The sequence below is a fragment of the Ruegeria sp. ANG-S4 genome, assembly GCF_000814005.1.
GTDB lineage: Bacteria > Pseudomonadota > Alphaproteobacteria > Rhodobacterales > Rhodobacteraceae > Ruegeria.
In genome coordinates, this window is the sequence record NZ_JWLK01000005.1 from 685836 (window position 1) to 743506 (window position 57671).

Annotated in this window: 53 protein-coding genes and 3 tRNA genes (2 of these 56 cut by a window edge); 32 read left to right on the forward strand and 24 right to left on the reverse strand. The window is 57.9% G+C overall.

All coding sequences use genetic code 11. The annotated features are described in order from the left end of the window. From fabI to trpE, 5 genes are all read left to right on the forward strand, one after another. A protein-coding gene (gene fabI / locus RA28_RS16310; RefSeq protein ID WP_039531752.1) for an enoyl-ACP reductase FabI crosses the window boundary here: on the forward strand, positions 1–700 show its 3' portion. The gene continues 107 nt to the left of window position 1, outside the view; only the last 700 of its 807 coding nucleotides appear in the window; its start codon lies beyond the left edge, outside the window; the stop codon is at positions 698–700. Between the two features lie 6 nt (positions 701–706). Then, complete coding sequence (gene gpt, locus RA28_RS16315; RefSeq protein WP_039530871.1) at positions 707–1216, forward strand: xanthine phosphoribosyltransferase; 510 nt, start codon at positions 707–709, stop codon at positions 1214–1216. 51 nt (positions 1217–1267) lie between these two features. Next, positions 1268–2443, forward strand: a complete 1176-nt coding sequence (locus RA28_RS16320; protein ID WP_082029840.1) for an aminotransferase — start codon at positions 1268–1270, stop codon at positions 2441–2443. Positions 2444–2524: 81 nt separating this feature from the next. Next, positions 2525–4366 carry a peptidyl-prolyl cis-trans isomerase gene (locus tag RA28_RS16325; RefSeq protein WP_039530877.1) on the forward strand — a complete coding sequence of 614 codons (1842 nt, stop codon included), beginning with the start codon at positions 2525–2527 and terminating at the stop codon, positions 4364–4366. Positions 4367–4378: 12 nt separating this feature from the next. Then, entirely contained in the window at positions 4379–5890 is a 1512-nt protein-coding gene (gene trpE / locus RA28_RS16330) for an anthranilate synthase component I (RefSeq protein ID WP_039530879.1), read from the forward strand. Between the two features lie 30 nt (positions 5891–5920). On the opposite strand, the gene RA28_RS16335 is transcribed toward trpE, so the two are convergent. Further along, on the reverse strand, positions 5921–7516 hold the full coding sequence (locus RA28_RS16335; protein ID WP_052261502.1) for a divergent polysaccharide deacetylase family protein: 1596 nt from the start codon (positions 7514–7516) through the stop codon (positions 5921–5923). 132 nt (positions 7517–7648) lie between these two features. Between RA28_RS16335 and RA28_RS16340 the strand changes: the two genes are divergently transcribed. The 6 genes from RA28_RS16340 to lexA all read left to right on the forward strand — a co-directional run bounded on the left by RA28_RS16340 (position 7649) and on the right by lexA (position 12474). After that, positions 7649–8230 carry an anthranilate synthase component II gene (locus tag RA28_RS16340; RefSeq protein ID WP_039530886.1) on the forward strand — a complete coding sequence of 194 codons (582 nt, stop codon included), beginning with the start codon at positions 7649–7651 and terminating at the stop codon, positions 8228–8230. Further along, positions 8227–9246: an anthranilate phosphoribosyltransferase gene (gene trpD / locus RA28_RS16345; protein WP_039530889.1), complete on the forward strand. Its 1020-nt coding sequence runs from the start codon at positions 8227–8229 to the stop codon at positions 9244–9246. Before RA28_RS16340 ends, trpD begins: the two co-directional genes overlap by 4 nt. Beyond that, positions 9243–10055, forward strand: a complete 813-nt coding sequence (trpC, locus tag RA28_RS16350) for an indole-3-glycerol phosphate synthase TrpC (RefSeq protein ID WP_039530892.1) — start codon at positions 9243–9245, stop codon at positions 10053–10055. Before trpD ends, trpC begins: the two co-directional genes overlap by 4 nt. Then, positions 10055–10528, forward strand: coding sequence for a cyclic pyranopterin monophosphate synthase MoaC (gene moaC, locus RA28_RS16355; protein ID WP_039530894.1), 474 nt, complete (start codon positions 10055–10057; stop codon positions 10526–10528). Before trpC ends, moaC begins: the two co-directional genes overlap by 1 nt. Beyond that, positions 10525–11697, forward strand: coding sequence for a molybdopterin molybdotransferase MoeA (locus RA28_RS16360; protein ID WP_039530897.1), 1173 nt, complete (start codon positions 10525–10527; stop codon positions 11695–11697). The genes moaC and RA28_RS16360 overlap by 4 nt, the downstream gene beginning before the upstream one ends. A 78-nt stretch (positions 11698–11775) precedes the next feature. Beyond that, positions 11776–12474 carry a transcriptional repressor LexA gene (gene lexA, locus RA28_RS16365; RefSeq protein ID WP_039530901.1) on the forward strand — a complete coding sequence of 233 codons (699 nt, stop codon included), beginning with the start codon at positions 11776–11778 and terminating at the stop codon, positions 12472–12474. On the opposite strand, the gene RA28_RS16370 is transcribed toward lexA, so the two are convergent. Further along, the gene (locus RA28_RS16370; protein ID WP_039530905.1) at positions 12468–14498 is read right to left on the reverse strand and encodes a ComEC/Rec2 family competence protein; all 2031 of its coding nucleotides are present in this window, start codon (positions 14496–14498) and stop codon (positions 12468–12470) included. The genes lexA and RA28_RS16370 overlap by 7 nt on opposite strands. Before the next feature lie 78 nt (positions 14499–14576). Between RA28_RS16370 and gltX the strand changes: the two genes are divergently transcribed. The 3 genes from gltX to RA28_RS16385 all read left to right on the forward strand — a co-directional run bounded on the left by gltX (position 14577) and on the right by RA28_RS16385 (position 18525). Continuing rightward, positions 14577–15977, forward strand: coding sequence for a glutamate--tRNA ligase (gene gltX, locus RA28_RS16375; RefSeq protein ID WP_039531753.1), 1401 nt, complete (start codon positions 14577–14579; stop codon positions 15975–15977). Positions 15978–16097: 120 nt separating this feature from the next. Then, on the forward strand, positions 16098–17393 hold the full coding sequence (gene gltA / locus RA28_RS16380; protein ID WP_039530908.1) for a citrate synthase: 1296 nt from the start codon (positions 16098–16100) through the stop codon (positions 17391–17393). Between the two features lie 166 nt (positions 17394–17559). Beyond that, positions 17560–18525, forward strand: a complete 966-nt coding sequence (locus tag RA28_RS16385; RefSeq protein ID WP_039531755.1) for an autotransporter outer membrane beta-barrel domain-containing protein — start codon at positions 17560–17562, stop codon at positions 18523–18525. A 9-nt stretch (positions 18526–18534) separates the two neighbouring features. Here RA28_RS16385 and RA28_RS16390 read toward each other — a convergent pair whose 3' ends face one another. Next, a complete protein-coding gene (locus RA28_RS16390) occupies positions 18535–19602 on the reverse strand; it encodes a PA0069 family radical SAM protein (protein ID WP_039530911.1) in 1068 nt (355 codons plus the stop codon). Positions 19603–19870: 268 nt separating this feature from the next. On the opposite strand from RA28_RS16390, the gene RA28_RS16395 reads away from it, so the two are divergent. Continuing rightward, entirely contained in the window at positions 19871–20569 is a 699-nt protein-coding gene (locus tag RA28_RS16395; protein WP_039530914.1) for a corrinoid protein, read from the forward strand. Between the two features lie 212 nt (positions 20570–20781). Then, positions 20782–21450, forward strand: coding sequence for a DUF1638 domain-containing protein (locus tag RA28_RS16400; RefSeq protein ID WP_039530917.1), 669 nt, complete (start codon positions 20782–20784; stop codon positions 21448–21450). 8 nt (positions 21451–21458) lie between these two features. Here RA28_RS16400 and RA28_RS16405 read toward each other — a convergent pair whose 3' ends face one another. Then, positions 21459–21869, reverse strand: a complete 411-nt coding sequence (locus tag RA28_RS16405) for a SufE family protein (protein WP_039530920.1) — start codon at positions 21867–21869, stop codon at positions 21459–21461. A gap of 142 nt (positions 21870–22011) precedes the next feature. Here RA28_RS16405 and RA28_RS16410 point away from each other — a divergent pair, with 142 nt between their 5' ends. Further along, a complete protein-coding gene (locus RA28_RS16410) occupies positions 22012–22536 on the forward strand; it encodes a hypothetical protein (RefSeq protein WP_039530922.1) in 525 nt (174 codons plus the stop codon). Positions 22537–22543: 7 nt separating this feature from the next. On the opposite strand, the gene rnd is transcribed toward RA28_RS16410, so the two are convergent. The 3 genes from rnd to purM all read right to left on the reverse strand — a co-directional run bounded on the left by rnd (position 22544) and on the right by purM (position 25458). Beyond that, positions 22544–23701 carry a ribonuclease D gene (gene rnd, locus RA28_RS16415; protein WP_039531757.1) on the reverse strand — a complete coding sequence of 386 codons (1158 nt, stop codon included), beginning with the start codon at positions 23699–23701 and terminating at the stop codon, positions 22544–22546. A gap of 117 nt (positions 23702–23818) precedes the next feature. Continuing rightward, positions 23819–24415, reverse strand: a complete 597-nt coding sequence (purN, locus tag RA28_RS16420) for a phosphoribosylglycinamide formyltransferase (RefSeq protein WP_039530925.1) — start codon at positions 24413–24415, stop codon at positions 23819–23821. Next, positions 24412–25458, reverse strand: a complete 1047-nt coding sequence (gene purM, locus RA28_RS16425) for a phosphoribosylformylglycinamidine cyclo-ligase (RefSeq protein WP_039531758.1) — start codon at positions 25456–25458, stop codon at positions 24412–24414. The genes purN and purM overlap by 4 nt, the downstream gene beginning before the upstream one ends. A 107-nt stretch (positions 25459–25565) precedes the next feature. On the opposite strand from purM, the gene RA28_RS16430 reads away from it, so the two are divergent. Beyond that, positions 25566–25642: transfer RNA gene (locus tag RA28_RS16430), tRNA-Ile, on the forward strand. Positions 25643–25774: 132 nt separating this feature from the next. On the opposite strand, the gene RA28_RS16435 is transcribed toward RA28_RS16430, so the two are convergent. The 5 genes from RA28_RS16435 to RA28_RS16465 form a co-directional block, all read right to left on the reverse strand. Then, positions 25775–26053 carry a hypothetical protein gene (locus tag RA28_RS16435; RefSeq protein ID WP_039530927.1) on the reverse strand — a complete coding sequence of 93 codons (279 nt, stop codon included), beginning with the start codon at positions 26051–26053 and terminating at the stop codon, positions 25775–25777. A gap of 42 nt (positions 26054–26095) precedes the next feature. After that, complete coding sequence (locus RA28_RS16440; protein ID WP_152612098.1) at positions 26096–26311, reverse strand: hypothetical protein; 216 nt, start codon at positions 26309–26311, stop codon at positions 26096–26098. A 166-nt stretch (positions 26312–26477) separates the two neighbouring features. After that, entirely contained in the window at positions 26478–27053 is a 576-nt protein-coding gene (locus RA28_RS16445; RefSeq protein ID WP_039530932.1) for a hypothetical protein, read from the reverse strand. Between the two features lie 316 nt (positions 27054–27369). Beyond that, a complete protein-coding gene (locus RA28_RS16455; RefSeq protein ID WP_039530938.1) occupies positions 27370–27573 on the reverse strand; it encodes a hypothetical protein in 204 nt (67 codons plus the stop codon). A 731-nt stretch (positions 27574–28304) separates the two neighbouring features. Beyond that, on the reverse strand, positions 28305–29624 hold the full coding sequence (locus RA28_RS16465) for an ATP-binding protein (protein ID WP_039530943.1): 1320 nt from the start codon (positions 29622–29624) through the stop codon (positions 28305–28307). 44 nt (positions 29625–29668) lie between these two features. Here RA28_RS16465 and RA28_RS16470 point away from each other — a divergent pair, with 44 nt between their 5' ends. The 3 genes from RA28_RS16470 to RA28_RS16480 all read left to right on the forward strand — a co-directional run bounded on the left by RA28_RS16470 (position 29669) and on the right by RA28_RS16480 (position 30935). After that, positions 29669–30583 carry an MBL fold metallo-hydrolase gene (locus RA28_RS16470; RefSeq protein ID WP_039530945.1) on the forward strand — a complete coding sequence of 305 codons (915 nt, stop codon included), beginning with the start codon at positions 29669–29671 and terminating at the stop codon, positions 30581–30583. Between the two features lie 74 nt (positions 30584–30657). Next, positions 30658–30732, forward strand: a tRNA-Asn gene (locus RA28_RS16475). Between the two features lie 128 nt (positions 30733–30860). Next, positions 30861–30935, forward strand: a tRNA-Asn gene (locus RA28_RS16480). A 12-nt stretch (positions 30936–30947) separates the two neighbouring features. Here RA28_RS16480 and RA28_RS16485 read toward each other — a convergent pair. The 4 genes from RA28_RS16485 to zwf all read right to left on the reverse strand — a co-directional run bounded on the left by RA28_RS16485 (position 30948) and on the right by zwf (position 36462). Continuing rightward, on the reverse strand, positions 30948–32567 hold the full coding sequence (locus RA28_RS16485) for a long-chain-fatty-acid--CoA ligase (RefSeq protein WP_039531760.1): 1620 nt from the start codon (positions 32565–32567) through the stop codon (positions 30948–30950). 162 nt (positions 32568–32729) lie between these two features. Beyond that, complete coding sequence (gene pgi / locus RA28_RS16490) at positions 32730–34340, reverse strand: glucose-6-phosphate isomerase (RefSeq protein ID WP_039531762.1); 1611 nt, start codon at positions 34338–34340, stop codon at positions 32730–32732. 5 nt (positions 34341–34345) lie between these two features. Next, positions 34346–35017, reverse strand: coding sequence for a 6-phosphogluconolactonase (gene pgl / locus RA28_RS16495; RefSeq protein WP_039530948.1), 672 nt, complete (start codon positions 35015–35017; stop codon positions 34346–34348). After that, positions 35014–36462, reverse strand: a complete 1449-nt coding sequence (zwf, locus tag RA28_RS16500) for a glucose-6-phosphate dehydrogenase (protein WP_039530951.1) — start codon at positions 36460–36462, stop codon at positions 35014–35016. The genes pgl and zwf overlap by 4 nt, the downstream gene beginning before the upstream one ends. Before the next feature lie 163 nt (positions 36463–36625). Between zwf and RA28_RS16505 the strand changes: the two genes are divergently transcribed. Further along, positions 36626–37579: a radical SAM protein gene (locus RA28_RS16505; RefSeq protein ID WP_039530953.1), complete on the forward strand. Its 954-nt coding sequence runs from the start codon at positions 36626–36628 to the stop codon at positions 37577–37579. Positions 37580–37683: 104 nt separating this feature from the next. Then, positions 37684–39240: a caspase family protein gene (locus RA28_RS22275; protein ID WP_082029841.1), complete on the forward strand. Its 1557-nt coding sequence runs from the start codon at positions 37684–37686 to the stop codon at positions 39238–39240. Positions 39241–39244: 4 nt separating this feature from the next. On the opposite strand, the gene RA28_RS16515 is transcribed toward RA28_RS22275, so the two are convergent. Next, entirely contained in the window at positions 39245–39514 is a 270-nt protein-coding gene (locus tag RA28_RS16515) for an usg protein (RefSeq protein ID WP_039530957.1), read from the reverse strand. Positions 39515–39736: 222 nt separating this feature from the next. On the opposite strand from RA28_RS16515, the gene gyrA reads away from it, so the two are divergent. Next, the gene (gene gyrA / locus RA28_RS16520) at positions 39737–42427 is read left to right on the forward strand and encodes a DNA gyrase subunit A (RefSeq protein ID WP_241481158.1); all 2691 of its coding nucleotides are present in this window, start codon (positions 39737–39739) and stop codon (positions 42425–42427) included. Between the two features lie 67 nt (positions 42428–42494). Here gyrA and yghX read toward each other — a convergent pair whose 3' ends face one another. From yghX to RA28_RS16540, 4 genes are all read right to left on the reverse strand, one after another. Next, on the reverse strand, positions 42495–43391 hold the full coding sequence (yghX, locus tag RA28_RS16525; protein WP_039531765.1) for a YghX family hydrolase: 897 nt from the start codon (positions 43389–43391) through the stop codon (positions 42495–42497). A 62-nt stretch (positions 43392–43453) separates the two neighbouring features. Next, positions 43454–44923, reverse strand: a complete 1470-nt coding sequence (locus tag RA28_RS16530) for a carboxypeptidase M32 (protein WP_039531767.1) — start codon at positions 44921–44923, stop codon at positions 43454–43456. A gap of 5 nt (positions 44924–44928) precedes the next feature. Then, entirely contained in the window at positions 44929–46074 is a 1146-nt protein-coding gene (gene ctaA / locus RA28_RS16535; RefSeq protein WP_039530963.1) for a heme A synthase, read from the reverse strand. Between the two features lie 62 nt (positions 46075–46136). After that, on the reverse strand, positions 46137–46880 hold the full coding sequence (locus tag RA28_RS16540) for an RNA methyltransferase (RefSeq protein ID WP_039530966.1): 744 nt from the start codon (positions 46878–46880) through the stop codon (positions 46137–46139). A gap of 154 nt (positions 46881–47034) precedes the next feature. Between RA28_RS16540 and RA28_RS16545 the strand changes: the two genes are divergently transcribed. The 4 genes from RA28_RS16545 to RA28_RS16560 all read left to right on the forward strand — a co-directional run bounded on the left by RA28_RS16545 (position 47035) and on the right by RA28_RS16560 (position 50258). Beyond that, on the forward strand, positions 47035–47652 hold the full coding sequence (locus RA28_RS16545) for a thiamine phosphate synthase (RefSeq protein WP_039531769.1): 618 nt from the start codon (positions 47035–47037) through the stop codon (positions 47650–47652). 45 nt (positions 47653–47697) lie between these two features. Further along, on the forward strand, positions 47698–48591 hold the full coding sequence (locus RA28_RS16550) for a PfkB family carbohydrate kinase (protein ID WP_039530969.1): 894 nt from the start codon (positions 47698–47700) through the stop codon (positions 48589–48591). Further along, complete coding sequence (locus tag RA28_RS16555; RefSeq protein ID WP_039530972.1) at positions 48588–49502, forward strand: pseudouridine-5'-phosphate glycosidase; 915 nt, start codon at positions 48588–48590, stop codon at positions 49500–49502. The genes RA28_RS16550 and RA28_RS16555 overlap by 4 nt, the downstream gene beginning before the upstream one ends. 78 nt (positions 49503–49580) lie before the next feature. Next, positions 49581–50258: a DUF502 domain-containing protein gene (locus tag RA28_RS16560; RefSeq protein WP_039530974.1), complete on the forward strand. Its 678-nt coding sequence runs from the start codon at positions 49581–49583 to the stop codon at positions 50256–50258. Here RA28_RS16560 and RA28_RS16565 read toward each other — a convergent pair whose 3' ends face one another. Together RA28_RS16565 and RA28_RS16570 are read right to left on the reverse strand one after the other, a co-directional pair. Continuing rightward, positions 50259–51284: a patatin-like phospholipase family protein gene (locus tag RA28_RS16565; protein ID WP_039530978.1), complete on the reverse strand. Its 1026-nt coding sequence runs from the start codon at positions 51282–51284 to the stop codon at positions 50259–50261. It abuts the gene before it with no gap. A gap of 64 nt (positions 51285–51348) precedes the next feature. Next, positions 51349–52122, reverse strand: coding sequence for a 3-hydroxybutyrate dehydrogenase (locus RA28_RS16570; RefSeq protein WP_039530981.1), 774 nt, complete (start codon positions 52120–52122; stop codon positions 51349–51351). Positions 52123–52423: 301 nt separating this feature from the next. Here RA28_RS16570 and RA28_RS16575 point away from each other — a divergent pair, with 301 nt between their 5' ends. Continuing rightward, positions 52424–54238, forward strand: a complete 1815-nt coding sequence (locus tag RA28_RS16575) for an extracellular solute-binding protein (RefSeq protein WP_039530983.1) — start codon at positions 52424–52426, stop codon at positions 54236–54238. A gap of 580 nt (positions 54239–54818) precedes the next feature. Continuing rightward, positions 54819–55055, forward strand: a complete 237-nt coding sequence (locus tag RA28_RS16580) for a hypothetical protein (protein WP_039530986.1) — start codon at positions 54819–54821, stop codon at positions 55053–55055. Here the strand turns inward: RA28_RS16580 and RA28_RS16585 are convergent. Then, positions 55044–55667, reverse strand: a complete 624-nt coding sequence (locus tag RA28_RS16585) for a helix-turn-helix domain-containing protein (protein WP_039530990.1) — start codon at positions 55665–55667, stop codon at positions 55044–55046. The genes RA28_RS16580 and RA28_RS16585 overlap by 12 nt on opposite strands. Before the next feature lie 65 nt (positions 55668–55732). Here RA28_RS16585 and RA28_RS16590 point away from each other — a divergent pair, with 65 nt between their 5' ends. Further along, positions 55733–57250 carry a class I adenylate-forming enzyme family protein gene (locus RA28_RS16590; RefSeq protein ID WP_039530993.1) on the forward strand — a complete coding sequence of 506 codons (1518 nt, stop codon included), beginning with the start codon at positions 55733–55735 and terminating at the stop codon, positions 57248–57250. Next, a protein-coding gene (locus tag RA28_RS16595) for a DsbA family oxidoreductase (RefSeq protein ID WP_039530995.1) crosses the window boundary here: on the forward strand, positions 57247–57671 show its 5' portion. It continues 235 nt past the right edge of the window; only the first 425 of its 660 coding nucleotides appear in the window; the start codon lies at positions 57247–57249; the stop codon falls past the right edge of the window. Before RA28_RS16590 ends, RA28_RS16595 begins: the two co-directional genes overlap by 4 nt.

Sequence of the window (57671 nt, forward strand, 5' to 3'; positions counted from 1 at the left end):
GCTTGCGTTCTCTTATCAGGGTGACGCTTTAAAGAAACGTGTTGACCCTCTTGCCGAACAATTGGGAAGCGAAATCGTTCTGCCATGTGACGTCGGCGACGAGGCCTCGATTGACGCCCTGTTCACGGCGCTGGAGCAAAAATGGGGCACGTTGGATTTCGTCGTCCATGCCATCGGTTTTTCCGACAAGAACGAATTGCGCGGTCGCTACGTCGATACCAGCCGGGCGAACTTCAACCTCACGATGGATGTGTCGGTTTATTCCTTCACTGCCGTGATGCAGCGTGCCGAGAAGATGATGGGCGAAGGCGGCAGCGCGATTACCCTGACCTACTACGGTGCCGAGCAGGTCATGCCCCATTATAATGTCATGGGTGTTGCCAAGGCCGCTTTGGAAGCGTCCGTCAAATATCTGGCCGAGGATCTTGGCAAAGACGGCATTCGCGTAAACTCGATCTCGGCCGGGCCGATCAAAACGCTTGCCGCCAGTGGTATCGGCGACTTCCGCTACATCATGAAGTGGAATGAATACAATTCACCGCTGCGCCGCAACGTGACCACGGACGATGTGGGCAAGTCGGCGTTGTATCTGCTCTCTGATCTCAGCAGCGGTGTCACGGGCGAGAACCTGCATGTGGACTCGGGCTATCACATCGTTGGTATGAAAGCCGTCGACGCGCCGGATGTGGAAAAAGGATAAAGAACCATGAGCGCCAAGGACCGCCTGCCCCACGAAAAAGGATTTCACATCAGCTGGGATCAAATTCATCGCGACTCGCGCGCGCTGGCTTGGCGGCTGGATGGGCAAGGTCCGGACGAAGGGTCCTGGCGCGCCGTCGTTGCCATCACACGCGGTGGAATGGCACCCGCCATGATTGTCAGTCGTGAACTGGACATCCGAACCGTCGATACCATCAGCGTGCGGTCATATCACCATCAGGCACAGGGCGAGGCGGAAATTCTCAAGGCACCGGATGCCGGTCTGATGGGCGATGGCACCGGCATTCTGATCATCGATGATCTGGTTGACAGCGGCAAGACGCTCGAATTGGTTCGCGATATGTATCCGCAGGCGCATTTCGCCACTGTATATGCAAAGCCCAAGGGCCGACCGATGGTGGATACGTTCATCACCGAAGTCAGCCAGGACACGTGGATCTTCTTTCCGTGGGATATGGCCTTGCAGTATGTCGAGCCTTATCGGGGCACCGACTGATACGATCCCGACCTTCAAACCCTGCAAATTATCCGGAGTGACGGACTTAGCATGACCCAAACCCGTACGTCTGCCACCTTTGCTCCTCCGGTGATGGAGGCGCGTCGCTGGCTCGAAGGTATCTCCTTTTCCGCCGACCGTCCGCTGATCAATGTAAGTCAGGCCGCGCCTGTCGATCCGCCGCCGCTGGCGCTGCGTCAGGCCATGGCCGATTTCGCGGTGCAAGAGGACAGCGCACACCTTTATGGCCCGGTTCTGGGGAACAGCGATTTGCGCGAAGAACTGGCAAAGCAAATCGGGTTTCACTATGCATCAGACGTCGCGGCGGACCAGGTCGCGATTACATCGGGCTGCAACCAAGCTTTTTCCGCCGTCGTCTCCGCAATCACGGACCAAGGGGATGAAATCATTCTGCCAACGCCATGGTATTTCAACCACAAAATGTGGTTGGACATGGCTGGCGTGACTTCCGTGGACCTTCCAACAGGGGACGATTTGCTGCCTGACCCGGATGCGGCGCGCGCGCTTATCACGGACAGAACGCGTGCAATTTCGCTGGTGACACCAAACAATCCCGGTGGCGTGGAATACCCTTCTGACCTTGTCCGGGCCTTTTTTGAACTCGCGCGCGAATTCGGTATTCGCCTGTTGGTCGATGAAACCTACCGCGATTTCGACAGCCGCAGCGGGCCGCCCCATGATCTTTTCCAGCAACCCGGCTGGGAAGACACGCTTGTCCACCTCTATTCGTTCTCAAAAGCATATCGGCTGACTGGACATCGCGTCGGCGCCGTCGCCAGCAGCGCGACCTTACTGGCAGAAATGGAGAAATTTCTGGATACGGTTGCGATTTGTCCCAGTCAGATTGGCCAGTTTGCTGCCCTTTGGGGCATGCAGAATCTTTCGCAATGGGTCGCGGGTGAACGTGACGAAATACTGGACCGGCGCGCAGCGATTGCAGAAGGAATGCCCCAGCTTGAAGCAAAGGGCTGGCGCTTGTTGGGTCTGGGCGCGTACTTCGCGTATCTTGAACACCCTTTCGTCCAAAGCTCGGATGAACTGGCGCGCCGATTGGTCCCCGAGGCAGGTATTCTGTTATTGCCCGGAACCATGTTCATGCCGGATCACGATATGGCCGGAAAGCGGCAGGTTCGAATTGCCTTCGCCAATCTTGATCGCGCGGGCATCGCGCAGCTGTTCGACCGTCTGCAGGCGCTGTCCTTCTGATCTTGCCCCCCGGCTGCCCGCGTCGTATTCAAGGCCGCACGAACAAGGCAGCAGTCGTTACAACGCAACACAGAGGGCATCATGGCCGCAGGCATGAAAAAACTTTCGAATACCTTTGTCTGGATACTCATGGGTCTTCTGATGCTGGGTTTGGCGGGCTTTGGCGCGACCAGCTTGACCGGAACGGTGAGAACCGTGGCGCAGGTTGGCGACGAGAATGTTTCGGTCGACAAATATGTCCGCGAGCTGCAGCGGGAAATCCGCGCGGTTGAAGCGCAGACCGGGCAACCCCTGCAGATTTCGCAGGCCCATGAGATGGGATTGCATCAGCAGGCGCTGTCTCGACTGGTCGCACTGGCCGCGCTGGACAACGAAGTCGGCCAGCTTGGCATCTCGATCGGGGATGAGAACCTTCAACGAGAGATCGTTCAGATTCCGGCATTTCAGGGCGTTGATGGCACGTTTGACCGCGAAGCCTATCAGTTTCAATTGGACCAGATCGGCATCAACGATACGGATTTCGAAACCGATCTTCGCAAGGAATCCGCACGCACGATCGTTCAGGGCGCGCTCATGAGTGGCGTTGAAATGCCGCGCAGTCTGACCGAGGCGCTGGCCAACTATGTCTTGGCACGCCGCAGCTTCACTGTCGCGACACTGTCCTCTGATGCGTTGGAAACGCCCGTCGCTGCGCCGAGCGATGCGCAGGTGCAGGCATTTTATGATGAGAACACCGACCGCTTTACCCTGCCCCGCACCAAAAAGCTGACATATGCAATCCTGTCGCCAGACATGTTGCTGGACGCGATGGAGGTCGACGACGACTCTCTGCGTCGTCTCTATGATGACCGCTCCGCGCAATACCAACAGCCCGAGCGTCGTCTTGTCGAACGTTTGGTCTTTTCGGACGAAGCCGCGGCAACCGAGGCGTTGGCCCAACTGGAAGTTGGCGGAACCACGTTTGAACAACTGGTCCGCGACCGCGACCTCGAACTCAGCGATGTCGATCTTGGCGACGTGACCCGTGACGATTTAGGCGAAGCCGCCGAGGGTGTTTTCTCGGCCGAGATTGACGACGTCGTCGGCCCTTTGCCGTCGCAATTCGGCCCCGCACTGTTTCGCGTCAATGGTTCGCTCGCGGAGAATATCGTAACGTTTGAGGATGCAGAACCGGAACTGCGTGAAGAACTTGCCGCCGACCGTGCGCGCCGCCAGATCGAGGCGCAGGCCGAGGACATCAACGACCTGCTGGCCGGGGGTGCAACGCTGGAGGAACTGGTTGGGGAAACAGAAATGGAACTTGGCCAGATCGATTGGACCCAGCAAAGCGATCAGGGCGTGGCCGCCTATGACGGGTTCCGTTCGGTGGCCGAAGCTGTGCAGGAAGGCGACTTCCCGGAAGTGGCGTTTCTTGAAGACGGATCCATCTTTGCGCTGCGCCTGAACGAAGTCCTGCCACCCCGGCCTGAACCGCTGGACAGCGCCCGCGAACGTGTCGCGCAAGCGTGGACACAGGCTGAGGTCGCAAAGGCCCTTGAAGCGCAGGCCGGTTCGGTCCTGACCCAACTGGCAACGGATGGCGATTTTGCAGCTACCGGTCTGCCATTCCGGGTTGAAAACGCACTGACCCGCACCGCGTTTCTGGAAGACGCCCCGGCGGACTTTATGACCCAGGTATTCGAGATGGAGCCGGGTGACATCCGCGTCATTCCCGGCGACGGGGCAGCCCTGATCGTGCGACTGGACGAAGTCTTGCCACCGGCGGAAACGGATGAGCAACGCCAAATGCAGGACGCACTGGCCGCTCAACTAAATCAGGCGCTGGCGCAAAACATCTTTGATGTGTATGTGCGCGATACGCAGACCCGCGCGCGTCCGGTTGTGGATCAACAAGCTCTGAACGCCGTACAGGCAAGCTATTAACCGAGAGCGGACATGGCCCTGACACCCGATTTCGACAGTTTCGCGCGCGCCTATGAGGCGGGCGAGCATCAGGTCGTGTACACCCGGCTTGCCGCCGATCTGGATACTCCGGTTTCTTTGATGCTGAAGCTCAGCGGCGCCCAAAAGGACGCCTTCATGCTGGAATCCGTGACGGGCGGTGAGGTGCGCGGGCGATATTCGATCATCGGAATGAAGCCGGACCTGATCTGGCGGTGTAATGGCAAAAACTCTGCCATCAACCGATCGGCCCGGTTCGATGCGGATGCGTTTGCACCACAGGATGGCAATCCAATGGACAACCTGCGGGCTCTGCTGGCCGAGTCCCGGATTGAACTGCCCGACGATATGCCTCAGGCCGCTGCCGGTCTGTTTGGATACTTGGGTTACGACATGGTGCGGTTGGTCGAATACCTACCGGATGTAAATCCCGACCCGCTGGAATTGCCGGATGCCATCATGTTGCGGCCATCCGTCATCGCGGTGCTGGATGGGGTCAAAGGCGAGGTCGCGGTGGTATCCCCGGCGTGGGTGACCGAAGGCCAGTCCGCCAAGGCTGCTTATGCGCAGGCCGCAGAACGCGTTATGGACGCCGTGCGCGATCTTGAACGGGCCATGCCGGCAGAAACCCGAGACCTGGGTGAAGCGCATGACGTGGCACCGCCCGTATCGAATTTCACCAAGTCCGGCTATATGGAGGCGGTTGAAAAGGCCAAGGAATACATCCGCGCAGGTGACATCTTTCAAGTTGTGCCGGCCCAGCGTTGGACGCAGGACTTTCCGCAACCGCCCTTTGCCCTCTATCGCTCGTTGCGACGCACCAACCCGTCGCCATTCATGTTCTATTTCAATTTTGGCGGTTTCCAGGTCGTCGGTGCCAGCCCCGAGATTCTTGTCCGCGTTTTCGGAAACGAGGTCACGATTCGCCCGATCGCCGGAACCCGCCCGCGCGGCGCAACGCCGGAAGAGGACAAGGCCAACGAGGTCGACCTTCTGGCTGACAAAAAGGAATTGGCCGAGCATCTGATGCTGTTGGACCTGGGGCGAAACGACACGGGCCGTGTGTCAAAGATTGGAACCGTGCGGCCTACGGAAGAGTTCATCATCGAACGCTACAGCCATGTGATGCATATCGTGTCCAACGTCGTTGGCGAGCTGGCCGAGGACAAGGATGCGCTGGATGCTTTCTTTGCCGGAATGCCCGCTGGCACCGTTTCCGGTGCACCGAAAGTGCGTGCGATGGAAATCATCGACGAATTGGAGCCTGAAAAGCGCGGCATCTACGGCGGCGGTGTAGGGTATTTCAGCGCGGGCGGCGATATGGACATGTGTATCGCGCTGCGAACGGCGATCGTGAAGGACAGCAAGCTTTATATTCAGGCGGGCGGAGGTGTTGTCTATGACAGCGACCCCGAAGCGGAATACATGGAGACCGTCCACAAATCGAATGCCATTCGTCGTGCGGCTGGGGACGCGTCGCGGTTCACCGGAAACGGCAACGGATGAAACGGGTCGGTTGTAACGCCGCCCGCACGTTCAATATTCCAGCGCTGTTCCACCCTGTTCAACCGCGTTCATCATGACGGCGGAAATCGGAGCCATTGCAACACGGCTGCCGCGATCTTCAAGCCCCCATAGCAACAGGGCCGAGATCGTCTCGGGCCGCAGGCGACCCATCATCACGACCGCACCTTCCTGCCCGGCGCGGAACGCTGCCTGATCCAGAAAGCGGCGCATTACCTTGGCGTCCTGCCGCGCACCATCAAAGTCACGAAATACCACGCTTGATGGAACGCCATTTCGGGCGGCCAGCTTTTGAACCGTATTCAGGCCATTGTCCTGCGTAACCAGACCTCGCCCGGTGTCACCTGCAATGGCTGCGACCTGATCGGCCAGCTTTCGGTTGCCCTGAATACCTGTACCGACACCTTCGAGGATGCCGACGGTTTGATGCAGGGTATCCAGCCAGACCGAAAGCGAGACTTCGGCGTCCTGAGCGTTGGCCGCCTGATGCATGTCGACAAGCGCCATCACCTCGAATCCGGCCTCGCGATGACGTGACATTTTCTCGGCCGCTTCGGGATCGGTCGGGCTGATGGCAAAGCTGATCGGATACGGAAAGTCCTTCAGCGCTTCGGCGCCATAGGCCCCTTCGTCATCAATCAGAATGATTGACATCAAAGGTTTTGCATCCGGGTTGTCAAAATCCGCCGCAAAGTCCTCGATTGGTTTGCCCGGCGCGGCTGGCTGGGCTTCGGCTTGCTCTGTTGAGGCAGCATCACGCTCGGTCAAGGGAATGACGCGTTTGCCGACCAAGGTGCCTGAGGGCGTCGACGGATCATCCGGTGCCTCGGGCAAGGTCAGGATACGCGGCTGGTTTCGCGGCAACGTGTCCTCGTCCCCTTCGACCGCGATTGGGTTGTCTTGAATCGAGACACCTTCGTCAATTTCCTGTTCAACGTCCGGTGCCAGAGCCGCAATTTGTGCGCCCTGAGACTCGGATGGTTCAGATGGCACAATCTCCGGCTCTGCCGACGGCGCGGGCCCTTCGACGACCTGAGGTTCCACCGGTGCCGGTTCCTGCGCGATTTGAGGCTCCGCCGCTGGCGTTGGCGCGGGCGGTTGCAAGCTGTCTGCAGGAAGGTTTGGCGAGGTTTCCTGGGTCGGTACTGCGGCAACGGTTGCAGGCTTCGAAGGGGCAAACTCTGATTCCGATGCAGCATCCAGAGACGGCGCGGCAGGCGCGGTGGGCGCTTCGGTCACCTCGGGCAACGCGTTCGTGTTGGGTCGCGCGTCGGGCTGCACTTCAACATCTTCCAAACCGGCAAGCGTGTCAGAACTTATGTCGGGTTCGGCAGGGGTTTGTGCGGGTCGTTGAACAAGGTCACCATCCTTGCCCTGAACGTCCACGTCTTCATTTGGCGTTGGTGTCGGCGCGTCCGCAACTTTGGGAGCGCTTGCGACAACCTGTGGTTTGCTGGTCAACGGCGTGTTCAGCGACACCACCGCCCCGAGGGCCAGAACCGAAACCGCCCCGGCGATCATTCCACCGTAAAATCCGCCCATCGAAAACCTGCCTCTCGCGTTGTTTCCTGCCTCGCACACCCCTGCGCCATCTGGTGCGGCGCTCACTTGCTTTGTGCGTCCGGGTCGTATGTCCCCTTGACGCTGCCGCACAAGCCTGAGCATGTATGTCCCGACATTATACCGTGGCAATGGGTTGCATCGCCAGCCTGAAATGCCCAAGCGAAGATAAGTACTGAAATGCTGCTGCTGATCGACAACTATGACTCGTTTACCTACAACCTGGTCCACTACTTAGGTGAGTTGGGGGCCGAGATGGTCGTACGCCGAAACGACGCGCTGGATGTGCAAGAGGCGATGGCGATGAACCCGGCCGGCATCCTGCTGAGCCCCGGCCCCTGTGACCCCGATCAGGCCGGTATCTGCCTGGCGCTGACCGAGGCGGCGGCGGAAACACAAACGCCGCTGATGGGTGTTTGCCTTGGCCATCAGTCCATCGGCCAGGCCTTTGGCGGCAAAGTCGTGCGATGCCATGAAATCGTTCATGGAAAGATGGGCACCATGCAGCACAAGGGCACGGGCGTGTTTTCCGGCCTTCCGTCACCGTTCGAAGCAACGCGCTATCACTCTTTGATCGTGGAACGCGAAACCCTGCCCGACTGTCTTGAGATCACTGCAGAACTGGAAGATGGCACGATCATGGGCCTGCAACACAAGAATCTGCCGATCCACGGCGTCCAGTTCCATCCGGAATCCATCGCGTCCGAGCATGGCCACGCGCTGCTCAAGAACTTCCTGAACGAAATGAAAGTGCCTGCATGAGCGATGCCTTGAAACCGCTGATCGGAGCAGCGGCCGATCGTCCCCTGACCCGCGCCGAGGCCGAGCAAGCCTTTGAAATCTTGTTTGAAGGCGAAGCCACACCCAGCCAGATCGGCGGGCTGTTGATGGCGATGCGCACGCGTGGCGAAACCGTCGACGAATACGCCGCAGCCGCGGCTGTCATGCGGTCCAAGTGCCACGCCGTCCGCGCCCCTGCCAATGCGATGGACATCGTCGGGACGGGCGGAGACGGCAAAGGCACCCTGAACATTTCAACGGCGACCGCTTTTGTTGTGGCGGGGGCCGGAGTGACCGTAGCGAAACACGGCAACCGCAACCTCAGTTCGAAATCCGGCGCAGCCGATGCCTTGGGGCAACTGGGCATTAACGTCATGGTTGGCCCGGAAACCGTTGAAAAGGCTTTGAAAGAGACCGGTATCGGTTTCATGATGGCGCCAATGCACCATCCTGCGATTGCCCATGTTATGCCCTCACGACAAGAGCTTGGAACCCGAACCATTTTCAATATCCTTGGTCCGTTGACGAACCCCGCGGGCGTGAAACGTCAACTTACCGGCGCGTTCAGCCGCGAGTTGATCCGACCAATGGCCGAAACGCTCGGCCTGTTGGGCGCTGAACATGCCTGGCTGGTGCATGGATCGGACGGGACGGATGAATTGACAATCACTGGCGTCAGTTGGGTCGCATCTGTCGAGGACGGAACGGTTCGCGAAGTCGAACTGCATCCCGAAGACGCAGGACTGCCCGTGCATCCGTTCGAGGATATCATCGGCGGCACCCCCGAGGACAACGCCGTTGCCTTTCGCGCATTGCTGGATGGAGCGCCCTCCGCTTATCGCGATGCGGTTCTGTTGAATGCAGCGGCAGCTCTGGTGGTGGCAGATGCTGCCACAGATCTGCGCGAAGGCGTCTCAAAGGCGGCCGAAAGCATTGATAGCGGCAAAGCCAAAGACAAGATCGCCGCCTTGGCCCGAATAACACAGGAAGCCGCATGACCGAGACCGTACTGGACAAGATCAAAGCCTATAAGCTGGAAGAAGTCGCCGCGGACAAGGCCCGGAAGTCCCTGGAGACACTGGAATCCGAGGCCAACGCGGCACCAGAGCCCCGCGGATTTGCAGCGGCTCTTCATAAGGCAACACGCACCGGTTACGGGCTGATTGCCGAGGTTAAGAAAGCAAGCCCCTCCAAAGGCTTAATTCGCGACGATTTCGATCCGCCGGAATTGGCCAAAGCCTACGAATCCGGTGGGGCCGCGTGTCTGTCGGTGCTTACCGACACGCCCAGCTTTCAGGGCGCGAAAGAATATCTGACTGCCGCACGCGAAGCGACCTCCCTGCCCGCGTTGCGCAAGGATTTCATGTATGATCCCTATCAGGTTGTCGAAGCGCGTGCCCTTGGCGCGGACTGTATTCTGATCATCATGGCCTCGGTCAGTGACGCGCAGGCAGCCGAGCTGGAACAGACAGCGTTTGATTGGGGCATGGATGTTTTGATCGAAGTGCATGACGAGGTCGAGTTGCAGCGCGCAACCGAACTCAAGAGCCCCTTGATCGGGATAAACAACCGCAATCTCAAGACCTTCGAGACCACTCTGGACACGACGCGCCATTTGTCAAAACTGGTGCCTGCTGACCGGACAATTGTCTGCGAAAGCGGATTGAGCACGCCCGCCGATCTGGCCGACATCGCCCGTTACGGTGCGCGTTGTTTCCTTATCGGCGAGAGCCTGATGCGGCAGGACGATGTCGAAGCCGCAACGCGTGCGTTGCTCGCCAACCCGCTTGTCCCCGGAGTGATGTGATGCCGCTTACCCATTTCGATGCGCAAGGCCAGGCACATATGGTAGATGTCTCGGACAAGGCCGTCACGGATCGTGTTGCGGTCGCTGCTGGCCACATCAAAATGGCAAGTGAAACCTTTGAAATCATTTCAGAAGGCCGGGCCAAGAAAGGTGACGTCTTGGGCGTTGCACGCCTTGCGGGGATCATGGGGGCGAAAAAGACACCCGATTTGATTCCGCTGTGCCACCCCTTACCGGTGACGCGCGTGGCTGTCGATCTGACACTGGATCCCGATCTTCCGGGCGTTCAGATCCAGGCGACCGTCAAGACGACCGGCCAGACCGGCGTCGAGATGGAAGCATTGACCGCTGTTTCGACCGCTGCGTTGACGGTCTATGACATGATCAAGGCTGTAGATAAGTCCATGCAGATTGGCGATATTCGCGTCTTGTTGAAAGATGGCGGCAAATCAGGGCGTTACGAGGCGAAATGATCACGGTCGAAGACGCCCGCTCGCTGTTGTTTGACCTTGTCGATCGGTTGCCGTCAGAAACCGTTTCCATTGCAGATGCGGCAGGTCGTGTTTTGGCCGAGGACGTACGCGCAACGCGGGACCAACCGCCCTTTGCAGCCTCATCAATGGACGGGTACGCCGTCAAGTCGGCCGAGGTTGAACTGCATGCAATGTTCAAGGTCGTCGGTGAAGCGGCGGCAGGCAACCGTTTTACCGGAACTGTCGGGCCGGGTCAGGCCGTTCGGATTTTTACCGGGGCGCCGATGCCGGACGGTTCGGATTTCGTCGTCATTCAGGAAGACACCGACCTTCGGGGCGATCTGCTGACGATCACCGACGCGCCGGGACAAAAATCGAATGTCCGTGCCGCAGGTGTGGATTTCAAATCGGGCACAACAATCAATGCGCCGCGTCAACTGCGCGCCGAAGACGTCGCATTGATGGCGGCAATGAACATCGCCGAGGTGCCGGTCACCCACAAACCCGTGGTGGCCCTGATTTCGACCGGTGATGAATTGGTCATGCCCGGTGAAACCCCCGGACCTGATCAGATCATTGCGTCAAACACCTTTGGTCTCAAGGCGTTGCTCGAAAGCATCGGCGCTCATGTCCGTATTCTGCCAATTGCGCAGGACACCGTATCCTCGCTTGAGACCGCATTTGACTTGGCCAAGGGCGCAGATCTGGTTGTGACCATCGGCGGCGCTTCGGTCGGCGATTATGACCTTGTCGGGGATGTCTCGCTGTCCCTGGGGATGGAACGATCCTTCTACAAGGTTCGCATGCGACCAGGCAAACCCCTGATGGCCGGGCATATCAATGGGGCGGCAATGGTCGGGCTGCCGGGCAATCCGGTCAGCGCGATGGTATGCGGCTATTTGTTCGTCGCCCCAATGGTTCGCCGCATGCTGGGGATCGCGCAGGTTTTGGAACCGCTGCGCAAGGCAAGACTGCTGGAACCAATCGGCGAAAATGGACCGCGCGAGCATTACATGCGCGCCGTTTTGGACGACAAGGGTATTGCGGCCTGCGCGGATCAGGATAGCTCTCTGCTGAGCGTATTGGCACAAGCGAACTCTCTTATTGTGCGAGCGCCACATGATCCGGCGCGCCTTGCTGGCGATACCGTTTCTTACCTTCCGATCTAGGAAAACGTCGAATCCGTTGACACAAAACGTGAACATGCGTAGAACAAAAGAAAACGCATGAGCGACGAGGTGTGAGCGATGCTGACCAAGAAGCAGTTGGATTTGCTGGAATTCATCCATAAACGCGTGCAGGCGGACGGTGTTCCGCCCAGTTTCGACGAAATGAAGGCCGCACTGGATCTCAGGTCCAAATCCGGCATCCACAGATTGATTACTGCGCTGGAGGAAAGAGGCTTCATTCGCCGCCTTGCCCATCGGGCGCGTGCGATCGAAATTGTCAAACTTCCAGAAAGCCTGGGTGGAGAGCCGACAGCCGGTTTCAACCCCCGCGTCATCGAAGGCGACAGGCCGTCCGGGCCGCGACCCGCGAACTTTGAGCCTGTTACGGTTGACGCGATGGAGCTTCCGGTGATGGGACGCATCGCGGCGGGTGTGCCGATCGAGGCGATCAGCCATGTTTCGCACCGCGTCGCCGTGCCGGGTTCGATGGTTTCGGGCAAAGGCGAGCATTACGCCCTTGAAGTGCGCGGGGATTCCATGATCGACGCAGGGATCAATGATGGCGACGTCGTGGTGATCCGTGAAACTTCCGCCGCCGACAACGGTGACATCGTGGTAGCACTGGTCGAGGATCAGGAAGCAACGCTCAAGCGGTTCTTCCGCCGCGGCCATGCCATTGCACTAGAGGCGGCCAACCCTGCCTACGAAACACGCGTTCTGCCTGAAGACAAAGTCAAAGTGCAGGGGCGTTTGGTCGGCTTGATCCGAAGCTACTGACCCGGCTTGCGCGGGGACCAGAGGCGCTGACCAGAGACCCCCGCGCTTGTAACGACACGTCCCTGGCTGAACGAAAGGCTGCCTGTTTGCCGGAGTTTTTCAGGGTCGAACAACGCGCATGGCCCTGACAAGTCCAGCGCAACAGGCGAAATGATGATCTGGTTCGCAGCGCATTCTTTGAACCCTTGCGCAGCGCGTTTGCCGGTAACATGGATCATCTCGGTCCCGTTGATCAAATACCGCTTCAAAGGATCGCCGTTTTTTGGCCAACGCGCCGCGGCGGTTGGTTGATCTGTGCCGTCGCCATCGTTCTCCAACCAGACTGCGGCAATGAAGCCAGCTCCTTTGCTTTTGCTCAGCGCACGCCCCTGGTCGGTCATAACACCGATCAAGCCACCTGTGTCAGCGACCAGTACTTCGGGGCGATGCCCTTGGCCCCAGAAGGACAAGGCCACCGCAGCGGCACCCAACCCCACCCACCGGGCGCGACCCTGCCACAGGATGAGCCACAATACGCTGATTGCCAGTGCTGGAAGCAGAAAGCCCGGTGGACTGACAACATGGCTCTGTGCGCCATCAAGCCCCGATACACGGTTGGAAACCTCAAGTATCCAGCCCAGCCCGACCCCCATCACCTTGAGGGCCAACCAGTCGAGTCCGAAGGGGGCCAACAGAGCTGCAACCACAGCCGAAGGGACAACCAGAATTCCCATAACGGGAACCGACAACAGGTTTGCGAGCAGGCCATATGTCGACATCGTGTTGAAATGGGCGGCCCCAATCGGCGCTGTCGCCAGTCCGGCAACTGCCGAAGACAGCGCGACGCCGATCAACGGTTTGGTCCAGCTTGGACCCGGCAATGTCCCGTACTCCCGCAATGCGCCGAAAACCGCAACCAATGCCGTTGTTGCGGCGAAGGACATTTGAAACCCGGGACTAAGCAGGGATTCCGGACGCAGCGTCAAAACGACAAGAGCGGCCAGTGCGACCCCACGCAGCGAAATCGCCTGTCGGTCAACCAGAACCGCACCCAGCATGACCGAAACCATGATGAACGCCCGCTCGGTCGCCACATTTCCGCCGGACAACGCCAGATAGATAGTGGCAGCGCATAAAGCAAAGACGGCAGCCAATTTGCGAACAGGTAGACGCAAGGCCAAGCCGGGCGCGGCAGACAGACCGACCCGGGTTGCCACAAAAACAAAGCCGGTCAAAAGACCCATATGCAGGCCCGAAATCGCCAACAGGTGCGCCAGGTTGGATGCCCGTAGGTTCTTTAGTGTCTCCTGCCCCATTCCGCTGCGATCACCCGTTGTTACGGCAGCGGCAAAACCGCCGATTTCCCCGGGCAGGATGCGTCGTACATGGTTCGAGATTGCCATGCGGACCCGCGTGATATGAACGCCACGCGCGCCGTCCCTTGCCGCGGCAGACGTAAGGACGGGAACACGGGTATATCCGACGGCGCCAAGCTGCTGGAACCACGCATGGCGTCTGAAATCGAAGCCGCCCGGCTCGACCGGTCCTTGCGGCGGAGACAAATGCCCGGTCGTCATGATCCTTTGGCCCGGCATCAAAGCAGCCTCGCCGCCATGCAACGAAAGGCGGACGCGATGCGGCCTTTGTTCTTTGGGCACGGCTTCAAGGCGCACCTGATCCAACGTGACCCGCAGCGCGTCAGAGGCGGAACGATCCAATGCAACAACGCGCCCCTCTATCGGACCGTAATACCGCCACCCCAGAACGGGTTCAGAGATCGCGTGCGCGCGCGCACCGGCAAGCAGAAAACCCACCGCCACGAGTGTCAGCCCAACCGCAAGCGGGCTCCACGCTGGGGGCAGTGTCGCCGCAAGGGCCGCTGCCAGACCCAGCCCCAGTACGACGGCAGTATAGCCCATCATTGTGGGTTCGAATTTCAGGGCGAAGTACAATCCAATCCCGATCGCAAGGCAAACCGGCGCCCAAGCCAGCAAATGGCCGCGTTGGCGCAGTAAAGCAACCTGGACCCCTGCCAAAAACCGCATGGTTGCCCCCGTCCTTCGGGCTCGTTAGACAGGCCCAACTCTATGCCCGACACGGTTATCAAAAGGTTAATCAATACAATGTCCGACCAGGTCGTCACTCGTTTCGCCCCCTCGCCCACAGGCTTTTTGCACATCGGCGGGGCGCGTACTGCGCTGTTCAACTGGCTTTACGCGCGGGGCCGAGGCGGCAAGTTTCTGCTGCGGATCGAGGACACAGATCGTGAACGCTCGACCCCGGAGGCGACGGCCGCCATTCTACAAGGTATGCAATGGCTTGGCTTGGATCACGATGGCGAGGTTATCAGCCAATTCGACCGCGCGGACCGCCATGCCGAGGTTGCACGCCACCTCTTGTCCGAGGGTAAAGCCTACAAGTGTTTTTCGACCCAGGACGAAATTGCCGCCTTCCGGGATCAGGCGCGCGCCGATGGTAAATCCACGCTGTTTCGCAGTCCATGGCGCGACGCGGAAACATCCACGCACCCTGACGTGCCCTATGTGATCCGGATAAAGGCGCCTCAGGACGGTGTTACTGTGATCCGCGATCAAGTTCAGGGCGATGTCACCATCCGAAATGATCAATTGGATGACATGATCCTGCTGCGCTCGGACGGTACGCCGGTCTATATGCTCGCGGTCGTGGTCGACGATCACGATATGGGCGTAACCCATGTGATCCGCGGCGACGATCATCTTAACAATGCGGCGCGTCAGATGATGATCTATCAGGCGATGGGATGGAACGTCCCTGTTTGGGCGCATATTCCCTTGATCCACGGGCCCGACGGTAAGAAACTTTCAAAGCGCCACGGTGCGCTTGGTGCGCAGGAATATCAGGCTATGGGCTATCCCGCTGCAGGTATGCGCAACTACCTGGCACGTTTGGGTTGGAGCCACGGCGACGATGAGTTTTTCACCGATCAACAGGCCCTGGAGTGGTTCGATCTGGACGGTATCGGCAAAAGCCCTGCAAGGTTCGATTTCAAGAAGCTCGAGAATCTTTGTGGACAGCATATTGCCGTCTCAGATGATGCTGCGTTGCGGCAAGAAATAGCGGAATACATCGATGCCGCCGGGCGTCCTGCATTGTCTGAAACACAATTGCATGATCTGGAGCGTGCGATGTATTGCCTCAAAGATCGCGCCCGAACGTTTCCGGAACTGATTGAAAAAGCGCACTTTTTCTTGACTTCGCGTCCAATATCACCGGACGAGAAGTCGGCAAAAGCGCTTGAATCTGTATCCGACGGTATACTGGAAGAATTGACGCCGCAGTTGCAAAATGCTAGCTGGTCCCGGAACGCACTGGAGGAGACCCTCAATTCGTTCGCAGAAACGAATGGGGTAAAGTTCGGCAAACTGGCAGGTCCCTTGCGGGCCGTGTTGGCGGGACGGGCTGTGACACCTTCGGTTTTTGATATGATGCTTGTGCTTGGGAAAGAAGAGACCTTGGCGCGGCTTTCTGATGCAGTGAATTAAACCTGATCTTCACAATCGGGTAATGCTGCTCCGCTAACACCCGGACTGCGCGCCCGCGCGCAGCCGTTGCCCGCAAAGTCGGACAGCGATCCGGCATGTGATGAATAAGGAAGGGACAATATGACCGATAGCAACAAGACCGCCACTTTGACTGTCCACGGCAAAGAATACGAGCTGCCGGTCCACTCTCCAACCGCCGGTCCCGATGTTGTCGATATCCGTAAACTTTACAGCGAAGCCGGGGTGTTCACCTACGATCCGGGCTTCACCTCGACGGCAAGCTGCGACAGCACAATCACCTACATCGATGGCGACAAAGGTGAGTTGCTGCACCGCGGGTACCCGATCGATCAGCTTGCCGAAAAATCGCATTTCCTGGAAGTGTGCTACCTGCTTCTGTACGGGGAATTGCCCGCAGCCAAAGACCTGGAAAAGTTCGAAACCACCATCACGCGCCACACCATGCTGCATGAGCAGATGCAGTATTTCTATCGCGGCTTCCGCCGTGATGCGCACCCGATGGCAATTATGGTCGGCGTTGTGGGAGCGATGTCAGCGTTCTACCACGACTCGACGGATATCCATGATCCGCGCCAACGCGAAATTGCCTCGCACCGGCTGATCGCCAAAATGCCGACGATTGCCGCCTGGGCGTATAAATATCACAACGGCCAGCCTTTCGTGTATCCGCGCAACGATCTGGACTATGCGTCGAATTTCCTGCGCATGTGCTTCAGCGTTCCTGCTGAAGAGTACGAGGTCAACCCGATCCTCAGCCGTGCTATGGATCGCATCTTTACGCTGCATGCGGACCACGAACAAAACGCTTCGACGTCTACGGTGCGTCTGGCGTCATCTTCAGGCGCAAACCCGTTTGCCTGCATTGCCGCCGGTATTGCGTGTCTTTGGGGACCGGCCCACGGCGGCGCAAACCAGGCCTGCCTTGAAATGCTGGAAGAAATTGGGACCGTTGACCGCATTCCGGAATACATCGCCCGCGCCAAGGACAAAGACGATCCGTTCCGCCTGATGGGCTTTGGCCACCGCGTGTACAAGAACTTCGACCCCCGCGCCAAAGTGATGAAGCAATCCGCGGATGAAGTGCTTGATCTGCTGGGTATTGAAGACAACCCCAAATTGCAGGTCGCGAAGGAACTGGAAAAAGAAGCGCTGGAGGATCCGTACTTCGCCGAGAAGAAACTGTTCCCGAACGTTGATTTCTATTCGGGCATCATCCTCGAGGCGATGGGTTTCCCGACCTCGATGTTCACTCCGATCTTTGCCCTGTCGCGTACCGTCGGCTGGGTCAGCCAGTGGAAAGAAATGATTGCCGATCCGCAAAACAAAATCGGTCGTCCGCGTCAGTTGTATCTGGGCGAAACACTGCGTGACTATGTCGATATCGAAAACCGTTGAGTTCTGGATTGATATCAAACATCAAACCCCGGGTTTCCCGGGGTTTTTTTGTGGCCACGCAAAACTGTGTTACCAAATTGTTGTCACCAAAGGTCAAAATCCGGCAGCGCACCAGCCAACGCTTTTCGCGACGCAACGTTGCGCCTATGGTTTCGCAACAATCACGATGCGCGCTGCGATGATACTTCGGTCTTTCCTTTTGGCTTTCCTGGCCACTTTGTTGTTTTCCGGCCCACTTTTGGCCCAAGGGTTTGCAGAAAACGCCTTCGAAAAAATTCAGCGTGAAAACGCAGCCGGGTCGCTCGCGGTAATGGGGCTTGCCGGTATTCCGGATGATTCCGCCAGCGCCATCTCGCTGCAATCCAACACTGACAACCGGGACTATGATTTCAAATCCGCACAGCTTGGCGGCGGGTTCCGATTGTCAGAAGGCGTTCCCATCTACCTTGAGGGCTACATCGGCTATGCGCGGTATGACCCGGTTCTGACTTTTTCCGGCACAGGCGAAACGACCCGATTGCCGCTCAAGTGGACCAGCGCGGCCGTCACCGGAGGCATTGGATATCAGTTCGATCTGGGCGAGCGTTGGAAATTTACGCCAATGGCCCATATCTCGATCGGGCGCACGCAATCCGATGCCTCGGTCGCAACGCAGGTTGTGGCAAATCGACTTGGGATCGAACGCGATTTTGTCGAAAGCGGCGGTCTTTGGGCCGGTGGTGCGGGCGGATCGTTAACGCTGGATTACAAGCGCCCCTTGTCCAACGACCGCGAATTCGAGATGAGCTTGCGCTATACCCATATCGAATACTGGCCAATTGGTGATGACGAGGACCTTCTGGTTCAGTCCACTGCGGCAAACGCTGTGCTTTGGACCCGGTACCGGTTTCCGACCGGCAGGCGTATGTTTGGCCGCCCTGTCAGATGGGTTGGGGACTTTTCCTATTCCTACCTGATCGGAGATCAATCGCTTGTATTGGGTACGGACTGGCTTGCCCGGATCGGCGGCGGGATCGAGGTTGATTTGTCTGACACTTGGGTTCCTTGGGTGACCACAACGCGGATCATGGTGCGGTACTACGGCAGCGATACCGTGAACGGTTACACCGCAGGTATTGGCATCAGCTTTTAGCAGATTCTGTCAAAACAAGGTCATCTGCTCGCCCGGTTGCGGCGGAACCTCAAACAGATCACATCGCAAAGGTTCGGACCTAATGTTAAGGCCCAATCGCGTGCAGGCGGCCTTGAATCGCTGTGCGATGACCCCCGCATATTCGCCTTCGCCGCGCATACGATGGCCCCAACGCGGGTCGTAATCTTTGCCGCCGTGCATCTCACGCAGTCTTGCCATGACCTTGTCAGCGCGGTCCGGCATGTGCTCAGCCAACCATTCCTGCCACAGGGCCGAAACCTCACGCGGCAGACGCAACATGATCCAGCTTGCAGCGTCCGCGCCCGCCGCTTTACCGGCTTCCAAAAGGTTTTCCAGTTCATGATCTGTGAGACCGGGAACAATGGGTGACGTCATGACCCGAACCGGCACCCCTGCCCCTGTCAAACGTTCAATCATCTGCAGGCGTCGCTTTGGCGACGGCGCACGCGGTTCCATCCGCCGCGACAATCCCGTGTCCAAGGTCGTCAAAGAAACCCCGACGCGCACCAACCCCTGTTCGGCCATTGGCGCGAGGATGTCCAAGTCTCTTTCAATCAAAGCTCCCTTGGTCACGATCCCGATTGGGTGATTAAAATCGCTTAGAACCTTCAGGCAATCCCTTGTTATTTCGCGACTTTGCTCAATCGGCTGATACGGGTCGGTGTTTGTACCCAAGGCGATCGTTGCCACCTTGTAGCTTGATCTGGACAATTCCCGCCGAAGGATTTGCGCTGCGTTCGGGCGGGCAATCAAACGCGTTTCAAAATCAAGGCCCGGCGATAACCCGAGATAGGCATGCGTCGGACGCGCAAAGCAATAAACGCAACCATGCTCGCACCCGCGATAGGGATTGATCGACCGGTCAAATGGCAGATCCGGTGATTTGTTGTAAGTGATCAGGCTGCGCGCAACTTCATCGCGAACTTCGGTCCGTAATGTCGTCAGGTCTTCCTCAATGTCCCAACCGTCATAAGCAATCGAGGTCGCGTACCGCTCATAGCGACCAACGTCATTGGACACAGCCCCGCGCCCCTGAGTTTTTGCTCGAACAGCCATTTGTTCCCTATATGTTCCATTGAGATATTGCTATACCCCGGCCCCCTGTTTGGCAAGTCCGGACGTTTCCTGAAGGCGCGCTGTAAAATGAATTTCATGCAGAAAAACCTTGCAAATTATTCCACTGCAAAGGTTAAATATCTGCCTTATAGGTCGGTCCCAGAACGGCCAAGGTCGCAATCGTGAAAGTAGTCCTGCGACGAAATGGTCAAAACGAGAAAAAATGCCACTTTGGGCCGCGTGCCCACTTAGCACAGGGAATCACCCCATGTCCGACGAAGAAGACATCGTCCTGTCCGAACTCAACGACGAAGAGCTTGTCGAACAGATGTTCGACGATCTCTACGACGGTCTGAAGGAAGAGATCGAAGAAGGTGTGAACATCCTGCTGGAACGCGGATGGACCCCATATGACATCCTGACCAAAGCGCTTGTTGGCGGAATGACCATCGTTGGTCATGACTTCCGCGATGGCATCCTGTTCGTTCCCGAAGTTCTGCTGGCTGCGAACGCGATGAAGGGCGGCATGGCGATCCTGAAGCCGCTGCTGGCTGAAACCGGTGCGCCGCGTGTCGGCAAAATGGTGATCGGAACCGTCAAGGGCGACATTCACGACATCGGCAAAAACCTTGTTTCCATGATGATGGAAGGCGCCGGTTTCGAGGTTGTGGACATTGGCATCAACAACCCGGTCGAAAACTATCTGGAAGCGCTGGAGACAGAGCAACCCGATATCCTGGGCATGTCCGCTCTGCTGACAACGACCATGCCCTACATGAAAGTCGTAATCGACACTCTGGTCGAACAGGGCCTGCGGGACGACTACATCGTCCTGGTCGGTGGTGCGCCGCTGAACGAAGAGTTCGGCAAAGCCATTGGCGCAGACGCATATTGCCGCGATGCTGCCGTTGCGGTGGAAACCGCAAAGGAATTTGTGTCCCGCAAGCACAATCAACTGGCCGGCTAAGCGTCGTTCACGCGCGAGTTTCAAGGCCGCCCTTTTTTGGGTGGCCTTTTTCAATTGCCTCCAAGTGACATTGAGAAACTAACCCTCGTCTCGCATGGGTCCCGCCGGTGATGGCCCGGCGTCGTCGGGCTGATACTGAATGTCGGAACCGGGCTTGATTGAGACAGGGATTCGCCCTCTGATAACGTCACAACTTCGGTTGGATTGGACCAATGCAGAACAGCACACCGCCAGATGACGCAAGCCTGACCACCCAAGGTTATTCCGAGCAGGGTCGATCGGGCAGTATCCTGTTGCTGGCCTGCGGCGCGCTTGCGCGCGAGATTCTTGACTTGAAAAAACGCAACGGTTGGGACCACATGGCCTTAACCTGCCTGCCCGCAATTCTGCACATTCATCCCGAAAAGATCACCCAAGCCGTCGAAGAGGCGGTGGCAAAGCATCGGGAACACTATGACCAGATTTTTGTCGTCTACGCCGATTGCGGAACCGGGGGATTGCTGCAAAAGGCTTGCGACCGCTTGGGTATTGAAATGGTCAAGGGACCCCATTGCTATTCTTTTTTCGAAGGCAACGACGTCTTTGCCGACCATCAGGAAGACGAAACGACGGCGTTTTACCTGACAGATTTTCTGGCGCGGCAGTTCGACGCTTTCGTTTGGAAACCGCTTGGTCTGGATCGCCACCCTGAACTGCGTGACATGTATTTCGGCAATTACACCAAGCTCGTTTACCAGGCTCAGACCGACGACCCGAACTTGACCGAACGTGCGAAGGAGTGTGCCGAGCGCATGGGTCTGACGTTCGAGCGACGTCTGACCGGCTATGGCGATCTTGCCAGCACGCTGTCCGAATGGGCAACGCGCACCGCGCCGAACTGAACGTCGTCCTAAACCTGCGCTAAGGCAACTTCGCGAATGCGCTCGACCATCGCGCGCAGCCCGTTTGACCGCTGTGCTGATAGGTGATCATTCAACCCGAGACGGGCCAATTCGGCCCCCGCATCAACGCTTGCAACATCGGAAACCGGCAATCCGTTATAAAGGCTGCGCAAAACGGCGATTAACCCACGCACGATCAGGGCGTCGCTGTCCCCGTCGAAATGGAACTTGCCACCGTCGATAACAGGATGCAGCCAAACCTGACTGGCACAACCATCCACCTTTGTTGCAGGCACTTTAAAGGCGTCATCCAGCGGTGTCATCGCCTTGCCCTGCTCGATCACATGGCGATAGCGATCTTCCCAATCTTCCAGAAATTCGAAGTCCTCGACGATTTCTTCAAAAGCAGGTGTGGCCATAACACGTTGTTTCCTTGCGTTGTGCGATCACAATTGTGACCTATGCCCAGCTTAAGCGCCTGTCCAGCCCCAGCCGTGGCTTTTCAAGACATTGAAATTGCGCTAACCCGTTGCGAGTCAAGTACTGAAAAGTGTTGGGGCCATGCACAAAACTGTATCCGTTCTTTTGGTTGTCACCCTCGCCCTTTCCGCCTGCGGCGGGTGGCGGGATTCCGGTGCAAACCCATCGAACTGGTTTGGTGGAAGATCGTCCAACGCACCGCCGCCGTCGCCTGATGATCCGGATGCGCTGCTTCCCAATCAGGACGATCAAGGCGGGCTGTTTTCCCGACCGGTGCCGGAAGACACAAGCATTCCAATTGCTGTCATCGATGAACTGAAAATCGACCGGACACCGAGCGGTGCAATCATCTACGCCACAGGAACCGCGACCCGGCAAGGCGCATATAACGCTCGGTTGGTGCGTGTTCGAAACGATGAGAACACCAAGAACGGCGTTTTGGAATACACCTTCCGCGTCAACTATCCAGTGTATGCAACCGCACAAGGCACGCCACGCTCGCGCATGGTTTCGGACGCGGTCAATGTAAGCCGTCAGGAGTTGGAAAGCGTGCGGCTGGTTCGCGTCTCTGGCGCACAAAATACGCTGGAGTCTCGCCGCCGCTGAAGTTTGGTTACAGCGACACCACGCGCACGGTCTGGCCCTTTGCCGCAAGCGCGATTTTGCCGTCACACAGTTTGAGCGCGTCCTCGCCAAACACCTCAAAACGCCAGCCTGACATCGCCGGAAGCGCGCGCTCGCCCGCCGCGATCTGGTCAAGGTCGGCACTCGTGGCGATCAGCTTTGCCGCCACACCAGAGCTTTCGGTTTTTGATTTCAGCAAAACCCGCAAAAGATCAGCCAGCGCCGGGTTGACCTTCAGCTTGTCGCGGCTTGTATCGATCTTTGGGAGTTTCTCGGGTGGGCAATTCACGCCCTTTTTCACGGCCGAAAGAATCCCTTCCGCGATGACCCCTTTGCGGGCCTCGCGCAACAGCAAACGCGATCCGCCCAAGTCCGAGGTGGATTTGGGCTTGGTTGACGCCATCTCGATCAGCGCATCGTCTTTGAAGACGCGACTGCGCGGAACATTGTTTTCCTGGGCGTATGCCTCGCGGAACTGGGCCAATTCCCGGACCACAGCCAGAAACTTGGCGGAATTCGTGCGTGTTTTGACGCGGCGCCAGGCATCTTCGGGCCGAATGTCATAGGTTTCAGGCCGGGTCAGAATGCGCAACTCCTCTGCCACCCAATGGCTGCGGCGGGTCTTTTCCAGTTCGGCCGACAAATGTTCATAGATCTTGCGCAAATGCGTGACATCAGCCAGGGCATAGGTCTTCTGCGCATCTGTCAGTGGGCGGCGTGACCAGTCGGTAAAGCGCGAGGTCTTGTCGATCCCCTCTTTGCAGACCTTACGCACCAGAGTTTCGTATCCGACCTGTTCGCCAAAACCGCAGACCATCGCCGCAACCTGCGTATCGAACAGCGGGGTCGGAAACACACCGGCTTCAACCCAGAAGATTTCAAGATCCTGACGGGCTGCATGGAAAACCTTGACCACCGCCTCGTTGCGAAACAGTTCGTACAATGGATCAAGCGAGATTCCGTCGGCCAACGGGTCCACCAGAACCGCGCTGTCCTCATCATCGGATGGGTACGCAAGTTGTATCAGGCAAAGCTTGGAATAATACGTCCGCTCGCGCAGGAATTCGGTATCAACGGTGACGTAGGGATGGTTTGTGGCCGCCGTGCAGAAGTCGGCCAGCTCTTGCGTCGTAGTCAGGGTTCTCATGCGCCGTGCTGTTCTTGCTCTTGTATCTAGGTGACTGCCCGTCTGCTTTTCCTGTTCCCGAGCGTTGAAGGCGACCATAGGCCGAATAATGGGGGTGTGTAAATCTCTGGCCGGTGTTTAAGGCAGCAGGACGGGTGCTTTGTTTCCAGCGGCGAAACGCTGCAGAACCGACGGATAGAGTTTGTGTTCCTGCGTCAACACCCGAGCGGCAAGGGTGTCCGGCGTGTCGCTTGTCAGGACCGGGACACGGGCCTGTCCCAGAATCGGACCGTCATCCAGTGCGGCGGTTACTTCGTGGACCGTACAACCATGTTCGGCGTCCCCCGCCTCGATGGCCCGGGCATGCGTGTGCAGGCCTTTGTATTTCGGCAAAAGAGATGGGTGGATATTCAACATTCGTCCCTGAAATCGCGACACGAAATCTGCGGTCAGAACCCGCATGAACCCCGCCAGACAAACGATATCGGGTTCGGCGTCGATCAGGGGCTTCAGCAATTCGGCTTCAAAAGCCGCACGATCACCTTTGAATGGTCGGTGATCGACGGATGCAGTCGGGATGCCGCGTTCAGCGGCCTTCGCCAGACCGCCCGCCTGGGCATCATTGGACAGAACCAGGCAGGGCCGCGCGGGATGATCGCCGGTCATGCTGTCGACCAGTGCGACCATGTTCGAGCCTCCACCAGACAGCAGAATGGCGACGCGTTTATGGCTCACAGCAAAGCGCCCGAATATTCGACTCCGGCCGAAGTCGTGATGACACCTATGCGAAAGACGCTTTCACCCGCGTCAGACATCTGGGTTGCCAGTTCCTCTGCTCGGTCAGGCGCGCAGACAGCGATCATGCCAATGCCGCAGTTGAACGTCTTCAGCATTTCGGCTTCGGCAATACCACCCGTTTCCGCCATCCATGCGAAAACCGGGGGCAAGTCCCACGCATTCAGGTCAATTTCGGCACCTAGGTCTTCGGGCAGCACACGAGGCAGGTTCTCAGTCAATCCGCCTCCGGTGATATGCGCCAACGCGTGAACGCCTCCGGCGCGAATTGCGGTCAAGGCGGGCTTTACGTACAGGCGCGTGGGCGTCAGCAGTTCCTCGCCCAATGTGCCGCCACCGAATGGAGACGGAGAGTCCCAATTCAGGCCGGACATCTCAACCAGCTTGCGTACCAACGAGTATCCGTTCGAATGCACCCCGTTCGAGCCAAGACCAAGCAGCACGTCGCCCGCTTGTACGCCATCAGGCAGGGCTGTCCCGCGCTCCATCGCGCCAACAGAAAAACCCGCCAGATCGAAATCCCCGTCGGGGTACATGCCCGGCATTTCCGCTGTTTCGCCACCGATCAGTGCACAACCTGATTGGGCGCATCCTTCGGCGATGCCTTCGATAATCCGGGCCGCCGTGTCAGTGTCCAATTTGCCCGTGGCGAAATAGTCCAGAAAAAACAGCGGCTCCGCACCCTGACAGATCAGGTCGTTGACGCACATCGCGACCAGATCAACACCGACCCCGTCAACGATGCCGGTATCAATCGCGATCCGCAGTTTGGTGCCAACCCCGTCCGTGGCTCCGACCAGGATCGGATCGGTGTAACCGGCGGCCTTGAGGTCGAAAAGTGCGCCGAAACCGCCCAGACCACTCATCACCCCGGAACGGTTGGTCCGCTTCGCCGCCGGCTTGATCCGGTCGACCAGCGCGTTCCCTGCGTCGATATCCACACCCGCGTCCGCATAGGTGATTCCGTTCTTGCCCGCTGTCATGACTGGTCCTTTGAGAATGCTTTGGGCGCGGGTTAGTCGATTGTGCGGTTTGTTGCAACGGTCAGGCTTGACGCGGGCCATGATCGTGATACCCAAGGCGCCTAGGCGGGCCTGTAGCTCAATTGGTTAGAGCAGAGCGCTCATAACGCTTTGGTTGGGGGTTCGAGTCCCTCCGGGCCTACCATAATAAACGCTAAGGTGTTGATTTTATTGCAACCTATTGCCCCGCAGGGTAGAAATGCCCGCACAAACGAAATCAAGCACTTAGATAACGGACGACCCCGCGTTTCCGGTGGATTCGCAGTCCCCAAATACTTCAATTTATCTCCGCCCACTGGGGCAGTTTATCCGGCGCGGGCACATCATGACGCTCAAGCCATTCCTTGAAGGCCATCCAGCGGTCTTGGGGCTTGGCTGCGTACCTGCGGGCGTGCAGTTCCGCTTCCTTGATCTGCAACTGCCGGCACCACTGGATTTTGAGCGTCAACCCTTGGGACTTCGCCCAAGCACGTAGAGCCCCATCCCATTCGTCAAGCGGGCGGGATTCCAGTTCTTTGCACAGGTCATAGGGGATTCGGTAGGAACAAGCTGTCATGCCGCAGATATGAGGCAGACATGGAGAAGCGGCAAGAGCTCCCTATTGTAAACTTTCTGAATCGAGCCATTGCAGGATTGACTGCGCAAGTGAACCCATGAACGGATCACTGAACAACGGCTCGGAGGCACCATTTGGTGTAAACTCGAAAAAAGCGTCTGACTCATCGGTACCCCATGTTCCAATGTGCTCGTCGTCTTTTGTCACAACGTTACCGTTCTCTAGGAAATTGATCGGGAATTTGTAATCGTCATTCATGCTCGGATCCTTATTGCGAACCTTTGCAACGGCCCTTATCGACCGCATCTAACCCTCGAATGAAACATCCGACCACGGTAGGCTCACCGTTCACATCCGCGTTAAACTCAGCAAGCAAACTGAGTGAGGTTATGAAAAGAAAGAACCGCATGGCTGATCCTTATTGTTAACTCTGACAGAAGAACCACCATCCTCCAAATTGACCGTGGCAGTTGGCACCACCTACTGTCGTGGCTGTGGCAATAAGATCTGATACAGCTACGATCCCTTTAACGAAGCAAATTAGAGCTGCAACTGCCGTTATAACCGCAATAAGATGTGTGTAATTGCGCGCCCGCCAAAACCTCTCTGAACCTTTCAATTGTATTACATAGGGGTAATTCCAAGAGTACGTTTTCGCAGCTTCGGCTTCAGCCTGAAAGTAATGAACGAGATAAGCTAGGAGCGACACCAGTATAGATGCGGCAACCCCTGAGGCAAACCAGATAAGGGCATCTGATGCCGCGTAAATGTCCAGCCGAACGTCTCCATTTCCTCCGGATATTGTGGCCACGAAGCCCAGCATAGCGATTACGGCACCGCCGTTTGTAATTAACAGAGCTTTGGCAGCGGTTGCCGATGCCTCAATGGCGGCTTGGTTTATGAATCGAAATTCATCTCTGTGGATGGAGTGAGCTAATTTGGCTTCCTCTTCGATAATATCGAACGGTAGTGCATTTCTTTGTGATTGTTGGTTTTCCATAAAACTAGTGTTTTCGTCTTGGTTCTATCTCATAAGTGAGGTCCCTTGCCTCCTCACGCAACTCATAACCTTGATCATCACGCCACCAGCGGCATGGCTCACATCATGTGCGGCGGATGTCGACCTATTGTCCGCAGAACTGGCAGGATTTGCCCTGATTTTGGCGGAAGATCGGGCTCAGGTCGGATCGCCTTCAGAATCTTCCGATACGGGCACTTTGAAAAAGTTGGAACCCGCAGCCACGATGCAACTGATGCCGTCGGGCCTGTCATGAGAATCGTGAAACTGCCGGTCTCTTCGGACGCCCACACTTCAATCAGAATTTGATTGCCAGCCGTTTTTTGCAGACCAGCGGAAACCAGAGTTTCGCATAGTTATCCACGAGATTCTTGGTGACATCATCACGCGGGGCGCAGTTCTGCGCCATCGTGTCTGACGGAAAAGACAGCATCAGGCCGGTAACGACCGACCGCATCATTGCCCGAAACCCGGTACCGAAAAACAACGAAATCGGGTTCATCGGCGCGACCTCACTATGGTGACGCAGATGACCCCAAAGATGCTGGCGATGATCAGTGCGGCCCGTTTGTGCAGAGGCGCGGGCAGCGCCGCGATAGACCAGCCCTTTGGATTGGCGCAGTCTTGATCACTGGTTGTCGGCAAAACGCGGCGTGGTTTTTGCTTCGCCATCTGACAAAAGAGAGGGGCTGGTCAAAACCCCCTCGCCCAGCCCCTCTCACACCGCCTTTCACTCTCCAGCATTTGCGAGTCGGCGGTGATCGGTATCGCGCGGCACGAGAACCAGATGCTCAATCCATTCTCGCGGCAATCGTCGCGCTTTTATGTCTGCCCTGTGCCGAACCGCACCTTTGTGCGTCGACCCAACATTGGTTGCCCGCGCCGGCTATCCACGCGGCGCGATATATTTGTTCAGCACATCCTTGGGCTTGGTGTTGGCCTTCGAACTGTCTCTGCCAGTGGATTTGGTCAAAGGAACGCTGCAGCGGACGGGCTGAGGCGCGAAAAGACCTAACTGGGCCTCCGTCCATGTCTTCAGATGATCTACGACAGTTTGCGCCGCTGCCTTTACTTTGATTTTGCGGAATATTTTTTCCACTTTGACACCTTCCCGAATCTCCGATGCCCTCAGCATCAGCGATCTTGAGGGAAAAAGAAGTGACGTTCTTCACATATGGAAAAAGGAAGTCTTAGGATCAGGAGCGGTCTGGTTGCCTGCGCAAACTTTTTTTACTATCGACCCACGATTATGTCTGCGCACAACCCGCCCAGAGACTCGCTTTTGCTTAGCCGCAATGCGCCGCCATGCGCGCGCGCGATGTCTGCAACAATTGCAAGGCCAAGCCCAACGCCGCTGCCCTGATTCTGGTTTCGGGCAGGGTCAAGACGGGTAAAGGGTTTGACCGCCTCTGTTCGCTGGTCAACCGGGATGCCGGGGCCGTCATCCTCGACCCGGATACGCAAGGATTTCGGTGTCAGTTTGAGACCAATTTCAGCGCGGGTCCCGTATCTGACCGCGTTTCCGATCAGGTTTTCAACTGCCCGTCGCATTGCAGTCGGACTAAGCGACGCGGTCCCCTGCCCCTCGACCGAGACCAATTCAACGTTCTGTCCAGCTCTCAGGGCGTCATCGGTAATCTGTCGCAACCAAGGTTCCGGCGTGATCGTTTCCGGCGCGCCCTCCGCCGCACCGCGAGAAAACTCAAGAAACGCATCCAGCAAGGATTGCATCTCGTCAACGTCTTTCAGAAGTGGCCCAGCCTCATCCTCGGGCAAAAGCGAAAGACCAAGTTTCAGCCGCGTCAGCGGCGTGCGCAGATCGTGACTGACGCCGGACAGCATCAATGTGCGTTGCTCCATCTGCCGCTCGATCCGGGTGCGCATGTCCAGAAAGGCACTGCCTGCGGCGCGGACTTCTATCGCTCCGCTCGGTGAATAGGGAACCACGCGACCGCGACCAAAGGCCTGCGCTGCGGCAGCTAGGCGAGTTATCGGCCGCAACTGGTTTCGCATGTACAGAAATGAGATTGTCGTCATCAGGATGGCAAAAAACACCATTGTCACAATCAACTGATGCGGCGCAGCGGGTGAGAGCCGTCTGCGGTCAAACGTCAATTCCAGCACGCCAAGATCTGTCTGAAGATACAGCCGCACAGTCTGGCCGCTTGGCAGGGCGACATCCAGAAAGTCGGGCAACTTGGTCTGCAACTCGGTTTCGACCTGCGGAGCGATGAAATCGTACCAGCGTCGCCCCCCGATTTCGGGCTCTTCGTTAGGCCCAAGAAACCGGGCGGTCATTTGCAGCGCCACCAGATCAGGGCGCACCGCTGCCAGAGCCTGCTGCTGCGTTTCGGTTCCCTGCATCGCCTCTGTCACAAGGGTCACTTCACGCACGGCGGTCAAGGTCATCTGGGCAGTCACATCCTCAAGATGTTTTTGCAAAAATGCCACTGCGACCACCAGCAGAACCACGATCACCGGCAAAACCAGAATCAACGCTGCTCGGGCATATAGACTGCGCGGCATATAAGGTTTGAGCCAGTGTAACGACATGCGCTAAACCTAGCGGGCTGGCAGGGTAAGAGAAAGAGGTCAGAATGCAGGCTCCGGACGATTTCAACCCGCCAACAGGTCGGTCGATTGCGCTTGCCCCCGGTATCCGGCGTATTCTGGCGCCCAACCCCTCTCCCATGACCTATCGGGGAACCAACACCTATCTCATCGGCGAGCGGGATGTCGCGGTGATTGATCCGGGCCCGTTGGACGAAACCCATCAGATGGCGATTCTGGAGGCGTTGCAGCCGGGTCAGCGCATCAGCCATATTCTGGTGACGCACAGCCACTTGGACCACTCTCCGCTCGCCGCGCCCTTGTCGCAGAAAACCGGCGCTCGGGTGCTGGCTTTCGGTGGGCCGGATGCGGGGCGCAGTCCGGTCATGGCCCGGCTGGCACGCCAGGGGCTGGCAGGCGGCGGCGAAGGGATCGACACCAGCTTTCGCCCTGACACAGAGTTGGAAGACGGAGAAATCCTTGAAGGTGACGGTTGGGCGTTGGAGGTGATTCACACGCCGGGGCACTTGGGCAACCATATCGCGCTGGCGTGGGGTGATGTTTGCTTTACCGCCGATCACGTGATGGGCTGGGCAAGTTCATTGGTGTCGCCACCCGATGGCGATTTGACCGACTTCATGACGGCCTGCAAAAGGCTGCGAGCGCGAAACTGGTCAGTCTTTCACCCCGGCCACGGTGCGCCAATAGACGCTCCAGCGGAACGCCTTGACTGGCTGATCCAACACCGAATGAGCCGTGAAGCTCAGATTTTGGCAGCGCTCAAAGACGGTCCAGCCACGGCGGGTGAGCTGACGCATAAAATCTATTTCGATACGCCAAAAGCATTGTTGCCTGCCGCCGAACGCAACGTGTTTGCGCATCTAGTCGACCTGGCCGGGCGATCCCGCGTCCGTCCGGAACCGGAATTGGCTGTCACCGCAAAGTTTCATCTGTTGGAGTGATTCAAAGATTTTTTGGACGGGATGCACTTCCCCTCTGGACGACCGGAATCCGCATTGTTATACGCGCCCTCAGTTCCGGCGTAGCTCAGCGGTAGAGCAGTTGACTGTTAATCAATTGGTCGTAGGTTCGATCCCTACCGCCGGAGCCAGATTTCCCTCAATCCAACACTGATTTTCCCGGCCGGTGTAGTCGATGGAAACACGCGCGTTTTTCGTCAAAAAAACCATTGGGCCCTCTGGACGCACAGAAACCGGATTGATATACGGCGCGAACCGTTCCGGCGTAGCTCAGCGGTAGAGCAGTTGACTGTTAATCAATTGGTCGTAGGTTCGATCCCTACCGCCGGAGCCAATTCCCCCTATTCTATCCCATCAAAGTGTCCTTAAAGTCCTCGCGCAGCGTGCGCTTTAGGACTTTGCCCGTTGCATTCAGCGGCAACGCTTCCACAAAAACGACTTTGTCCGGGACTTGCCAACTGGCTATTTTTCCTTCGAAGAACCCCAGCAGTTCGGGCTCGTCCGGGTCTTCCCCTTCGGCCTTTACGGCCACCAAGATCGGCCGTTCGCCCCATTTCGGATGTTCCACGCCAACGACCGCAGCTGTGGCAAGTTTCGGGTGGGCGACGGCGATGTTTTCCAGTTCCACCGAACTGATCCATTCACCGCCGGATTTGATGATGTCTTTCGAGCGATCCCTGATGGTCATGTAGCCATCGGGATCAAGTGTGGCCACGTCGCCAGTTGCGAACCAACCGTTGTCCAACAAATCCTCGTCCTGCATCTGGAAGTAACTGTCCAGCACCCAGTGTCCGCGAACCATCAAATCGCCTTGCGTCTCGCCGTCCTGTGGCAACGCATTCCCGTCGTCATCCACGATTTTAAGCTCGACACCATATGGCGGACGGCCCTGACTTTCGCGCAGTTTGTGTTGGTCGTCAATGGGAAGATCACGGTGCTTTGCCAAAGGAAAGTTCGTGGTGCCCAGCGGGCTCATTTCACTCATTCCCCACGCGTGAACCGTATCGACCCCATAGGTTTCTCGGAAGGTTTCGATCATTGAAGGCGGACACGCGGCGCCACCGATAACAGTGCGAACAAGGCTGGTCAGCCGAGATCCGGATTTGGCCGCATGGGCCAACAGACCCTGCCAGATTGTCGGCACACCCAAAGCCAGGGTCACGCCGTAAGTATCGACCAGATTGACCAGTGCCTCTCCGTGCAGGCCGGGCCCCGGCAGAACCATGCGCGAGCCGGACATGGCGCAGGCGTAAGGTGAGCCCCAGGCATTGACGTGGAACATCGGAACCACCGGCATCACCACGTCCATGGCCGAAAAGCCAATCACGTCGCGGGTGTTTGATCCAAAACTGTGCAACAGCGTTGAGCGGTGCGAGTACAGAACCCCTTTGGGATTTCCCGTCGTGCCAGAGGTGTAGCACAGACTGGAAGCGGTGTTTTCATCCAGGTCCGGCCATTCGAACTCAGAGTCGCCAGTCGCAACGAGTTCGTCATAGAATTTGACATTGGGAACCTGCGAGAGTGCCTCGTCGCTACGAGGGCCCATCATGACGAAGTGTTCGACTTCGGTCAGGTGTTCCTGCAAGCCGGCAACCAAAGGCAGAAATGTCGCGTCGAACAGAAGAACCCGGTCCTTGGCATGGTTTATGATGTAAGTCAGCTGCTCGGGAAACAGGCGGGGGTTGATTGTATGGCAAACAAACCCGGCGCCGGATACTCCGAAGTAGATTTCCAGATGTCGCCGATTGTTCCAGGCCAGCGTGCCGACCCGATCCTGCGGCTGAAGCCCCAATTGGGTAAGGGCTGATCCCAGACGACGTGCATTTTGCGCCACCTCGGCCCAGTTGGTTTCTGTCACCATCCCGTCGGTTTCGACCGAGATGACTTCGGTTTGGCCGTGGTAGCGTTCGGCGTGATCAATCAGTGACGAAATCAGCAGTGGCTGCGTCATCATCTGTCCCAGCATGGACATCCTCCCCTAGTCGGCGAACGGCCGTTACAGCGCATGCCACCGTTTTCGCGCAAACTGCGTCCGTAGGCAGCGTGCGTCTCCTCCCATGGCGACAAACCTGCCAAGGAATCAATTGTCAGACAATAAAAGAATGCGCGATGCCGCTATTGCGGGGGATTATTCGCGATGGCGAAGCGCGTAATCGACCAAAGCCGCCGTCGATCCGTCCTTGTGGGATGCGCTGACCTCGCCGTCTACGATCGGTCCGAGGGAAGTCGCCAGCTCTTTACCCAGTTCAACGCCCCATTGGTCAAAAGAGTTGATGCCCAACAGGACGCCTTCGACAAAAACGCGATGTTCGTAAAGGGCGATGATCTGGCCCAGCACAAAAGGCGTCAGTTTCGGGTAAATCAGTGTGGTAGAGGGACGATTGCCAGCGAAAACACGGTGCCGGGCCTGCCGATCCAACTCGTCGCCTTGCAATCCTTTTTCCGTCATCAAGACGCGCGCCTCGTCGAGCGTTCGTCCACGCATCAACGCCTCGGACTGTGCAAGGCAGTTTGCCAACAACAACCGATGGTGATGGGCCAATTCCGGCTCGTGACCATCGGCGGCAACCATAAACTCGCACGGGATGGTGTCGGTTCCCTGATGGATCAATTGATAGAACGCGTGCTGCCCGTTTGTGCCGGGCTCACCCCATACCACCGGGCCGGATGACATCGTCAACGGGCTTCCATCCATCGCTACCGATTTTCCGTTCGACTCCATTTCAAGCTGCTGGAAATAGGCCGGCAACCGCAGAAGCCTTTGGTCATAAGGCAGAACCGCGCGACTTGCATGACCCTGCACCTGCCGGTGCCAAATTCCGACCAGCGCCAGCATCACCGGGACATTTTCCGCCCAGTCAGCCGCGCGGAAGTGCAGATCCATTGCTTGACCACCGCGCAAAAACGCGTCGAACGCATTGGAGCCAACCGCAATCATCACCGGCAATCCAACCGGCCCCCAGACCGAATAGCGCCCGCCAACCCAATCGGCGAACCCAAAGACGCGGTATGAAGGGATGCCAAACTGCTCTGTCTTGTCCAGCGCGCTGGACACCGCCGCAAATTGGCGGCCGGTATCGCCGCCGCCATCCTTTATCCACGCCCGCGCCGTGCGGGCATTGGTCATGGTCTCAATCGTTGTGAAGGTTTTAGACGCAACAATGACAAGCGTTCGCGTCGGATCAAGCTGACGCAGCGTATCCGCGGTATGAGCGCCGTCCACATTGGAAACGTAGTGAACCCGCGGCCCGTCATGATACGGAGCCAGCGCATGCGTTGCCATCACCGGCCCCAGGTCCGAGCCGCCGATGCCGATGTTGACGACATCGGTAAAGCTGCCCCCTGCCCCTTTGAACGTGCCGCCACGCACCTCTTCGGCAAAAACGCGCATCCGCTGCAGGGTGTCCAGAACACCGGGCATAACGTCCTGCCCGTCGACCTCGACCGGGCCACCATCCAGATTGCGCAGGGCTGTATGCAGGACAGCGCGGCCTTCTGTTTCGTTGATTTTTTCGCCAGTGAACATGGCGTCACGACGCCCGGACAAGTCGGCGTCGTCGCAAAGGCGCACCAAAGCCGCACGAACCGCCTCGTCTATTCCGGTTTTGGAATAATCGAACAGCATGTCACCCGTGGAGGCCGAAAATTCCCCCGCACGTCCGGGATCAGCGTCGAACAGATCAAGAATGCGCAGGTCCGCATGATTGGCGGCCAGGGATTTCAGAACGTTTAGCTTCATCGTTTTCACTCCGCCCAATGTACCGTCATGCCACTCAAAACGGCCGCGATTGGGGCTTCTTCGGGCGGCAAGCCCATCGCGCGGTCCAGAGCGTTTCGCTTGGCTGCGCCAAAGATGATCAGGTGTTTCGACAGGGCCCCATCAAGAACCGGAGCGGTCAGAGTGATGCGCGGTTCAGGTTGAACTTCGGTCCGCGCGACCGCCAAGGTCGGCGCGTTGCTGTCAAGCGCTGCATCCAACCCTTCCATACCCGGAAACAAAGACGCGGTGTGCATGTCTTCGCCCATGCCCAACACCAACACCGAAAGCGGTAAAACCGGCGCAATCAGGGTCTCGATTTCCGCCAAAGCCGCCTCGGGCGCCCGACCCGGAACGTAAAGCGGCACATATTCGGCAACCGAAGCCCGGTTGGTCAATAACCGCTGCCGGATCAGTTTTTCATTCGATCGGTCGTCTTCGCTGTGCACGCAACGCTCATCAGTCGGCAGAACACGTACACGATCCCACTCAAGGTCAGCGGCGCACAGGCCATCAAAAACCGGCCCCGGAGTAGTCCCGCCCGGCACGGCAAACGCTATCTTTTCATCGTGCAACAGGGCTGCTTCAATTTCCCCGGCCAAAACGTTCGCAACGTCGATGGCCAGCATATCGCGATCGGCATATTCCTGAATTTTCATGGCTTTATTCCCTGCCACCGGCGACCATCCCGTTTCATCAGCAGCTCGGCGTCGCCGGGCCCAGTGCTGCCGCTGTCATATGGTTTGGGCACGTCGCCCCGTGACTGCCACCCGGCGATGATGGGATCGGTCCATGCCCAAGCCGCCTCGACTTCGTCGCCGCGCATGAACAGGGTTTGATTTCCCCGGATCACGTCCATGATCAGCCGTTCATAAGCGCCGGGCGGGTCCTGATTTTCCGGCCCCAGCGCGTCTGCAAAACTCATGTCCAATGGGACATCCACCAGACGCATCCCCCCCGGCCCCGGCTCTTTGATCGTGACGCGCAGGGTAATACCTTCGTTCGGCTGCAAACGGATCGACAGCACATTCGCGTGACGCCCTGCCTCTTCCCCAAAAATCGAGTGCGGCGCGTCCTTGAACATCACATTGATGACCGATGAGCGTGCAACAAGACGCTTTCCCGTGCGCAGATAAAACGGCGTTCCTGCCCACCGCCAATTGCTGACATGCGCCCGCAGCGCCACGTAGCTTTCCGTGGTCGAACGCGGGTTGCCAACAACCTCGCGATAGCTGGGACCCAAAGGCCCTGCCGAGAATTGGCCGCGCACGATATGGTGGGGTTCCACGGAATCAAGTGCGCGGATCACCTTCAGCTTTTCGTCGCGCACGGCGTCCGGATCAAACTTGGCCGGCGGCTCCATCGCGATAAGGCACAGCAACTGCATCAGGTGGTTCTGCACCATGTCGCGCATGGCGCCGGCGTGTTCATAATATTCCTCGCGCCCATCAATCCCGACGGTCTCGGCAACCGTAATCTGGATGTGATCGACGTATTGGCTGTTCCAAAGCGGCTCGAACAACATGTTGCCGAACCGGACCGCCATCAGGTTCTGGACGGTTTCTTTGCCCAGATAATGATCAATGCGGTAAATCTGGCTTTCATCGAAGCGTGCCGCCAGAATGGCGTTCAGATCTTTCGCGCTGCTTAGGTCATGCCCAAATGGCTTTTCAACAACGATGCGCGTCTTTGCGTTGACCAAGCCGTTTGCCTGAATGCGTTCGGCCAAGGGTGCGAATAATTCTGGCCCAACCGAGAAGTAAAACGCGCGGACCCGGTCCTCTTGCACCCTATCTGACAGCGCGTGCCACCCATCATTCGAATGCGCATCCAAATGAACGTAGTCTATCCGCGACAGAAACTCGGTCAGCGTCGCCGTGTCGCGCGAATGTCCGAGGTCCTGCAACGACCCAGCCACGATCTGCCTGAACCCGTCGGCTCCGTGCGGGCTGCGTGCAACCGCGATGATCCGCGTGGTGTCAGACCATTGACCAGCGCAGAATCGACGAAACAATGCCGGCAGGATCTTGCGCTGCGCCAGATCGCCGGTTCCACCGAAAATGACCAGATCGAAAGGGTCAACTGGTATGACGCGAGAAACCATGGCCTGTCCTTACCTTGCCCCTCATCACATGTCCAATGTTAGCGCAACCATTTGCCAAATTTTCTGCTTCATCAAAACTCTGTCAGATACGGTTTATTCGCCTTCCACGCTGCTCGGTTAACGACTACATCTGTTTGAGCACCGCAAAAATCCGGATACGGAAATGAAGGACACTGCCCCTCGGGTCGCCAATATCGGCAAGTTTGAAAACAAATTGGTGACAGCCGACGGTCAAACCCGCGCGACGGTTGCGCTGAAAAACCCTGAAACGCTTTGGTTCAATACCGGCACGTTGTGCAACATCGAATGCGTGAACTGCTATATCGCCAGCAGCCCGACAAATGACGCGTTGGTCTATATCACCGCAGCCGAGGTCGCGGATTACTTGGACCAGATCGAATCCCGCAACTGGCCGGTTCGCGAGATTGGATTTACCGGGGGCGAGCCGTTCATGAACCCGCAAATGATCGACATGACACGCGCCGCGCTTGAACGCGGGTACGACGTGCTGATCCTCACGAATGCCATGGCCCCAATGATGCGTCCGAAAGTGCGCGGCGGGTTGCTGGCGTTGCAGCGCGACTTCAATGATAAACTGACCCTGCGCATATCGGTCGACCACTACCGCCCGGACCTGCATGACGAAGAGCGGGGCGCGGGCAGTTTTGCTAAGACCGTGACCGGCATGGAGTGGCTGCGCGACAACGGGTTTCGCATGGCGGTTGCGGGGCGGACCGTCTGGGGCGATACCGATGCCGAAAGCCGGGCCGGATATGAAGCGTTCTTTGACGCGCATGGTTTTGAGATCGACGCGGCAGATCCGGGCGCGACCGTTTTGTTTCCCGAGATGGACGAAACCGTCGAAGTGCCGGAGATCACCACAGCATGTTGGGGCATTTTGAACAAATCACCCGAAGCCGTTATGTGCGCCAGTTCTCGCATGGTGATCAAACGCAAGGGGGCCGACAAACCGGCCGTTCTTGCATGTACGTTGCTGCCCTATTCGCCCGAGTTTGAAATGGGGCACACTTTGGCAGACGCAGAGGAGGACGTACATCTGAACCACCCTCATTGCGCAAAGTTCTGCGTCCTCGGCGGGGCAAGTTGTTCTGCTTGAAGCTCGCGAGATGGCCAAATTCACGTAAGTGACCGATTTCACTGCGCGCTTTACGCCGAGTAAGCTATACCGGCGGAAAGGTTCTGAAAAGGTAGGCCGCAGTCATGAAGTGGTTATTGTTTATTTGGTTAATGGTCGTGGCAGCGCCGGCATTGGCGCAGGACCGGTTGGCTTTGGTCATCGGCAATGACGACTACGCCTCGGTTGTGGATCTGCAAAAGGCCGTTGCAGATGCGGAGGCTGTAACATCAAAACTTGAAAACCTAGGGTTTGAGACTTTTACGGGCGTGAACCTTGATCGGCGCGGTATGAACCAGCGAATTTCCGAATTCACATCGCGTCTGGAGGCAGGTGACACCGCGTTCATTTTCTTTGCCGGTCACGGCGTTGAGATCGACGGCGAAAACTACCTTTTACCCACCGATATCGCTACGCCCACGGCAGGTGAATCTGACTTTATCAAGTCCGAGTCCATCGCCCTGTCGAACCTGCTGGATCGTGTTCGGGCCACAGGTGCGCGCACGTCGATCGCCATTATTGACGCCTGCCGGGATAACCCCTTCAAAACAACGCATGGGCGCAGCATCGGCGGTACACGGGGTTTGGGGCGGATCAACGCCCCTCAAGGCATGTTCGTGATATTCTCCGCAGGTGCCGGTCAGATGGCATTGGACCGTCTAAGCGATGATGACGCTGCACAAAACTCGGTTTTCACGCGGGCGTTGTTGCCCCGTCTGTCCGAACCCGGGCTCGAGCTGCGCAGCATGGTTGCGGGTCTTCGAACCGAAGTCCGCGACTTATCGCAAACCGTTCAACACAACCAAGTGCCTGCCTATTATGATGAATTGTTGGGTGAATTCTATTTTACACCCGCCAAATTGGACACAGACGATGTGCAAATCGCCGCCGCTCCTGCGCCGGGCATCCGGGCCGATTTGAGCCTTGCCAGGTCCGTTGGAACCGTGGCTGCGTTCGATACGTTCCTCGAGAAATACGCAGATCAATCCGAAGACTATTCATATAAGGTTGCGTTGCAGTTGCGCGAGGATTTGGCGAGCGCATCACCTGCAATTCAAACCGACGAAGCCCCCGCGCGAGCAAGCGACATTCTAATTGTTGATGATGACATCGAAGTCATGCGTGCGACGCAATCTGCGTTGAACCGACTGGGGTGCAGTGCTGGCGGCGCTGACGGGATCGCTGGCCCCAACACCAGACAGGCATTTGCGACCTATCTTTCGGAAAGTGGATCCGAACTGGGGGCCGATGATCTGGGCACGCGGCACGCCTTGGCAGAGTTGGAGGCAAAGACCGGACGCGTTTGCACGATCGTTGCCTCTGCGCCTGCCAGAACAACCGCCAAGACGTCCGTTTCACTTGCGGGAAGCTGGCAATACAAGGCGACCTGTGCGCTGTTGGTCAAAGTCACCGGGTCCGTCAACTACACGCGTTCCGGCGGAAATAAATACACGGGCAAATTGTCAGACTCGTTGGGTCAAAACGCCAACACCGTCGTTTATTTGAACGATCAGCAACTTAGCGGTACGGACTATTTTCCCGGGATCACCGTCAAGTGGCGCGGTCGTCTGGCCGAGGACGGCAACAGCTTTACCAGCAGCGGATCGACAGGCTGCTCGGTTTACGCTTGGCGTGTCGGCTGATCCGCTAATTCAATCGAAACTCGCCGACCAAGTTCCGCCATTCCCCGGGTGCGATCATTTTGCGATGCGTGAATTTCACCGAGTGCAACGGACCTTCGATTTCGCGCTGCCAGAATTCTATGAATTTGAACAACCTTGGATGGTCTGGCGCCAGATCGTATTCCTGCCAGATAAACGTATTCAGAACGTGAATATAATCGGGCATGTGGTAGAAAAATTCTGCCGTGGTCAGCCCGTACCCCTTGAGCATTAACTCTGTTTCGCTTTGCTCCATGCAGACCTCCGAATTCGTTAAAGGTCCCTTCAGGCTAACACGGAAAACACCTATGTCTTGGATAACAATATGTTACTCGGATGTTACCGGGGAATTCCGAGCAAAAAACGCTGCTTGCTTGCACCTTATGTGCCGGGTCTGATAAGATACATCCACAAGATATAGAGTCTGCACAAAGAACGGGCAGTTTACGTGAGCGATACGCCAGAAATCCCCGAAAACATGGATGAAACCCCGCCCGAGCGCCCAGTTTATGACGGCCCAACGGTGTCCATCGAATCCGAGATGCGCACGTCCTATCTGGACTATGCGATGTCCGTCATCGTCAGCCGCGCGATCCCCGATCTGCGGGATGGGCTGAAGCCGGTTCATCGCCGAATCCTGTACGCGATGCACGAAACCGGAAATACCCATGACAAGGCTTATCGCAAGTCGGCCCGTCCGGTCGGCGATGTGATGGGTAAGTACCACCCGCACGGCGACAGCGCGATCTACGACGCGCTGGTGCGGATGGCGCAGGATTTCTCGATGTCGCTGCCGCTGTTGGATGGTCAGGGCAACTTTGGCTCGATGGACGGGGATAACCCGGCGGCCATGCGCTATACCGAGGTGCGGATGGACAAACCCGCAGCGTCCTTGCTAGCCGATATCGAAAAAGAAACGGTCGATTTTCAGGACAACTATGACGGCAAGGACAAAGAGCCGACCGTCCTGCCCGCCCGTTTCCCCAACATGCTGGTCAATGGCGCAGGTGGCATCGCCGTGGGTATGGCCACGAATATCCCACCGCACAACCTGGGCGAAGTTGTTGACGCGACACTGGCGCTGATCGACGATCCTGACCTGACCTCGGAACAGCTGATCGAATACGTGCCCGGCCCGGATTTTCCAACCGGCGGCGTCATGCTGGGCCGGTCCGGTGCGCGCAAGGCGTATCTTGAAGGCCGCGGCAGCGTGATTATCCGCGCCAAGACTCGCGTCGAGGAAATCCGCAAAGACCGTTACGCCATCGTTGTCGATGAGATTCCCTATCAAGTGAACAAGGCCTCGATGATCGAAAAGATCGCCGAAGCCGTGCGCGAAAAGCGCATCGAGGGCGTTTCGCATGTGCAGGACGAATCTGACCGGAACGGCGTGCGCGTGGTGGTCGAACTAAAGCGAGACGCAACGCCCGAGGTAGTGCTGAACCAGCTCTATCGTTTCTCACCCATGCAGACCTCGTTCGGCTGCAACATGCTGGCCCTGAACGGCGGTCGCCCCGAGCAACTGACCCTGCGCCGGTTCCTGACGTCCTTCATCGACTTCCGCGAGGATGTTGTTGCCCGCCGCACCGCCTATGACCTGCGCAAGGCCCGCGAACGCAGCCACATTCTGTGTGGTCTGGCTGTGGCCGTGTCGAACGTGGACGAAGTGGTTGCCACCATCCGCTCGTCTGCCGACGCTGCCGAAGCGCGCGAAAAGCTGATGACCCGCCGCTGGCCCGCGGCTGAGATCGAGGGCTATCTGCGCCTGATCGACGATCCTCTGTCCAAGATGAACGACGACGGTACCTATAACCTGACCGAGGTTCAGGCGCGCGCCATCCTCGACCTGCGCCTCCAACGCCTCACCCAACTCGGCGTCAAAGAGGTCACGGACGAGCTGGAAGAACTGGCTGCCAAGATCAAGGAATATCTGGACATTCTGTCCTCGCGCGAACGGATCATGGGCATCATCGCCGATGAATTGCGAGACGTTCGTGAGCAATTCGCCGTCGACCGCCGCACCGAGATCGTCGACTGGTCCGGCGATATGGAAGACGAGGACCTGATCGAGCGGGAAGATATGGTCGTGACCGTCACGTCGGGCGGTTACATCAAACGCACACCATTGGCCGACTTCCGCGCTCAAAAGCGCGGTGGCAAAGGCCTGTCGGGTATGCAGACCAAGGAAGAGGATGTGGTTACCAACCTCTTCGTCGCGAACACCCATACGCAGCTGCTGTTCTTCACGACCGAAGGCATGGTCTACAAGCTCAAAACCTGGCGTCTGCCGCAGTCCAGCCGTACCGGTAAAGGCAAGGCGATCGTCAATATCCTGCCGATCCCCACGGGTGTCTCCATCGCGGCAATCATGCCCGTCGATGTGCCGGATGACGAGTGGGAGAACCTGCAAATCGTCTTCGCCACCAGCGCAGGCGACGTGCGCAGGAACCGGCTGTCGGATTTCACCAACGTCCGCCGCAACGGCAAAATCGCCATGAAACTGCCCGAAAATGTGGAGCTTGTGAACGCACGCATCTGCTCGGAAGATGAAGACGTGATGCTGGTCACCGACTCTGGCCGCGCCATCCGCTTCCGCACAACCGATGTGCGTGTGTTCAACTCACGCGAATCCACCGGCGTGCGCGGCATCAAGCTGACCAATGGCGACCGCGTGGTGTCGATGTCCGTGATCCGCCATTTCGAGGCCGACCCGGACGAACGCGCTGCCTATCTCAAGATGCGCCGTGCTGTTGCGGGTATCGCGGATGATGGTGAAACCGACGAGGACGAAGCCGCGCCCGGCGTGATCACGCAGGAACGCTATGCCGAGATGTCGGCAGCCGAGAACCTGATCCTGACGATCACCACGGGCGGCGCGGGTAAGCTGAGCTCCAGCCACGATTACCCAGTACGTGGCCGCGGTGGCATGGGCGTTGCCGCGATGGACAAGGCCATGCGCGGCGGCGCTCTTGTGGCGTCGTTCCCGGTCGAGATTGACGACCAGATCATGTTGGCGACGTCCAAAGGCCAGTCGATCCGAGTGCCTGTGGACGGTATTTCCTTCCGGTCGCGCAGCGCGGGCGGCGTGAAGGTGTTCAACACCGGCAAAGGCGAAGAGGTCGTCAGCGTCGCGTGGATTGCAGACCAAGGCGAGGAAGACGAAGAATAGTCTTTCCCGTCTGACCAAGAAGAACCCTCGCCGGTATGTTCGGTGAGGGTTTTTTGTTTTCAATACCTTAGGTCAGGTAGTTGTTGAAAAACGCGATCGTGCGGTTCCAGGCCAAGTTGGCGGCCGCTTCGTCGTACCGTGGCGTGGTGTCGTTGTGGAACCCGTGATTGACATCCGGGTAGAAGTGAACACTGAACTTCTTTTGGTTGGCCTTCAGGGCGTCTGAATAGGCCGGCCATCCAACGTTAATGCGTTCATCCAGACCGGCGTAGTGGATCATCAGCGGCGCTTCGATTGAGGGAACATCCTCTGCCGGTGGCTGACGCCCGTAAAACGGAACTGAGGCCGCCAGGTCGGGATAAGCCACCGCAAGCGCATTGCAAACGCCGCCGCCGTAACAGAAACCAACCGCCCCAATCTTGCCGGTCGACATGTCGTGGTCGCGCAGAAACTCGTAGGCAGCAAAGAAATCCGCCATCAGCATTTCACGATCCATTGAACGCTGCATCTCGCGTCCTTCTTCGTCCGTGCCGGGATACCCCCCCAATGGAGATAAACCATCTGGACCAAAGGCCAAAAAACCGGCTTTGGCGGCGCGGCGTACAACGTCTTCGATATACGGGTTCAGCCCTCGATTTTCGTGCACAACCAATACGGCAGGAAGCTTGCCTTCGGCATTTGCTGGCATGGCCATCAAACCACTGGTCTGTTCATGCCCGTCGGGGCTGTCGAATGCCACGATCATGGTTTCGATGTCCGGATCATCCGGTGCGACCTGCTGGGCCCAGGCATAATTGGGTTGCAACTGGTCCAAGATCATTGCTCCGGTCACGCCGGCGGCGGTGTACCGCCCGGCTTTGGCGATGAATTCACGTTTGGACATGGTGCCATGCACATACCCATCGAAAATCTCGAGTATCCGAGGATCAAAGTCGCTGGCTTTCTTACGCGCGTTGCCGGTCATCGTTGCCTCCCAGGCCATGCTGCGGGTCAACCAATGCTAACCCGCTTCCGAGGCACCGGGAATCATAAATCGTAAAGATCACCGAATTTGGCTTCGAGATAGCTCAGCAATGGGTCCGGCCCCGGCTCAATGCCACTTGCACGGGCAATCGTGTCACGCGGAGCATAAAGACCGCCGAATTTTTGAACGTTTTCGCGCAACCAACCCGTGGCACCGGACGTGTCACCGCTGGCCAGTTGATCATCCAGCTGCGGCACAGCTGGACGCAACGCTTGATAAAGACATCCGGCATAGACGTTGCCCAGAGAATAGGTCGGGAAGTAGCCGAACAGGCCAACCGACCAATGGACATCCTGCAAACACCCGTTCGACGGCTTGTCCACCGCATAGCCGAAATCTGCATAAAACCTGTCGTTCCATGCTGCCTCAAGGTCGGCCACCTGAAGGTCCCCGGCCATTAGCGCCCGTTCCAGATCGAAGCGGAGCATGATGTGCAGGTTGTACTGAACCTCATCCGCTTCGGTTCGGATGTAACCGTTGTGAACGCGGTTGGCGGTACCGTAGAACGCATCCGCGTCCGCGATCCCAAAATCCCCGAAAACCTCGGTCATCTGGTCAAACAGCCATCCCGTGAAAGCACGGGACCGGCCCAGCTGATTTTCATAGATCCGGCTCTGGCTTTCATGGACCCCCATCGAGACACCGCGACCCAGCGGTGACAACGCGAACGCCGGGTCGATGCCCTGTTCATAGGCGGCGTGTCCGACCTCGTGAATTGTGGAATAAAAGCAATTAAATGGATCGCCTTCGACGGTCCGCGTGGTGATCCGCACATCCGATCCACTGCCCGAGCTGAACGGGTGTACCGCCTTGTCGACGCGTCCACGGTTCAGGTCATATCCAAATGCGACCGCCAGTTTCTGAGACAAGCGCATTTGATCCAACTCGCTGAAACTGCCACGCAGTGCAGCGGGTGACGGACGTTCCAGAACGGCGGCGCGCAATGCAACCAGCCGCGGGCGCATTTCGTCGAATATCGCCGCGATCTGCGCCCCGGTCGTATAAGGTTCATAATCTTCGACCATCGCGTCATAGATGTCGCCACCCTGCGCCAGGGCCTGACCTTCCTGCCGTTTTAACGAGACGACCTCTTCCAACACCGGCAGGAAAGCAGACACATCCTCGTCCGCCCGCGCCTGCGCCCATTTTCCCTGCGCTGCTGAGGTTACACGGGCAATTGCGGTTGCCAGATCGGCGGGTACTTTTACGGCGCGATCAAAGGCACGCCGGATTTCACGAATTTGGGCCTGTCCAACTTCGTCCTGTGGCGCGGCCTGTTCCAGCCACTCGGCCACCTGCGGATGCGCGCGTCTTGAATGCAGGACAGCTTCGATCGCAGCCATTTCTTCTGCCCGTTGTGCAGCGGCGCCGCGCGGCATGACCGTCTCCTGATCCCATCCCAGACGTCCGGCTATCTGGCCCAGGGCCGAAGTTTCGCGCTGGAAGGCCATCAGGTCGTCAAAAGCTGTCATCTGGGTCATGCTCCACGGATTGAAGTTGCGATGGGATATGCGGTCAGGAACCTGGCGCGCAGGATCAGCGTCCAGACCACAACCGCCATGAACTGATGGAATATAGCGATCTGCCATGGTGCGCCGTAAACGACGGTCAGAATGCCGATGACAACCTGCAGGGATAATGCGGCAAAGGCCGCATTGAACGCGAAACGCGTTTGCGGGTGTGCGCTCGTGCCGCCGCGCCGCCACACGACGACGGCAAAGACAAACAGCAGATACCCCACGCATCGGTGGATGAACTGCACCAATCCGGGGCTTTCGAAGAAATTGCGCCAAACCGGTTCCAAGGCATTCATATCGGGCGGCAACACCTGCCCGCCGATGAGGGGCCAGTCTGTATAAGACCGCCCGGCGTCAATTCCGGCAACCAACGCTCCGATGAGTATTTGCAAAAAGGTGAAATGCAGCAGGCCCGTCGATAGCGAGAACAGTTTCGCCTCTTTCGCACGGCGGGCTTGCATCAGGTCCCGTTCCGTGCGGCCCAGTTCAAAGATATACCATGCCAAAAAGCCAAGGATGACGAAGGCCAGCCCCAAATGCACGGCAAGCCGGTAGCTGGCGACGGCAATCATTCCTTCTCCTTGTGTCACACCAGATGCAACCATCCACCAACCGACAGCGCCCTGTACGCCGCCCAGCACGCCCGGGATCAACAGCTTGCCCGTCCACCCTGTCGGGATTTTCCGCGCGATGAGGAAGCCGAAAAAGCCGAGGGCCCAAACCAACCCGATAACGCGACCCAATTGGCGGTGGCCCCATTCCCACCAGTAGATGACCTTGAAATCATCCAGTTCCATCCATTGGTTCTGGATGCGCCACTGGTCGATTTCCTTGTACTTGTCGAATTCGGATTGCCAATCCGCCGCAGTCATCGGCGGGATGGCTCCGGTGATCGGTCGCCATTCCGTTATCGACAGACCGCTATCGGTCAGGCGGGTCAGCCCGCCGACCGCGATCATGACAACGACGAGGGCAAACAGGATCATGAGCCAGGCCCGAATGGCCTGTCGGGCGCCGCCGCGATCGCGATCGATCATGCCCGGTTGAACGGCCTGCTGTTTTTCGGTGTCTGAGACGTCTTCGAAGATGCTGCGCTTACCGCTCATGCTGTCCTCATGGGTCCTGGATTTCGTCGCAAGCTAGGGCCACCGGGGGCGAAGGTCCAGCCTCAGCCCTTGTCCTTCCAGCGGACCATCTGACGCATGATCCCGTGCAGCATCTGCACATCTGCCCGCGTCATTCGCATCCGCGACCAAAGGTTGCGTAAGTTGGTCTTCATCCCTTCGGCTTTCTCGGGCGGGTAGAAGAACCCGGCTGCGTCAAGCCGGTCTTCATAGTGTTCGACTAGCTTTTCGACCTCGATCCCCGTAGCCCAATCGCCCTTGCCCAGATCGGTGGCCTCATGCACCACATCTTCGGTCTGACGCATCCACTCATAGGCGGTCAGCAATACGCATTGTCCAAGGTTCAGCGAGGCATACTTCGGGTTCACCGGCACCGAGATGATTGCATTGGCCTTGGCGATATCCTCATTTTCCAAACCGGCGCGTTCCGGGCCGAACAGGACCGCGACCTTTTCGCCTGCCGCAACTTTTTGTGCCGCGATCTGCATCGCCCGTTCGGGGCTGTAAACAGGCTTGGTCAATCCGCGCTGCCGCGCTGTGGTGGCAAATACAAAGGTACTGTCGGCCAACGATCCGGCCAGGTCGTCGAACAGCTGTGCCTCGTCCAACAACCGCCCTGCCCCACTGGACATCGCCACCGCCCTGGGGTTCGGCCACCCATCCCGTGGGGCCACGATCCGCATCCGATCAAGCCCGAAGTTCCACATTGCCCGCGCGGCGGCACCGATGTTTTCGCCCATCTGTGGTCGAACAAGCACGAATGAGGGCTGAGATGTATCGCTGGGCATGGCTGTCTCCGAAAACTCCGCCTGCTGTAATCGCCTGAAAAAGACAGGGCAAGGCACCGTGGCAGACAAATCGGCCACCCAAAGGCATAAAAGTTTGCTTCCCCGCGGCAATCGGCTAAACCGCGCCAAAGACCGCAACGCGAAGGACGCGCCGATGGACACCCCAGAGCAGCCGCAAATTTACCTGATCACACCGCCAACCATCGCGCTGAGCAGCTTTCCCGACCAATTGGCCCGCGTTCTGGACGGGGCCGAGATCGCCTGCATTCGGTTGGCTCTGGCCGGTAACGACGAAGACACGATCTCACGCGCAGCGGATGTCTGCCGCGAAGTCGCGCATGCCCGCGACGTCGCTTTGGTTATCGCGAACCATGTTCTGTTGTCGCAACGCTTGGGGCTGGACGGTGTTCATCTGGACGATGCAGCGCGGTCAGTGCGCGCTGCCCGCAAAGAATTGGGCCCCGATGCGATCGTCGGCAGCTTTTGCGGCGCGTCCAGCCACGACGGAATGACAGCGGGCGAAGCCGGCGCGGACTATGTTGCATTTGGTCCGGTCGGAAACGCAGCACTGGGTGACGGGTCACGCGCCGAACAGGACTTGTTCCAATGGTGGTCAGAGATGATCGAGGTGCCCGTCGTCGCCGAGGGCGCTTTGACCCCGGACCTGATCGGAACACTCGCCCCATTCACCGATTTCTTCGGGATTGGCGAGGAAATCTGGTCGCAGGATGATCCGCTTTCGACGCTCAAAACCATGATGGATGCGATGTAGGCAATAGCACTTGCACCCACGTCGGGGCTGCGGCATGAGTTCGGCATGAACCAAAACAGCGACATCCTTTGTATCGGCTCAGTCCTGTGGGACGTCATCGGGCGCTCGGCCAGTGCCATGCGGCAAGGCTCGGACGTGCCGGGGCGCATCACCCGCCTGCCGGGCGGGGTGGCGATGAACATCGCGATGACGCTGGTTCGTTTCGGAATGACCCCGACGCTGCTGACGGCCATCGGTCGTGACGCCGAAGGCGACGAACTCGTCCGCTCGTGCTCTCGGCTGGGCCTTGTAACGGATCACATCTACCGGTCGCAGGATTTGCCAACCGACCGCTACATGGCCGTCGAAGGTGCCAACGGCCTGATCGCGGCAATCGCGGATGCGCATTCGCTTGAGGCGGCTGGATCGAAGATTCTGCGCCCGCTGATGCACGGACCGCTGGGTTACGAAAACGCGCCCTTCGAAGGCCCGATCGCGTTGGACGGCAACCTGACCCTGGACCTGTTGGAAGAGATCGCCCGAAGCCCGGCTTTTGCCCGCGCCGATTTGCGGGTGGCCCCGGCCTCCCCCGGCAAAGCGGAACGTCTGCTGCCGTTCCTCAAGCACGCCCGCGCGACGCTTTATGTCAATCTCGAAGAAGCCGGTCTTTTGTGCCAGCGCGAGTTCACTGATTCCGAAAGCGCGGCCAAAGGTCTGCTGGATCGTGGTGCGCTGAGGGTGTTGGTCACAGATGGCGGGAACTCTGCCACTGTCGGATCGGCTTCGGATATACTGACCCAGAAGCCCCCTTCGGTTTTGGTCACACGCGTGACAGGTGCGGGCGATACCTTTATGGCGGCCCATATCGCAGCCGAGACCGGCGGCGAAGACGACGATACCGCCCTGACCCGCGCCCTGAAGGCTGCGGCAACCTATGTTTCCGGAGAAACACCACTGTGATCGACATCCAATTTTCCGCCGAGGTCCATGCCGCAAAAGCCGCCGGCCAGCCCATCGTTGCTTTGGAAAGCACGATAATCACTCACGGAATGCCCCATCCACAAAACGTCGAGGTTGCAGCGCAAGTCGAGCAGGATATTCGCGATGCGGGCGCGGTACCAGCGACCATAGCCGTCATCGAGGGCAAACTTCATGTCGGGTTGGAAGCTGATGAATTGAGTGCTCTGGGACAAGCCCAAGGTGTCGCAAAACTGTCCCGCGCGGACATGGCAGCCTGCCTGGCGATGGGCGGAACCGGCGCAACCACGGTGGCCGCAACGATGATTGCGGCACATTACGCGGGAATCGCAGTCTTTGCTACCGGCGGGATCGGTGGTGTGCATCAGGGTGCCGAAACATCCTTCGACATCTCGGCCGACCTGCACGAACTGGCCCAAACGCCAGTGACCGTTGTGGCCGCGGGGGCCAAGGCAATTCTCGATCTTGCGAAAACACTTGAGGTTCTCGAAACCTTGGGCGTGCCGGTTATCGCGCATGGGCAAGATGAATTTCCTGCCTTCTGGTCGGCAAAATCGCCATATTCGGCACCTCTGCGCATGGACGATGCGGAAGACATTGCCAAAGCGCATGCAACCCGCGTCGCGCTTGGCTTGCCTGGCGGTCAACTGATCGCAAATCCGATCCCGGCAGAGGATCAGATACCCGCCGAAGAACTGGCCCCGATCATTGCCGCCGCCCAATCCGACGCGGACGCGCATCGCATCTCGGGCAAAGGCGTAACGCCGTACCTGTTGCAAAGGATCTACGAACAGACAGAGGGCCGCTCGCTCACCGCCAACATCGCGTTGGTGCGCAACAATGCCCGGCTTGCAGCAGCGATAGCTATCGCTCTGACCAACAACGGCGCGTAACAATGACCTATTGTACCAACCGCCCGGACTGATTAACTAAATCCGCAAACCACTCGAGACCGCCCGCCCAGAACCGCAATGAACACACCGTTTGACGAAGAACCAAATCGCCGACCAGGACTGTTCGCCGGTCTACGCGCGTCTTTTTTGACGGGTATCGTTGTGATTGCGCCGGTCTGGTTGACCGTCTGGCTGATCTGGTCGGTCGTCGGATGGATCGACAGCGCGGTGCTGCCACTTGTGCCGCAACGGTTCCAACCTCAGGAATATGTCGGCATCAACCTGCGCGGCGTCGGTGTGATCATCTTCCTGATCTTCACGGTGATCGTCGGCTGGATAGCCAAGGGAATTCTTGGCCGGTCCCTGATCCATTTTGCCGAAAGCCTTGTGGACCGGATGCCTGTCGTTCGTTCGGTTTATTCCGGTATCAAGCAAATCTCGGAAACGGTGTTCGCCCAAACAGAACGATCCTTTGAAAAGGCCTGTTTGATCCAATATCCCCGCCGCGGCATCTGGGCCATTGGGTTCGTCTCGACAACAGCCAGGGGTGAGGTCAGCGCGCGCGCTGAAACCGGCGGCGAACTCCTCAGCGTCTTTATCCCGACAACGCCGAACCCAACCTCCGGGTTTCTTCTGTTTTTTCCGGCAGAAGACGTGATCCTGTTGGACATGTCCATCGAAGACGCGGCAAAACTCGTGATCTCGGCCGGGCTTGTCTATCCCAACGAAAAAGACCCGACACAACCGCCCGAATGATCAGCCGAACATGGCAGGCAGATCAACTGTGCTGCGCTGTCCAAGATCGGATTTGTGATCGCGCAGGAATTGATGGGCGGCCGCCTGACCGGCTTGTTTGAGGCGGTTCAAAACGACCGGGTTCGGAACGGTTTTCGTGGCCGCGGACAGGTCGTTCATCAGTTCGTCATCCGCAATCATATGAACCAGAACCCGGCTCATCTCGCCGGCTTTTAGCTTACCTTCCTTCAACAGCCGCTGAACGAAATTGATCGCACGCAACTCGCGGAACAGCGACGAATTGAAACTGATTTCGTTGATGCGGTTCTGAATCTGTTGCGGCGTTTTTGGCACCTCATCCCGTTCCAGCGGGTTGATATTCACAATCACCATGTCATCAGGCAAGTCGCCGTTGAACAACGGATAAAGCGCAGGATTACCCGTATAGCCACCATCCCAATAGGCTTCGGTCCGGCCTGAACTGGGATCGTATATCTCCACAGCCTGAAACAGGTTTGGCAAACAGGCCGAGGCCAGAATGGCATCCGTGGATATCTCGTGCCCGGTGAACACGCGAATCTTCCCGCTGCGAACGCAGGTGGCACAGACAAATAGGTCCGGACCATCTTCGGCGCAAATTTCGTCAAAGTTAAACCGGTCCACCACCTGCTCCAACGGATTGCGATAGAACGGCCCGTAGGCGTAAGGTGACACTAGCCGCGACCATGCATCCGCCATCGAAAACGGGACCGAGTATTCCAAAGCCTGCGCGATATGAGCCGGCTCCAGGCCCCGCATCCAGTGAGCGATGCGCATATCACCGATCGCGCCCATGCGCTTCCAAAGCCCGTCCAGAGTATCCCGCGCCCCGTCCCGACCGGCCCGAACCATGCCGGATTTAAAAGCCGCGCCGTTCAGCGCCCCGGCCGACGTGCCGGTGATTGCAGCAACCTCGACATCTTCTTCGTCCAATAACCGATCCAGAACGCCCCAGGTAAACGCCCCATGCGCACCGCCGCCCTGCAGCGCCAGATTGATGTGCTTCATGACAAGGCCCCTTCACTTTTTTCAAGATACTCCGGGGGTATGGGGGCAGAGCCCCCATGATGGGTCACAAGGCGGTCCACCCGCCATCCACCGAAATCGTCGTGCCGGTGATCTGCGCCGCTGCATCCGAGCACAGGAAAACCGTCGTTCCGCCCAACTGCTCAACCGTGGCAAACTCCTTGGAGGGTTGCCGTTCAAGCATGACGTTCTTGATCACGTCTTCGCGGCTCATGTCGTATTCTTTCATCGTGTCGGGGATCTGCGCCTCGACCAACGGCGTCAGCACATAGCCCGGACAAATTGCGTTCACCGTAATCGGCTCTTGCGCGGTTTCCAGCGCCACTGTCTTGGTCATCCCAACCACACCGTGTTTGGCCGCAACATAGGCCGCCTTGTACGGCGAAGCCGTCAATCCATGCGCCGATGCGATGTTCACGACGCGCCCCCATCCGGCCGCGCGCATCATCGGAAGCGCCGCCGCCATCGTGTGATAGGCCGAGCTCATGTTGATGGCGATGATTGCATCCCATTTCTCGACCGGGAACTGATCAATGGGCGAGACATGCTGAATACCTGCGTTGTTGACCAGAATGTCGCAAGCACCTGCCTGATCAATCAACATCCGGCACTCATCACCCTTGGACATATCCGCTTTGATGTAGCGCGCGTTTGTTCCGGTTTCCTTGGAAATTTCATCGGCCAAGGCATGATCTTCGTCACGATCGGTAAAAGAGTTCAGAACGACATCCGCTCCGGCCTTGGCCAATTCACGCGCGACCCCCAGTCCGATACCCGAGTTCGACCCGGTGACAATCGCAGTTTTTCCGTTCAGGCTCATCTCAACACTCCAGCACGTTCAGGTTCGAGGACACAGTGCCATGCTGCACCTGCAAAGAAAACGGGGAAAGAGGGACGCGCCTTCGCGCCTTACGCCGGGGCATGTTCAGCCAAAAAAAACGCCCGCACGAAGCGGGCGTTAAGTTATTGAGGCAGGTTTCATACAGGCAAGAAACCTATCGAGCAGTGCAACCTTTATAAGCAATTCCGCGCCGTCATCCAAGCTAAAAGTTTGATAATATGAAAAATCATGGCTACGATGAATCCCAACAAAATAAGGCCAGAGCAGGATTGTTTCCAAAATGCGCCCCGATTTTCTACACCCCGCGCGGCCTCTGATCGCGGGAATCGTCTCAATTTTTCTGACTTCTGTCGCTCTTGCAGATTCGGCGCATGGCATAGCTATGTATGGCGACCCGGCCCTACCACCGGATTTTGTGTCCCTGCCCTATGCAAACCCGGATGCGCCAAAGGGTGGAAAGGTCGTGTTCGGCAATACCGGCGGTTATGACAGCCTGAACCCGTTTGTTCAAAAAGGCACATCACCCTGGCAGTTGCGGTTTTGGACACATGAGGGGCTGATGGGGCGGTCCTGGGACGAACCTTTCACTCTTTACGGGTTGTTAGCCGAATCGGTTGAAACCGCTCCGGACCGTTCTTGGGTCGAGTTCACGCTGCGCGAAAACGCCCGATTCTCGGATGGCAGCCCGGTAACCGTCGATGACGTTATCTGGTCCTACGAAGCGCTCGGGACCGAAGGGCACATCCGGTACCGTGGGTTGTGGGGCAAGATAGAAACCATCGAACAAACCGGCCCCCGAAGCGTTCGCATCACTTTCAATGAGCCCGACAGAGAGCTTGCGCTGATTGCAGGGCTACGTCCGATCCTGAAAAAAGCGCAGTGGGAAGGCAAAGACTTCGCCAATGCCACGCTGCATGACGTCCCAATCGGGACCGGTCCCTATGTCATCGACGACTACGAAGCGGGCAGATACGTCAATTTGCGCCGCAATCCAGACTATTGGGGCACGGATATTCCCTTCCGGCGCGGCACAATGAACCTGGACGACATGCGCATCGAGTTTTATGGCGATGGAACGGTCCTGTTCGAGGCGTTCAAAGCCGGAGAGCTTTCTGCCGTCCGGGAATTCAACGCCGACAAGTGGGATACGCAATACGGATTTCCGGCGGTTCAGCGTGGCGACGTCATCAAAACCGAAATCCCGCACCGGAAGCCTTCGGGCATGACGGGGTTCGTCATGAACACCCGTAAACCGCCTTTTGAAGATTGGCGCGTGCGCGAGGCGCTGCTGCTGGCCTTCAACTTCGAATTCATCAATGACACCATAACCGGCGGCGCTCAGCCACGGATCACTTCTTACTTTTCCGGATCGGACCTTGCGATGCAGCCCGGTCCAGCCTCAGGACGGGTAAAAGAACTGTTGGAGCAATACGCTGATACGCTGCCCCCCGGCGCCATCGAAGGGTATACCCTGCCGCAAGGGGATGGCTCGGCCCGCAATCGCGCCAACATTCGCAAAGCGTCTCAATTGCTCGCCGATGCGGGGTGGACAATTCAGAACGGTGTCCTGCGCAACGAAAACGGAGAGCCGTTTACGATCACTGTATTGCTGCAGCAAGGCGACACGGATAACCAGACGACAATCGAAATCTATTCGCGCGCCTTGGAACGCCTGGGCATCCAGGTCACGACCGAAGTGGTAGACAGCGCGCAATACGCGGGGCGCACCTCCGAGCAGGATTTCGACATGACCACCTTTCGCCGCGCCCTTTCACTGTCGCCAGGCAACGAGCAACGACTGTACTGGGGCAGCGAAAATGCTGACGCTGCAGGAACGCGAAATTTGATGGGCATCGACTCGCCTGCAGTTGATGGGTTGATTGACACAATGCTGTCATCGGAAGACCCGCAGGACTTTGTCGCAGCCACGCGCGCGCTGGACCGCGTGTTGACGGCCGGGCGCTACGTCATTCCGATCTGGAGTTTTGATGTCGGTCGCATCGCCCACGCCAAAGAATTGAAGTTCCCGGATCAGCTGCCAATTTATGGCGACGGTCCGGAATACATGCCGCAGGTTTGGTGGTTCGAAGAGTAGACATAACCCAAGGGTTTTGAGTCTGATTGCGAAGCGCATTGTCCCGTCTGTCAGCGCGGACTACTTGGGTTGGCATTTCCAAGGCGTTTTTTGCGTCAGCGACTGACGCTGCAAATGGCCGGAAACCAGCATTGGTATGCGTTGCCGCAGTTTTCGGCGGAATTCGGCACATCAAAGGCATCATACAATGAGCAGTGCATTACGCCTTCGTTGCCCACTAAATATTGGGTTTCCCACTACACCTGTTGTTCTTCTAAAAAACGGTACAAGCCACTTTACTGCACTCAACCCAAGTGCTTATCTGCGCTGTAGAAGGTTAACACTTTAAGACCAAAATTTGCTGTGTTTTCCGAGCACATAGACCTTAGTCGACCTTGTCGACGCATAGGATAACGGACCGGCCGCCACTCACTTTTAAGCAGGTCCGTCGACCCGTTGCGGTTTGTCCGCAGCGGGTTTTTTGGTCAGAACGCATCGCAAATGACCTGCGACATTTTGTCATGTCCGCAGTAACAAGGCGCCGTTCGTACCCTGACAGTGGGGAGAGCAGTCCTGAAACCGAACAAAGGAAGGCTCGCAGATGCTGAACTGGGCTGATCTTACACAAGACTGGAGCGCGTCTTATGCACGCGCCAAACGCAGGTTTCCGAATTTGCGCGACAAAGACATGGCGCGGATGCGCGCGGATCGCAAACAGTTCGAAGCGTATTTGGCCGAGCGCCACCATCTGACAGTCAACGAAGCCCGCGAAGAGCTTGAGGATTTTTTGTTCACCGAAGGTCTCAACCGCGAGGTCAGCCTGTCCCTAGGCAAGTGATGTGACCCACAGGATTGTCGCGTCTTCGTCGCTGACCGAAACCACGTTGTGTCCCATGCTGGCGTCGTAATAGGCGCTGTCACCGCGCCGCATTTCCACGGATTCGTAATACTCGGTGTAAAGCCGCACGACGCCCGTCAGGACGTAAAGAAACTCTTCACCGTCATGGCGCACCCATCCGTCAAACTCGTCCATTGATCTTGCGCGTACACGGGCGCGATAGGGCAGCATTTGTTTGTTTGTCAGGGTCTCTGCCAGCAATTCATGCTCATAAGTCGCTGTGGCGTGCGCCGTGCCGCCGCCCATCTTGGTTACGGCCATCCGACCCAAAACCTGATCGCGTTGTGGCGGTGTAAAAAGCTGTGGCACCGAAATCTCAAGCCCCGTCGCCAGCTTCTTCAACGCATCATAGGTCGGCGACATCTGCCCGTTTTCGATCTTGCTGAGTGTCGAACGCGCCAACCCCGCCTGCGATGCGGCCTGTTCCAGCGTCCAGTTTCGGGCCTTGCGCAATTCACGCACACGGGCGCCCAGGTCTAGGGGCTCGACATGCGCAGGTTCGCCATTGTCGCGCGCGATACGGATCAGGGATTTTGGGTCACTCGTCGTCATGGGCAACTCTATAGGGCCAGCGGCGCGCGCTTGCAACGCGCCAGCGGCCACGTTAGCCAAGGCACATGCTGTCGATTTTCGATCAGGCCCCCCCGCCGCCGTGCCCGACCCCGTTCAATATGGCCGCTCATGTGCTTCGCCATGCCCGTGCGAAGGCGGACAAGACGGCCCTGTCTGTCCTAGAAGACGGTGGAGCAACGGATTGGAGTTATGGCGATCTGCAAGCAGCCATATTGGGCACCGCAACCGGGATGCTTCAGGCAGGTTTGCAACCCGGAGACCTGGTGCTGATGCGACTGGGGAACAGTGTCGAGTTTCCAATCGCTTACCTCGCCGCCATTGCCGTAGGGATCGTGCCGGTTCCGACCTCGTCGCAACTGACCGAACCCGAGACAGCACAAATCATCGCGGACTTGTCCCCGAGCGCTATCTTGCGTGACCCCGACATTTCCTGCGCGCCGCATCCGAACCAAATATTGCTGGACGATCTGGCAAGGATGCGCGACTTGCCGCCGGCAGAATTTGCCATGGGCGATCCGAACCGACTTGGCTACGTGGTTTATACCTCGGGAACTTCGGGCAAGCCCCGCGCGGTTGCACACGCCCACCGTGCGATCTGGGCAAGACAAATGATGGTTGACGGGTGGTACGGGTTGCAGCCTTCGGATCGTCTTTGCCATGCAGGCGCTTTCAATTGGACATATACGCTGGGCACTGGCCTGATGGACCCATGGACCATCGGCGCAACTGCTCTGATCCCCCGCCCGGGTAAGGATCTGGGCATGCTCCCCTCGCTGTTGAAAGAACACCGGGCCACTATTTTTGCAGCTGCGCCAGGCGTGTTTCGTAAGATCCTTCAACAACCCAGCTTGCCGGACCTGACTGACCTGCGCCACGGATTGTGTGCGGGTGAAAAGCTCTCGCACGAACTGCACGACCAATGGAAACGGAGAACGGGAACCGGGCTTTATGAGGCGTTCGGGATGTCCGAATGTTCGACCTTTATTTCATCCTCTCCCTCTCATCCGGCCAGAGGTGAGGCCCTGGGGCAACCGCAGCGGGGTCGACGTGTCGCAATCGTCGGTCCAGACGGACCCGTGCCGCAGGGACAGGACGGCACCATTGCAATTCACCGCGACGACCCCGGTCTGATGCTGACATATCTGAACGCACCAGACGAAGCCGCCGCCCGGATGCAAGGAGAGTGGTTTCTGACGGGCGATCGGGGTGCAATGGCTGTCGACGGGCAGATCACCTATCTGGGTCGGGACGATGACATGATGAACGCAGGCGGATATCGCGTATCCCCGGTCGAAGTGGAATCCGTGCTGGCCCGTTACCCCGGGATCACGCAGGTCGGAGCTGCGGCCGTCCAAATCAAGCAGGACACGTTCATCATCGCCGCCTTTTACACCGGGCCGGAAAAACTGGACGAAACCGCTTTGCGAACCTATGTGTCCACAAGCCTCGCGCGATACAAGCAACCGCGCGTCTTCGTTCATCTGCCTGAACTGCCGACCGGCGGGAACGGCAAACTCCTGCGCCGCGCTTTGCCGGCCTATTTCAAGGCACCGTCCGAATGACCCAGACCGTCAAGCTTGATATCATGTCCGACCCGATTTGCCCGTGGTGCTATATCGGCAAGACGCATCTGGACAAAGCCTTGGCAGACGTCCCAAATCATCCCTTTGTGATTGAATGGCATCCGTTTCAGCTGAACCCCGAAATGCCGGCAGAAGGCATGGATCGTCGCGAATACCTCGAACGCAAATTCGGTGGTAAGGAAGGCGCAGTGCGCGCCTATGCGCCTGTCGTGGAACACGCGGAAAACGCAGGGCTGAAGATCGACTTCGAGGGAATGAAACGCACACCCAACACGTTGGATGCACACCGATTGATTCATTGGGCCGGGGTCGAGGGCAAACAGAATCAGATCGTCGATGCCTTGTTCAACGCTTATTTCGTCGAAGCCCGCGACATCGGTGACCACGAAGTTCTGGCCGA

Excerpts from the sequence above, each read along its gene's own strand:
- RA28_RS16570 (WP_039530981.1), bottom strand. The coding sequence starts at position 52,122 with ATGAGCCTGAACGGAAAAACTGCGATTGTCACCGGGTCGAACTCGGGT.
- zwf (WP_039530951.1), bottom strand. The coding sequence starts at position 36,462 with ATGGTTTCTCGCGTCATACCAGTTGACCCTTTCGATCTGGTCATTTTC.
- RA28_RS16445 (WP_039530932.1), bottom strand. The coding sequence starts at position 27,053 with ATGGAAAACCAACAATCACAAAGAAATGCACTACCGTTCGATATTATC.
- trpD (WP_039530889.1), top strand. The coding sequence starts at position 8,227 with ATGAGCGATGCCTTGAAACCGCTGATCGGAGCAGCGGCCGATCGTCCC.
- RA28_RS16470 (WP_039530945.1), top strand. The coding sequence starts at position 29,669 with ATGCAGGCTCCGGACGATTTCAACCCGCCAACAGGTCGGTCGATTGCG.
- yghX (WP_039531765.1), bottom strand. The coding sequence starts at position 43,391 with ATGACCGGCAACGCGCGTAAGAAAGCCAGCGACTTTGATCCTCGGATA.
- RA28_RS16560 (WP_039530974.1), top strand. The coding sequence starts at position 49,581 with ATGAACACACCGTTTGACGAAGAACCAAATCGCCGACCAGGACTGTTC.
- purM (WP_039531758.1), bottom strand. The coding sequence starts at position 25,458 with ATGACAGCGGGCAAGAACGGAATCACCTATGCGGACGCGGGTGTGGAT.
- RA28_RS16455 (WP_039530938.1), bottom strand. The coding sequence starts at position 27,573 with ATGAACCCGATTTCGTTGTTTTTCGGTACCGGGTTTCGGGCAATGATG.
- RA28_RS16590 (WP_039530993.1), top strand. The coding sequence starts at position 55,733 with ATGCTGTCGATTTTCGATCAGGCCCCCCCGCCGCCGTGCCCGACCCCG.
- RA28_RS16565 (WP_039530978.1), bottom strand. The coding sequence starts at position 51,284 with ATGAAGCACATCAATCTGGCGCTGCAGGGCGGCGGTGCGCATGGGGCG.
- trpC (WP_039530892.1), top strand. The coding sequence starts at position 9,243 with ATGACCGAGACCGTACTGGACAAGATCAAAGCCTATAAGCTGGAAGAA.
- pgl (WP_039530948.1), bottom strand. The coding sequence starts at position 35,017 with ATGAAAATTCAGGAATATGCCGATCGCGATATGCTGGCCATCGACGTT.
- pgi (WP_039531762.1), bottom strand. The coding sequence starts at position 34,340 with ATGAAGCTAAACGTTCTGAAATCCCTGGCCGCCAATCATGCGGACCTG.
- moaC (WP_039530894.1), top strand. The coding sequence starts at position 10,055 with ATGCCGCTTACCCATTTCGATGCGCAAGGCCAGGCACATATGGTAGAT.
- ctaA (WP_039530963.1), bottom strand. The coding sequence starts at position 46,074 with ATGAGCGGTAAGCGCAGCATCTTCGAAGACGTCTCAGACACCGAAAAA.
- RA28_RS16530 (WP_039531767.1), bottom strand. The coding sequence starts at position 44,923 with ATGACAGCTTTTGACGACCTGATGGCCTTCCAGCGCGAAACTTCGGCC.
- gpt (WP_039530871.1), top strand. The coding sequence starts at position 707 with ATGAGCGCCAAGGACCGCCTGCCCCACGAAAAAGGATTTCACATCAGC.
- RA28_RS16540 (WP_039530966.1), bottom strand. The coding sequence starts at position 46,880 with ATGCCCAGCGATACATCTCAGCCCTCATTCGTGCTTGTTCGACCACAG.
- RA28_RS22275 (WP_082029841.1), top strand. The coding sequence starts at position 37,684 with ATGAAGTGGTTATTGTTTATTTGGTTAATGGTCGTGGCAGCGCCGGCA.
- lexA (WP_039530901.1), top strand. The coding sequence starts at position 11,776 with ATGCTGACCAAGAAGCAGTTGGATTTGCTGGAATTCATCCATAAACGC.
- RA28_RS16575 (WP_039530983.1), top strand. The coding sequence starts at position 52,424 with ATGCGCCCCGATTTTCTACACCCCGCGCGGCCTCTGATCGCGGGAATC.
- RA28_RS16400 (WP_039530917.1), top strand. The coding sequence starts at position 20,782 with ATGCAGAACAGCACACCGCCAGATGACGCAAGCCTGACCACCCAAGGT.
- RA28_RS16395 (WP_039530914.1), top strand. The coding sequence starts at position 19,871 with ATGTCCGACGAAGAAGACATCGTCCTGTCCGAACTCAACGACGAAGAG.
- RA28_RS16370 (WP_039530905.1), bottom strand. The coding sequence starts at position 14,498 with ATGCGGTTTTTGGCAGGGGTCCAGGTTGCTTTACTGCGCCAACGCGGC.
- RA28_RS16545 (WP_039531769.1), top strand. The coding sequence starts at position 47,035 with ATGGACACCCCAGAGCAGCCGCAAATTTACCTGATCACACCGCCAACC.
- RA28_RS16385 (WP_039531755.1), top strand. The coding sequence starts at position 17,560 with ATGCGCGCTGCGATGATACTTCGGTCTTTCCTTTTGGCTTTCCTGGCC.
- RA28_RS16320 (WP_082029840.1), top strand. The coding sequence starts at position 1,268 with ATGACCCAAACCCGTACGTCTGCCACCTTTGCTCCTCCGGTGATGGAG.
- RA28_RS16360 (WP_039530897.1), top strand. The coding sequence starts at position 10,525 with ATGATCACGGTCGAAGACGCCCGCTCGCTGTTGTTTGACCTTGTCGAT.
- RA28_RS16340 (WP_039530886.1), top strand. The coding sequence starts at position 7,649 with ATGCTGCTGCTGATCGACAACTATGACTCGTTTACCTACAACCTGGTC.
- RA28_RS16390 (WP_039530911.1), bottom strand. The coding sequence starts at position 19,602 with ATGGCTGTTCGAGCAAAAACTCAGGGGCGCGGGGCTGTGTCCAATGAC.
- RA28_RS16325 (WP_039530877.1), top strand. The coding sequence starts at position 2,525 with ATGGCCGCAGGCATGAAAAAACTTTCGAATACCTTTGTCTGGATACTC.
- RA28_RS16405 (WP_039530920.1), bottom strand. The coding sequence starts at position 21,869 with ATGGCCACACCTGCTTTTGAAGAAATCGTCGAGGACTTCGAATTTCTG.
- rnd (WP_039531757.1), bottom strand. The coding sequence starts at position 23,701 with ATGAGAACCCTGACTACGACGCAAGAGCTGGCCGACTTCTGCACGGCG.
- RA28_RS16485 (WP_039531760.1), bottom strand. The coding sequence starts at position 32,567 with ATGCTGGGACAGATGATGACGCAGCCACTGCTGATTTCGTCACTGATT.
- RA28_RS16585 (WP_039530990.1), bottom strand. The coding sequence starts at position 55,667 with ATGACGACGAGTGACCCAAAATCCCTGATCCGTATCGCGCGCGACAAT.
- RA28_RS16515 (WP_039530957.1), bottom strand. The coding sequence starts at position 39,514 with ATGGAGCAAAGCGAAACAGAGTTAATGCTCAAGGGGTACGGGCTGACC.
- gltX (WP_039531753.1), top strand. The coding sequence starts at position 14,577 with ATGTCCGACCAGGTCGTCACTCGTTTCGCCCCCTCGCCCACAGGCTTT.
- RA28_RS16440 (WP_152612098.1), bottom strand. The coding sequence starts at position 26,311 with ATGAATGACGATTACAAATTCCCGATCAATTTCCTAGAGAACGGTAAC.
- RA28_RS16410 (WP_039530922.1), top strand. The coding sequence starts at position 22,012 with ATGCACAAAACTGTATCCGTTCTTTTGGTTGTCACCCTCGCCCTTTCC.
- gltA (WP_039530908.1), top strand. The coding sequence starts at position 16,098 with ATGACCGATAGCAACAAGACCGCCACTTTGACTGTCCACGGCAAAGAA.
- RA28_RS16435 (WP_039530927.1), bottom strand. The coding sequence starts at position 26,053 with ATGACAGCTTGTTCCTACCGAATCCCCTATGACCTGTGCAAAGAACTG.
- gyrA (WP_241481158.1), top strand. The coding sequence starts at position 39,737 with ATGGATGAAACCCCGCCCGAGCGCCCAGTTTATGACGGCCCAACGGTG.
- RA28_RS16550 (WP_039530969.1), top strand. The coding sequence starts at position 47,698 with ATGAACCAAAACAGCGACATCCTTTGTATCGGCTCAGTCCTGTGGGAC.
- trpE (WP_039530879.1), top strand. The coding sequence starts at position 4,379 with ATGGCCCTGACACCCGATTTCGACAGTTTCGCGCGCGCCTATGAGGCG.
- RA28_RS16580 (WP_039530986.1), top strand. The coding sequence starts at position 54,819 with ATGCTGAACTGGGCTGATCTTACACAAGACTGGAGCGCGTCTTATGCA.
- RA28_RS16465 (WP_039530943.1), bottom strand. The coding sequence starts at position 29,624 with ATGTCGTTACACTGGCTCAAACCTTATATGCCGCGCAGTCTATATGCC.
- RA28_RS16505 (WP_039530953.1), top strand. The coding sequence starts at position 36,626 with ATGAAGGACACTGCCCCTCGGGTCGCCAATATCGGCAAGTTTGAAAAC.